This is a genomic window from Mesorhizobium sp. WSM4810, assembly GCF_055811235.1.
The window spans coordinates 257,930-314,942 of the sequence record NZ_JBVVQV010000001.1; the positions used below are offsets into that span (position 1 = coordinate 257,930).

Genomic DNA, 57,013 nt, shown 5'->3' on the forward strand with positions numbered 1-57,013 from the left:
ATGAAATATTCATCTGCACGACATGATCCGGAAGTCCCTGCTCGGCAAATTCCCGTGAACACCAGCCGCGCGCGAAAAAGCCCCGCTCGTCTTCGAATTTCTGCAGTTCCGCCAGGGTGGCGCCGGGAATACCGGTCTTTGTAAAAAGCATCGTAGATCCATTGATCAAATGAGTGTCACGCCGGGTCGCATCTCCGACGCTCTCCTGAGGGTTGCTCGCGCCGGCGGTCCGCTTGTGGGATCGCGGGACGGCATTAGACTTGCGCCGGATGCAAGAGGCGCGAGCCGTGGACTTCATAGCCGATAGGCACATAGGCTAGGTGTGAGAGTGCGCGTCTTACGCTTTCCCGGCGTTCCGGCTTGACCGCGAACATAAGGAATCCGCCGCCGCCGGCGCCGCACAGCTTGCCGCCTTCCGCACCTGCGTCCCTGGCGAGGTCGTAGTGGCCATTGATCGCCGCGTTACTCACGCGGGATGCCAAACTCCGCTTCATCTCCCACCCTGCGTGAAGAACGGCACCGAAGCGTTCTATGTCGATGACGGGCTCCGAAAAGATCTCCTGAAGCATGAAGGCATCGTCCCGCATCCGCCTGAGCGTATCGAGATTGCTTGACGTGTTCGCCTTCTGCTCCGCCAGCACGGAACTGGCCGGTCGCTGATGCGATGTCCAGAACATCATCAGGTTGCTGAAGAGATGTTCGACGGCGCCATTGCGCACCCGCTGCGGCTCGACCATTACCGCGCCGCCAGGCTGGAAGCGGAACAGGTTCATGCCCCCGAACGCGGCGGCATACTGGTCCTGCTTGCCAATCGGCTCCTTGAGGATGTGCATCTCGATGTGACATGCCTCTTCGGCGAGTTGGCCAGGGGTGACACGTTCTCCCCGGAATGCATGCAGGGCGTTGAGCAGTCCCACCGTGAACGAGCTCGACCCCCCCATGCCCGTCGAGGCCGGCATGTCTCCGACCGTCGAGATGTAAATCGGCGGTTCGATCTCCAGGAAACGCAGGCATTCGCGAGCGATGTTGTTCTTGATCTCCTCTATGGTGTTTACCTGCTCTGTCTGTGAATAGTTCAAGCGGATGGGTTCATTAAAGATCTCGCTGTGACGCTTGACGGTGACATAGATGTATTTGTCCACTGCCGCACTGAAGACCGCGCCGCAATCGCGATTGTAGAAATCGGGCAGGTCGGTACCGCCGCCAGCAAAACTGACGCGCAAAGGCGTGCGCGTCAGGACGAGAGACGGTAGACGCTGTGCAGCGCGATTGGTGATGGTCGGAAGGTCCAGTCCTGAGTTGCGCCCCACGGCTTTGGTATCGTCTAGCTGTTCCATATTTTGCCCCTCGAACACCATCGGAATGAAAATTAGGCAACACGCGGCTGTGCGGTTCGCCAACGCAGCTGATCATCGAGCATCCCCGCGTTGAGCAAATGATTGAGCCAGCGCAGCCGCGTGAACCGCTTGTCGGCAAAGTCTTCAAATCTAAGTGCGATCGAGCGGAACGCCTCGTAAAGCTCCTGCGCTCCCTTTCGCGCCGTCGACTGAAACTCGAAATCCGGGAAAGTCCGTGAGAACTTGGTGAAGTCCGCCTTGTAGGTCCTTTGGTCCGCGCCCGGCTTCGGTGTCATTGTGAGCTGCGCGCCGGGGACGGCCTCAACGGCGATCTCCGCTATCTCGCGCACCTGAAGATTGAGGCCTTCAACACCCATGTTGAACGCCTCATTGTGAATGTCCTGTAGCGGCGCCTCCAGCATCAATTTGAAATAGCGCGCGACATCCTGGACATGAACCACGGGCCGCCATGGCGTGCCATCGCTGTGGACTTCGACACGTCCAGTTGTGAAGGCGCTGCCCATGAAATTGTTCAGCACGGTGTCGAAGCGCATTCGCGGCGAGAGACCATAGACGGTGCCGTTGCGGCAATAGACGGGCGAGAACCGGTCGTCCGCCAGCGAGCGCAGCGCTTCTTCGGCAACAGCCTTCGATCTTGCGTACTCTGTTTGCGGCGCCAGCGGGGCGGTTTCGTCGACGACGGCTGCTTTCGACATGCCATACATGATGCAGGAGGAGGAAAATAGGAACCGCCGGATGCCGGCCGCCTTAGCCATCGTGGCCAGACGAACTGTCCCGTCCGCATTGATCTGCCTCGTCCAATCCGCGTTGAGATTTCCGATCGGGTCGTTCGAGAGTGCCGCCAGATGGATCACCGCGTCAAAGCCTTGGAGTTCCGGGGGTTCGATGGCGCGCAGATCCTTTGTGATCTCGGGCACACTGGTATTGTCGGCTCCCAGGGTGCACGCACGAAAATATCCCACGTCCAACCCGACCACCTGATAGCCCGCTGCCTGCAACACGGGCACTATGACAGAACCGAGATATCCATTGTGTCCGGTGACGAGAACGCGTGTTGGTTCATTCATGTCTGCCCTGCTCCGCTTTCGAAAGAAGTTGACGGGTGAGGTCCAGAAGCGAGCATTGCTCGCTTACTTGCGCATATAGGCAGTCCGCGGCTTCGGCCGCTTGACGGTCACGATCGTCATCGCCGACAAAGAGTGTGCGTGTGAGGTCGAGATCAAAGTCGCGCTGTGCCTGATACAGCATGCCGGGTTTGGGCTTGCGGCAGTCGCAGCCGTCGTCCCAGCCATGTGGGCAGTGGTAGATCTCCGCGATTTTGCCGCCGACGGCTTCGGACTCGGCGCACATGCGCTGGTGAAGCGCCTCGAGATCAGCGGCGGTCATCGCTCCGCGCGCTATCCCTGCCTGGTTCGAGATGATGATTACGCGGTAGCCGGCCTCGTTCAGAAGGGCCAACGCCTGCTTTGCACCCGGAACCCACTCCCACTGGTCCCATGAACACACATATTGAGCCCGTGGCGGTCTGCAGTTGAGTACGCCGTCCCTATCTACGAGCATGGTTTTTTCGCGCCTCATAAAGCGCTCCGTCGCGGGTAGACGCTCGATCGAACCCACGCTGTAATAGCGGTGCTCGCTCACGAAGCCGGCGAGGCGATGCTGCGTCGCGAGCGGCGTGTAGATGGCCTCCTCGAAGAGGGCGTCCTCGTCGGGCAGGAGTTCGAGGGCGAGATCGGTCAGTATGGCATAGCTGATCTCGACTCCCTGCAGCCCGGGCGTGGTGCGGAGCCGGTCGAAGACGGTCACATTGTCGTCCGCATCAAGGATCACGCTGCCGCGTGAATAGCCGTCCTTGTTGCTGTAGACCGTGATCATTCCAGGCTTGCCGGCCGCACAGAAGCGTTGCCACAGCCGCTCCATGCGCATCGGCCAGTAATTGTCACAATACAGCAGCAGGAAGCACGGATCTATGAGGTGACGGGCATTGGATACCCGGCTGCTGGTGAGGTCGTCGGGACGGGTGACGGCATATTCGATACTGAGGCCCAACCTGCTGCCGTCGCCGAAGTGGTCCATCACCACATGGGGCAAATACCCGAGTAGAAGAAGAACCCTTTCGAACCCCTCCTGCCGCAGCTGTTCGATCTGGTATTCCAAAAAAGGCCGGCCGAGCACGGGCACCATTGGTTTCGGGCGGTCGAGTGTGATCGGCCGCATGCGCGTGCCACGCCCGCCGGCCAGGATGACCGCCTGGCGCGGCCGGCTGTAGGTGCGGCCCTCGACATTTGCCTTTTGCAGGCGGGGAGAGCTCGGCAGGACAATATTCATTGACCGCGCTCCGGTCGGTCGGCGACGAGGTATCGCGTGATGGCATGACAGATCGCGGCGTGGGCGTCCTCGACGAGTTCGTAGGTGCCTTTTTCAGACCGCACCCATACTGGCTGATCGACGAGCTCTTTAAGCGTGCCGCCGTCAAAACCGACAATGCCGATGGTGGCTACCTTCCTTTCGCGAGCGAGTTCGACTGCCCGCACGAGATTAAACGAGTTCCCGCTGGCTGAAATCACTATGAGCACGTCACCCGGCTTGGCGAAGTTCTCCATCTGGCCGGCAAAGATGCGCTCGTAGCCTTCGTCATTGCCGAGCGCCGTTATCCAGGAGACGTTGTCTGTCAGGCCCATGACCCGGATTGGCCGCCTTCCCGAGCGTTTCGTGGCCTTACCGAGGTCATTGACCCAGTGGGAGGCGGTCGCTGCGCTGCCGCCGTTGCCGGCGACGAAGACTGTGCCGCCTGCATCGCGTACGGCGCGCAGCATCTGTATCGCCTCCTCCACGGCATCCGTATCGATCTGCGCCAATGCGATGCACAGCGATGCCAGATAATCCTGCGCGAATTCTTTGGGCTGCAACCAGAGGGCATCATCCGCGAACATTTGCGACATCTCACCACTCCCTGATCGATCGCGAGCTCTGTCACCTCGATTGCTGATAGGTGAGCTCCATCACAGCCTGCGAGCACTTCGAGTTCAATTGCTATTCCGACGGGAAGCTGGCGGGCGGCGCGCTCACCGGAGGTACCTAAAAGGAAACTCCCTTGTTCTCTCCGTTGCGGCCGGCACGTCGTCAGGCGGCCATATCGGCGTCAAGATCGTCACAGTGTCGCCCGACAACAATGCCGTAGGCAAACCCGCGGTGATGGGGCTTTGCCTCCTGCTCGACGACGCGACGGGCTGCGCATTTCATGCGCTCTTTCGGCACCACGAAGAGAACGAGGGAGTTTCCTTTTAGGTACCTCTGGTGAGCGCCCCGCCCGCCAGCTTCCCGTCGGAATAGCAATTGAACTCGAAGTGCTCGCAGGCTGTGATGAAGCTCACCTATCAGCAATCGAGGGTGGCATGACAGAACTCGCGATCGATCCGGGACAGTTGCGCGAGCAAGTGCTTGAGATACCCGTGCACGCCCTTGACTGGGCGCAGGCAGTCAACTGCGTCTTCGACTGGGCCCTACGGCGAGAGAGCCGAACGGTTTTCCTGGGCAATGTCCACAGTGTCGTCACCGCCCGCCGCAATCGCGCCCATGCCGAAGCGATGGAAAGCGCCGACCTTGTCGCGCCGGATGGAGCGCCGGTAGCCTGGGTCCTGAGGCGGCAGGGACACCCGGATCAGCCGCGCATCAGCGGACCGGACCTGATGTGGATTTGTTGCCGGAGAGCGTCAGAACTCGGCACGGAAATGTTCCTGTACGGCGGCAGCCCCGGCACCCTCCAGCGTCTTGAACATTGCATTCGAACCGAGTTTGCCGGCATAAACATCGTGGGCTCTTACTCACCTCCGCGCCGCCCTCTGTCGGCCGAGGAGGATGAGGTAGTGGTCAGAATGATCAATCAGTCCGGTGCGAGGATCGTGTGGGTGGGGCTCGGATGTCCCAAGCAGGAAAGCTGGATGCAGGCGCATCGCGGCCGGATCAATGCGGTCATGCTGGGGGTAGGAGCAGCTTTCGATTTCCACGCCGGAGACGTCAGGCGGGCGCCGCAATGGATGCAGAGGAGCGGGCTGGAATGGCTGCACCGGCTCTTCCAGGATCCCCGCCGCTTGGCGAGCAGGTATCTCGTGACGAACAGCCTGTTCATCCTGGCTTTGCTGCAGGCATCGCTCCTTCCCGGGCGCGGAGTTCGTAACGATTAGAGGGAGGGCGGAACCAGTGAACACACTCGGACCGCCGTGTTGCCGATTTGCGCCAACTCCTCCACGGGCGGCTGTTTTTGGCTCTGCTGCTGGGAGGCGGCGCTGCCCATATCTGGACGGTGTGGTTTGCATTGCCTCGACAGGCACCTGACGGGAGGCTCTCCATGACTCTGAGCAAACAGGCCGCCAGTCTGGCTGTCCTGCATGCCACCGACGTCCTGCAGCCGCTGATCATCTTGCCCTATGCCGGGCGTGTCCTCGGACCCATGAGTTTCGGGCAGTACGCGTATGCGCTCGCCATCGGACAACTCGCTGCCGTCGCCGTGGCCTATGGATTTCACTGGACCGCGCAACGCAGAGTTGCTTCCCTTCGATACGAGCCGGCGGAGATCGCGTCACTCTTTGCTCAGGTCATGGTCACCAAGGCAGTGCTGTTCGCTGCCGTATGTCTGGTTGGTCTTGTGCTGGCCGGCGACGTCCTGGCGCTCGACAGGCCGACATTCCTGTGCGCGATGCTCTCGGCCGCCGGCGGCGTTATTTTTCCGGCCTGGCTCTTCGTCGGCCTGGAGCGCGCCTGGCAGGCGGCCGTCGCGGGGGTTGTCGCTCGCGTTCTGGCGCTCGTCTGTTTCGTCGCCATGGTTGCATCACCTGACCAGGTCGCGCTCGCCGTTGCCATCCAAAGCGCAGTTCCCGTCGTCAGTGGCGTCATTTGCTTACCCTTCATCCTTCCGATCGGGTTCGGCGGCTTCAGGTCCGTGACGCTTTCGACGATTGGAATGCAGCTACTCAACGGCTGGAGGGGATTCCTCTTCACCGCCGTGGATACTGCCCTCGTCACCCTCCCTGTCGCCCTTGTCGGACATTTCGCAGGTTATGTTGCAGCCGGACAATATTCTGTCGCCGAAAAATTCCTACTAGCCGCGCGGGTATTTTTCAGGTTGCTTATGGATACCCTCATACCGAGGGTTTCATACTACGCTCATGTCGACCCTGCTGCCGGGGTACAACTAATAAGGAGGTCACTATTCACCGTAGCAGGCGGAGCGGCGATGAGTATCGGAATGTTCTTTGTTGCTCCATATATAATATTGACCCTCTTTGGAGATGAATTTTCAGGAGCGACACCTATCGTGCGCGCAATGGCCATTATACCATTGCTGATGAACATAAATACATTCACATCAAATATATTCATGTTTAGTTACGGATACGAAAATGAATGGACCGCCCTTAACGCATCCGGTCTGCTGGTATTCCTGGTGGCCTCGTATTTTTTATCTTTCGTCATGGCAGAGCAAGCCATTGTTTATGCGATGGTGGCGAAGGAAGTCGTCGTGCTGGTGGTTTCAACCGGCTTCTTCCTCATTGGCGGAGCGGCCGTCCTTCGCACGGCGGCGGCTTGCGACGCAGGCCGGGTGCGAAGATGTCTGCCAGCGTCCGCGCCGTTGGAGCATGATGCCGATCGTTTCCGGCCGTAGGAGATTCTCTACATGTTCGCGTCCGATCACTTTGTCGTTCAGCCGTCCGGGTCGCCTCACCAGCCGATCCCCCCCAAGGATCGCGACGAGCTGACCGTGAAAGACATCTTGAGATTTGTTCGAAGCAGTTGGCGCCTTTGCCTCCTCTGGATGGTTTTGAGCCTCGGTGTCGGCGGCGCATATGCGGTCCTTTCGCCTGGATATTACACCGCCTATGCGACGATCCTCCTTTCACCTCCGCCCGCTTTGGAACCGGGCGAAGCTGAGGCAGATGAGCGGGTCTATGTAGAGAGCCAGATACAGGTCATTCAGTCGGACGAGGTCGTCGGACGCGTTGTTGACGACACTGACCTAGCAAACGAAGAGTTTGTGATGGATGACAGCTTGCGCGCGCGGATCTCCAGTTACGTGCGGAGCCAATTGGCGTCTCTCTTCGGCACCGAACTGCCGACGGTGGAGCCCAATATTCGGCATCAGGCGATGGTCCTTGTTAGGCGCGCGTTTTCCGTTCGTCAGTTGGGTTTCTCCAGCGCCGTCGAGATCGGGGTCACCTCTACCGATCCTCAGTTCTCGGCCATGCTCGCGAACGCGATCGCCGCCGGTTACATCGGAAATCAGCGCGAACGCCGGCGGGCTGCTCGCGCGGAAGAAACATCTGATCTGCACAAGCGGCTGGCGGAACTTCGGGAAAAGGCTTTTGTGACCGAATCACTGAAGGAACTCCCGTCGGACCCTGAATCCGCGGAGAGGGCAAGAGTCCTTTTCCGCGAGCAGCAGAGCGCGGCCGAGGTTTATCGCTCGCTTTACAATGCCCTACTGCAGCGGAGCCACTCCGATTTTAGCGCCTCGTCGCTGATCCCGAGCGCAAGGGTCATCACGGCGGCCGAACCGCCTCGCAAACGCAGTTGGCCGCCCACGGTCCTGGTGGTAGCGCTCTCCGTTATGGCGGGTGGGGTTGCCGGCGTTGGTCATGCATTGATCAGGCAAGCAATGAACCACCGCCTGATGACGGTCGAGGATGTGCACAGGTCGACCGGCCTCGATCGGATTGTAGGGATCCCCAGAATTCCCCGCCGCAGGTGGACTGTCGTGGGGCCATGCGAGCAGTCTTTGCAGCCCGTCTACTCAAAGGACGCTCCCGAGCTTCACAGCTCGCTGAGCATGATTGCCACTCGGATGCGCGGAGTTCAGGGCCACCAAGTGAGCAAGATTGCCACCCGGATGCGCGGAGTTCAGGGCCGCCAAGGCGGATTTGTAATCGGCGTTGCTTCACCCCTCGGCAAGTCCGGAAGCTCCACGGTGGCGGTTCATCTCGCAAGGGTCATTGCGGCGACCGGGCAAAAGACACTGCTCGTTGATGCCAATTGGCAAAAGCCATCAATGGACCAGCCAATGCTGAACGCGGAGCCAGGTCGCAAGCTCGCCAGGGCGTTTGCCACCATTCCCGCGGATCAGGAAGGGCTGGAAGTTCTGGCTCTCAGGCCCACGGGGTCAATCTCCGACTTGAATGCCTCGCTCTCCATCTCCGCTGCACTCCAGCATCTGCAGCAAGAATACAGTTGTATAGTGGTTGATTTTCACAGCACCGACCGCACCGCTGATCTCGAAGCGGCCATGGGCGTCATCAGCGAGGTCCTCCTGGTGCTGAAGGCACGCCGCACTTACGCGGACCATCTCGAGGGAATTCTGCGCATCATCCCCGCAGAGAAACTCTCGGCAGTAATTTTGACCAGGATCAATCGTGCGCCATCCTTCGCCGTGCGCCGCCGCACTGATCGCGGGAATCCACGCGGACCAATCTGGCTCGCGAAGGCTTTCAGTCCTAACCGGTGACACAGGCCATGACCTCGCCAGCGACATTGTCACGCAGGAATGGTTCAAAGCCGGTCGACCTCGTTTGCAGCCATTCCCCTGACGTGCTCGACTACACGCTCTTTCTCTCCGGCATTTGGCTGGCCTGCGCCCTGGCAATATCGCTTAAACTGCTTGGCCCTTTCTTCATAGTGATCCCGGTCGGTGTCTGTCTGGCCTATGCCGTGCTGCGGCAGACGGTGCCGCCTCGTCTGCTGGCGGTCTACACCGCCTTCTGCCTCTTCATTGCCCTGCTGTCCAGATACGGGCTGATGCCGGATTCCTGGCAGGTTTACTTCCTTCAAGAAGCAGTCATAAGGCAAATCGTCCCGATTGTGGGATTCTTCGCCGTCGCATGGGCATCCAAGGCTTATTTCCGCCGCAGGCTGATGAGCGGCAATGCCTTTTTTGGGGCACCCGTTTTCCTGTTCCTGTCTCTCGTTGTCGCGCCGGCGGTGATGTTTCAGCAGGGTGTGCAATACGAGGGCGCACCTCCGGGAGCCACGATGCTGATTCTCTACGGCTCGCTCCTCAATAACATTGCAATTGCCGTGTTCTTCATTGCAGGCGGTATTTTTCTGACGAATGACTGGCGCCGCTACGGCGGCATTTTGCTCTTATTGGGATTTGCCCTTGTGAGCCCCTTGGGTCAGTTCAAGGTGCTCGCGGTCACCATAGTGGTCATTCTAATTGGCGTGCCAGGCCGACTGGTAGCTATAGCTCTGGCGACGGCATTAACTGCTGCCTATGCCGTCGGGCTGAATTTCATACCTCAAACCTATGCCTTGGACCCGAACTCCGGGATCCGACTTGCGTTCATTTCGGACGCACTCGCATCCGTGGCGGATACATACGGCATTGGCATCGGATTTGGAAAAGAGTCGGTTCAGTGGCGATATGAGATCCCAGGTTTCGCGGATTTCACCTTTCTTCCTGACACCAGGAACATCACGCATGCCAGGATGCTTGAGATACTCTCAACGGGAATCCACAACTCGTTCCTTCAATCCATGCTGCGGACGGGAGTCATTGGATTCATTTTGATTGTATCTGCAATTGCGGCGGCGTTCCCACCACGCAGACTGCCGCGCGGCGTTCGAAACCATGCTTCGGCGGTCTTCGTCATGATTTTCCTCGCGATGTTCGTCAATGCAGTCCTGGAGACTCCTCTACAGATAGTGGGAATTGCATTCTCATACGGCTACCTGACTGCACTTCGCGCCACCGCTTGGGCCGAGGATGCGGAACCCGTTCCGCCAATTGGGATCGAAATGCAGCAAGGCGGTTCTTGGCGTACCTGACCGAACACGGATGCGGTCCGTCCGAAACAGGCGATCCACCGGTCTCGGTAGAAGGGGTGCGCGTCCTACCGGTTTTGGCACGGTAGGGGCATGAGAGCCGTCCGGCCAGTGCGCACACGCCTGCGATTAGGCGTCCTCGTCCGTTTCCATGAGGGGTGCCTCGAAAGAGCCAGCGAGCCAGCCATTTTCCCTCGGCCTCGGCCATGCCTCTTCTGGTAGCATAGGGCCATCCACTGCGCAGGTTCGCCCGCGCCGAGAAACCCGAGCTCAGTCACCCGTAGAGATACGGGGGCAACCCGTTGGGGGACCCATGAAGCTGTTGAGAACCTTGTTGTCGGCGCTGTCGATGACCATGGCTTCGACCCGCCTCGCTTCGTTCGCTGGCGCCATCGCTCTGATTCCGACAGCGGCACTTGCCGACTACAAGCTACAGCCCGGAGATACGCTGGAAGTGTCGGTCCCTGGTATTCCGGATTTCAGGCAGCGATTGCAGATCGGAGTGGACGGCGAGGTGAACTTGGCGCTGGTTGGAGCGGTTCAAGTCAGCGGCCTTTCCATTCAACAAGCGCAGGAAATAATCGCTGGCAGTCTCGCAAGCAAGCAGTATCGGCAGGGGACCGCGGACGGCCGTGAGATAACGCACCTGATCCAGGCCGACCAGGTCTTCATTTCAGTTGCCGAATACCGGCCCATCTATGTTTATGGTGATGTGGCCAGGCCGGGAGAGTACATCTTCCGGCCGGGGATGACTGTCCGACAGGCTGTGGCGGTTGCGGGTGGCTACAGCGCTGCCCAGGTTCGCATCGCCAATCCGCTCATGGAAGCGGCCGATTTCCGTTCCGAGTACAAAGCCCTATGGGCGCAATTCGCAACGGAACAGGCTCGCATTTGGCGCCTTCGCACCGAACTCGGCGAAGAAGTAAAACATGTCGAGAACGTGGCCGTGCCTGAGGCGCTCGCCGAACGATTGAAGCAAGCGGCAACAGCGCATATCGAAGCTCGTCTGTCAGACAGTGAAAAGGACAAGGAGCTTCTGCGACGTGCTGTCGAGGAGACCAGCCTGCAACTGGAGCTCCTGTCTGAAAAGAAGAAGAAGGACGAAGAGGGAAGCAAGGCCGACACCGACGATTACGAGAGCGTCAGGACGCTGTTGCAGAAGGGCCTAGCGCCGACCACGCGCCTATCTGAGGCCCGTCGAGCGGTGCTTATGTCATCAACCCAACTGCTCGAGACGATCGTCCAGGCATCGAACATCGAGCGCCAGCGCGGCGAATATGTCAGACAGCTGAACAAGATCGACAGTGAACGACAAATCGCGGCCTTGGGAGAGCTACAGGGGGCCTATATGAATCTGGCCCAGATCTCGGCGCGTCTTGAGGGTACCGCGCAGAAGCTGGCGCTTACAGGTCAAGCGCAATCCAGCCTGCTGACAGCCGCGGGTCGGCCCGAGATAAAAGTCCATAGAAAGCGAGAGCAGGGCGACGAGACGCTCCCCGGCAACGAAGATCTCGGGCTTGCGCCCGGCGACGTTGTGGAGGTCGTTTTGCCAAAGGTGGACTTTGCCGGAGCCGTCGCGTCCTCGCCAGGGGCGTCAGCAGTGCCGAACTGAGTTTCAAAGGAGCGACCACCGATGCGCGTCTTGCTGGTTCTCGCCGCACTTCTTTGGAAGGATGCTCTCGACGGCCTTCTGTTGTGGAATGCGCCCGAGCCGGTCTATCTGTGCGCGCGCTCGGCCTATCGGCTCGGCCGGAAGGTGCTTGCGTGATGAGCGTCACCGTCCCTCTCCCCTGCGATATCGTCTTCCTGGGACTCGCGCGCAATTGTGCGAGGACGCTTCCAAACTTCTTCCGCTTCATCGCCGAACTGCGGGGGGCGGGCCTGTGGGTCCGGGCAGTCATCGGCGAAAACGGGTCAAAGGATGACACGCGCGCGCTGCTCCTCGAGCACTTCCGGGCCGATGCTACGGTCGAGATCCTTGCGACGGATTTTATGGCGACGATCCCCGAGCGGCTGCCGCGCATGGCGGCCGGTCGGGAATTCCTTCGCCTGCACGCGAGCAAAAACCATCCCGCCACGCACCATGTCTGCGTCGTCGACCTGGACTCCGTGTTCGCAGCCCCCCCTACGATCGCCGCGTTCGTCTCATCGCTCGATCGGCTCGCCGCCGATGCGAGCCTCTTCGCCGTGGCCGCGAGCTCGAAGCCGCGCTACTACGATCTGCTGGCGCTGCGGTGCGAGGGCCTATTCATGGAGAATCTTCAGCATATTATCGTTCGCGCGAAACGAAATCCGCTCACCTATCGCTCCACCCTGGCACGATGCGTCCACGATGCACAGGAACGGGTGTCGGCGAGTTCTCTGCGGCACTGCGTCTCGGCTTTCAACGGCCTCTGCCTCTATCGGGCGGAACCCTACTATGCCCACTCCTACATCGATGCCCAGGATCGCGAGAGCTGCGAGCATGTCGTCCTCAATACGGCGATACATGCCTCGACCGGCAGTCATGTCCTTATTGACGACGGTCTGATTGTGACCGCTCCGCCCGAGCATCTTCGCGAGCAACCGCTTCGCTTTTACACGGTTCGCCTTTTGCGGCTGATGAGGCGCGTGTCGATATGGTGTGCTGGCTCAGGCCCACTCGGCTCGGGGCACCGGCCATGACTGCGATCACGTCATCGGTACGGCGGGAGCCGCCCGCCCTCGGCCTCTCATCGTAACGGCGCAAGGCTTCTTACGATTGGGCAAGGCGATGATCATCGGCTACTGTCGTATCAACACCTTCGAACCCACCGCAAGGCTGGAGGCGCAGAAGCTTTATCTTGCCCGGCTGGGAGCCGAGAACTTCTTCTGCGAGAGGGCCAGCATGTTCGGCTCGACGCCGGAGCTGGAGAGGGCGATCGCATGTGCCAGGAAAGGAGACGTGATTGCTGTCACGAAGCCCTACCGTATTGCGCGCACAACCCGGCAGGTTCTGGCGCTCATCGAAAGGCTTGGCAACAAGGATGTCGGTCTCCGCATCGTCGACACACCTGTCGATACGAGCACGACGACGGGACGCATGATCCTTGCGTCAGCGCCTCTCTGGACGCTTGGGATGTCCCCGCCGCGGTCAATGTTGGCAGACCTGTTTCTCTTTTGGCGTCGTCGTCGGTAGGGTCTCGTCGGATTCGACGCACTAGCGCACTCTCTGCTCACTGCCAGTCGAAGGCAAGCCGCAATGGCGGTCTGGGGTCAAATGCCTTGCGCTCGATGGACCAACCGGCATGCACGGCCGCCCTTTGCCAGATGATGTTGCGGGGATTGGCGAGCGCGTAGACGCAGCAGTCCCTAACACTGTGCTTTTCAGCGCCTTCTGATATCCGGGTATGGAACGACAGGCCGTTGGATGTCGGGGCGTCCCTGCCGTCCCGTGGCTCATTGTAGGTGTCCCGGCTCCGGCAGCGGTTGAACGAGCAACCGCCACTGCCGACCTTACCCTGCGGAACGGCCGAGAAGGCGCCGTTGCCCTGTTTAACGGCATCGACGTCATCGACCCGGCAATTGAAGCTTCCCTCCAGCATGACGCCAGCGCCCGTGGGGCTGTTGTTGTAGACGACGAGTCCACGTCGAATTGCACAGCGGTCCGAGTGAAAGACAGAAATATTGTCCTCGGTCCAGGAGGTGGGACCATTCTCGGCCGAGAAGTCTTCCAAGCTCGTATCCGGAGAGCGGTTGAACTGCACATTCTGTCCACGCGGGAACGGCCCGCGCGCGTCGTGGAGTTCGAGGAAGCTCATCTGGGTGCCCGGACAGTCGACGACATAGATGTTGGAAGCGCCGCGGGACGCCTTGACTCGGGTGATGATCGCATCCGGGCAGCTTTCCAGCTTTATGTTGTTGCGGTTCTGGCTTGGTCCGGTCCCCGAGGGGGGAGCCCCGACATGATCGATCTCGAGGTCCTGCAAGCGTATTCCGGCGGCTCCCCGGGCGTATATCCCGCTGCCCATGGCATGACGGATGCGGCAGCTGCGAACAATGACGCCGTGATGGAGTATCGTGATCCCGTTGCCCAGGGGCGCATAAATGTCAAGATTTTCAATGATCTGCCCATCTGCGCGCGAAAGCACCGGTCCGCTTGGACGCAGAAAGGCGGCCGCTCCCCCGAACCATTTACCGCCGTCCGATCGCCCCATGCCCAGATGCAGTTCTGCGCCGACGACGCCCGAGACGGGCAGCGCCAGCAGCCCGGCAAGGAGATAGCGCCGATTAAGGCGGGGTTTCAAGAGACTGCCGGCCGCGCCACCCGTTCGGGTGCCAGACGTCGGCTCCGCTTGTGCGGAGACGTCGAGGTGGCCCTGCCGCGTCCGTCCTCTCGGCAAGGCGGCTTCCTCCGCGAGATTGTCGTCAGGCATCCCCATCTCCCCCCTGTGCGCCAGCCGGCGCAGGTTCCCGAAGAATGCGGATTGGCGGCAGGCTTATGCCCGCACAGCATTCCGCACACCATCTCTCTATTCAGCCCGCCGCGAAAGCCTTCATAAGGCTTAATCCCGATGGGCAAAGTGCCATCTGCCGGATTCCCTGCCATTCTCTGAAGCTGGCGATAGGCTGAGCGCGAAGCGATGTCGGTTGAGGCGGATGTCTTTGACTATGTGATCATCGGAGCCGGGGCGGCAGGCTGCGTGTTGGCCAATCGTCTGGCGGCTGACGGCACCAATACGGTCTGCCTGCTCGAGGCGGGGCCATCCGACAGCAGCATCCTTCTGCACATTCCGGCGGGACTCTACAAGACATGCTCGAATCCGAAATATGCCTGGCAGTTCGAAACGGAGCCGAGCCCGGGGACCGCCAATCGCTCTATTCCGATGCCGCAGGGCAAGACACTGGGTGGTTCGACCGCAATTAACGGGATGATCTACAACCGTGGCGCCGCCGCGGACTTCGACGAGTGGGCCCGCCAGGGCAATCGAGGCTGGCGCTACGCCGACTTGCTGCCCTATTTCAAGAGAAGCGAGCGCAGGATTGGGGAATGCGATCCCTTCTACCGCGGGACAGACGGGCTACTTCCGGTTACAGACTGCGATTGGCGACATCCGCTTTGTGATGCATTCATCGAGGCCGCGCTCAATGCCGGCGTCCCGCGCAATCCCGACTACAATGCGGCGAGCCAGGCCGGCGTGGGCTACTATCAGCGCTATATCGACAAGGGATGGCGCGTGAGCGCTGCGCGGGCTTTCCTGCGGCCGATAGCCAAAAAGAAGAACCTGGAGGTCCGCACGAAAGCGCAGGCCACTGCCGTCCTGTTCGAGGGAAAGCAGGCCATCGGCGTTCGGTATGCACGAGGGCCGGGTCATCCCATGAGCGAGGTGAAGGCCCGTAGCGAGGTGATCCTCTGCGCCGGAGCCGCGAACTCACCAAAGCTGCTGCAGCAGTCCGGCGTCGGTGCCGCGCGTATGCTCTGCGAGCTCGGGATTCCGGTCGTGCACGATTTGTCCGGTGTCGGTGCAAATGTCCAGGACCACTATGCGGTCCACCTGATCGCCCGGGTAGAGGGCATTGAAACGGTCAGCGGACACGGCGTCGCCCTCCTGCGCGAGGCGGCCAAATGGATGCTGGGTCGCCCGAACTTTCTCGCCGTCGGCCCATCGCTCGTCTACGGGTACCTCAACTCGCGGGATATTCACTCCACCCCCAATATCCAGCTTGAACTTGCATTGGGCAATTATACTGACCACCGCGCGCGGCGGTTTCCTGTCATCAAGCTTGGCTACTATCAGTTGCGGCCGAAGAGCATCGGACACGTGCGGGCCGTCTCGGCCGATCCGTTTCGAGCTCCGCTCGTCCAGCCCAACTACCTCGCCGATGATCAGGACCGACAGGTCGTCATCGACGGCATGAAGACTGTCCAGCAGCTGTTTCGCGCCCCCGAGCTAAGGCGCTACAACTGCACGGAAGAGCTTCCCGGCCCGAAGATAACGGACGACGCTGACCGTCTTCAGTTCGCCCGCGAAATCGGGCTGACCACCTATCATTTGTGCGGATCGTGCCGAATGGGCCCCTTGGACAGTGCAGCGTCTGTCGTGGACGACCAGTTGCGGGTCCACGGCCTCGAGGGCCTGCGGGTCGCTGATGCTTCCATCATGCCCGCCGTTCCCTCGGCCAACACCTCGGCCGCTGTCTTTATGATCGCGGAAAAGGCGGCAGACATGGTCCTTGGCCGGCAACCCCTCCCGGCACTGGAGCGCGACAAGCCGCCGTGGCGGGCTGCAGCGGGGTAGCCGAAAACCTGAACGACAACTGCCGGGAGAATTCCTTGAAGAGACGTACACTGGTTGCCTCTGAATTCAATGCGAAGGACCGAGCACACTTTGCGTTGGCGTATGAGTTCTGCCGCATTGTTGCGGAATGTGAGGACGCCGATCTAATCGCCCCCGGCCTCGACAACTACCTGACGAGACACTTTCACGCCATCTTGCCAAAGCACGACCCTCACAACGTCCAGCGTGACTTCAACCGACTGACGAATGCGGTCCGGAAAGGGCTAGGGTTTAGGAACGCGCCAACCATGGAGCATGTTCAGCTCACGCAAGACTATGACCTTTTCTTCTTCGTCGCCTGGAGCCCGCAAAGTCTTGTAGAATTGTCTCGGATCCACGACTGGCGCGGCCGCTGCAAGGTTGCTGTCGCGTATCTGTTCGAACTCTGGTCGAGCACGCTCGAACAGGACCGCCAATATCTGAAGCTCCTGGACCAGTTCGACCACGTGTTCCTGTTGCACAGCGCGTGCCTACCGCGCCTGCCTCAATACACCCGCACGCCCTGTTCCTTTCTTGCCACGGCTGTCGACGGCCTTATTTCAACGCCGTATCTGTCGCCGGTCAAACGCGTGGTCGACGTATACTCGTACGGCAACCGAGCCGCGAAAATACACCGGCAGCTTCTGAACCTGGCCCAAGACCGGGACTTCTTCTATCTCTACGACACGCTCGCAAGCACAGATTCCCGGGTCAGGGACTGGCACGAGCATCGGTTGCTGCTCGCCAATATCATCAGGCGCACGCGCTATTTCATGGCATTCAGTCCAGCGGCACTTGCAAACTCCAAGTCCGTCACGGTCGCCGGCGAGCAGGTGCTGCCTGCCCGTCTCTTCGAAGGTGCCGCGGGCGGCGCCGTCATGCTTGGGACCGCGCCGCAATGCGCCGAATTCGGCGAGCACTTTGACTGGCAAGACGCGGTGATCGAGATATCACCAGACTCGAGCAGTATCGCAGACGTAATTGGCGAACTCGATGCAAACCCCCGCCGCACGGAATTGTTGCGCCGGACAAGCGCGGTCCGTTGCCTAGAGATGCACGATTGGGTTTACCGCTGGGAGCACATCCTTGCCACGATCGGAATGGAGCCGCTGCCGCGACTCCATATTCGCAAGTCCCTGCTGCGACAGATCGCCGCCGATGCGATGGCGCTCGCCTAGGCGATCAGGCCCGAAAGTGGGACCGGTTTCGGGTTCGGTGCTCAAACAATGAGAAAGAGCGGCAGTTCCGAACCGGTTGCTTCCGTCGGAGCATCCGCCGCTCCAGTGCTGCGCGCGAGAGCATTCATTTCGAGCTACTCCGAAGAGCTAACAGGCGCGGGAAGCGGGCCAGGAAAAGGTCGTGTGTCCGCCGGCTCTGCTCTTTGGGGTTAGAGCTTATGCCGAATTGGATTCGCACAGTGTCGCTGCCATTCTCAACTCCAACAACCGAGTGCTACCGCAGCCACGGCAATCGAACTTTGCAGGAAGGGCAATGACCGCAGGCGGCGGATGCAGTCACGCTGGGCATTTCAGCGGTTTTCAGCCGAGGAGGGGCGGTCGTCACGACATTGGTGGATCGATGCGGCTTTGAACGCAGGTGAACGTCATGGCACTTCTTCATGAAGACCCCCGTGCGGGCGTCACGTCAAACGCACCGCGGTGGAACCTCAAGGGCAATGTTCTTCTGCAGTCATTTCCGCTTCTCGAGGCAATGTCCGTCGTGCTGCTCAGCATCGTCTCGGGAATGGTATATGATCTTGTGAGTTTCGGACATTTTGGCGAGTACGGCCGGAACTTCGGGCTCGGTGTTGTTGTAGCCGCCCTTTTTTCGACTTCCGCATATGCGCGCGGGCTATATCTGAGTTCCGAGCCGCGGTCGCTGGCCTCTCAGGTCAAGGACGTCGTGCTGATCTGGACGGCGGTCTTTCTTTGCCTGTCGGTTGTGGCGCTTGCACTCAAGGTGGGAGACATGTTTTCGCGCCAAGCCGTCATGCTGTTCTTCGTGACGGGAGTTGCCGGCATCATCTTCGTGCGCTTGGGCGCCGGACGACTGGTTGCCTCCTTGACCAGGTCGGACATGCTTGCCAAACCGCAAGTAGTGATCGTAACGCAATCGGACGTGCGCGTGCCAAGTGGCGCAGTCCAGGCAATCGAGGCTTCCGGATGCGATGTCTGCCAAACGATTACATTGCCGGCGGCATCCAGCGAGGGCTCGCTCCTTGAGTGTATGGATAAGCTCATTGAACATGTGCGTCGGCGTTCTGTCGACGAGATAGTCCTTGCTGTCAGTTGGGCTGACATATCCCTGATTGAGAAAATCACGGCTCACCTTTGCGTGGTTCCGGTACCCGTAAGGCTCCTTCCGGACCACGTCGTTAGCGCGCTCTTGAAGCGACCTGTCGTCAACCTGGGGGGGACGAGGGCGATAGAACTGCAACGCGCGCCCCTAACGGCGCCTCAGCTGCTTACGAAGCGGCTCTTCGACCTTGTGCTGACCACTGCTGCCCTTCCATTTCTTCTGCCCCCTCTGGCCGTTGCAGCGGCGCTGATTGCGCTCGAATCCAGCGGGCCGGTGCTCTTCTGTCAGCGTCGGGCCGGGTTCAATGGCCGCACGTTCAAGATCTATAAGTTCCGAACGATGACGATCCTGGAGGACGGGCCTGTTGTCCCTCAAGCCTGCAGGGGCGATCCCCGCGTCACCCGCGTTGGGCGCATATTGAGAAGGTTCAGTATCGACGAGATTCCGCAGCTGTGGAACGTGCTGAAGGGCGACATGTCGTTGATAGGCCCACGGCCGCACGCGCTGGCGCATGACAGCGAATACAGCCAGATCATCTCTCTCTATCCGGCTCGGCACAAGGTGAAGCCGGGGATCACCGGCTGGGCACAAATAAATGGCTGCCGCGGTGCGACGCCGCATGTCTACATGATGATCAAGCGTGTCGAACACGATATGTGGTACGTCAACAACTGGTCGGTCTGGCTCGACATAAAGATCCTGCTTCTGACCATCCCCCGCATCTGGACGGGGCGAGACGCCTTCTAGCCTAACTTGCCGACTCGAGGCCGCTGGAGGCGATTTTGTGTGGCAAGTGATTGATTTGCAAGGAGTGGCGACTGGCAGACGACCCCATCAGTTAACTGCCAAGCGACAGCTTACTCGGAAAGAGCGAACCTCTTCTTCGACGCTATTAGTTGAATACGACTTTGGGTGAGGCTCGACACCATGAGATGTGCGGAAAGGCGCTGTTACAGAACATCTGAATGCAAGCGATGATCAGTGCGAAACACAGCGACCGCTCAATGCATAACCTGCGACTTCAAGCAAAAGTGGCCGCACGGCAACGGCGTTGGCAAGGTACCGCTATGGGAGCGGGGAGGAATGCTATGACTCGAGCGATTGACGAAGATCGTGTGCCGCTCGTCGTGACTTCCAGTCGAATCGACGATCTCCACGCCCAGACAAACGAGGATGACGGCTTCTGTGGGTCCGCAACAAACCCGAACCGCTGACCGAACTGCGGGGCCTCCCCTTGTCGAGTATGCTGCGGCGAGGTTAGTTCCCCAAGGTCGGCTTGCATCCATCAAAGGGCAAAATATCCTGCTCAGCTCGACACAGGGGGCAGTTTTTGCGCTCAATGACACTGCGGCGGATATCTGGCGCTCGCTTCAAGAAGGCGCGCCGGTCGAGGCTATTTTGGGTGAGATGGCAGCCCGTGGCGTTGATAGGCAAGAGGCCTATGGCTATGTCGAGGCTGCCCTTCGAGACTGGGAACGGCTCGGCCTAATCCAGCCTGCTCCACCGCCGTGCCCAACCGCAGTTCATCAATATCTCTGCCAGGTCGTTGCTGTTCCAGGCGTGTGTGCGCGCATACTGTATCCGGCCGCCGTCGCCTTTCCGGCCGCGACCGTATTGCAGCATCTCGAGGTTCGAAACAGGGCCGTCGACGTTCTATTCCATCTGGTTGAGCGCGGGGAGCGGATCCACCTGTTCCGGGATGGCCACTGGACTGATTCCTGCGGTCGCGACGAGATACCCATTATGGTCAAAGGGCAACTGCTGGCCGAAGTGCTTGAGCACAGTGAATATGAACTCGCCCTCCACGCGGCGGCCCTGTTCAAGAACGACCGCACGCTCCTCCTTTGCGGCGGCCCTGGCTCGGGCAAGACGACCCTGACCTTAGCGCTGGTCCACGCGGGGTTTGGCTTCGCGGCAGACGATGTGACACTTCTCGACTCGGCCGGACAGGGTATCGGCCTGGCTTTTGCGCCTGCAGTCAAATCGGGATCATGGCCCATTCTGGGAGAATATTTCCCCGAACTCGGCAGGTCTCCGGTTTACCGGCGCCCCGATCGCAGGCGCGTGCGTTTTCTTCTGCCTAAGGATCATGTCCCTCCCGTTCCCCGGCCCGTTGGCTGGGTGGTCATGCTCTGTCGGACGCAGGATGCCAAACCTTCCCTGCGGGTGATTGAGCCGACCGACCTCCTGGGTGGCTTGCTGAACGGCGCCTTTGCGCGGAACAAGGAGCTAAGCAGCACTGCGTTTGACGTTCTTTGCCAAGTCATCCGATCGGCACAGGGCTTTTGCCTGACCTATGCCAAACTGGATGACGCGTTGGAACTGCTGAAGGCGGCGTGCCGATGAAGGCCACCAGGAATGCGCTCGAGGCCCTGATCGCTGGACTTCGCGGCCGCCTGGTGGTAACGGCCGACTGGCAGGCGGTGATTGCACTCGCCAATCATACTCTGCTTACGCCCGCCTTGTTCGCCGCTCTTGCGCGTACGGGCCAGCTTGACCGGCTCCCCGAAGACGTGGGCGAGTATCTTCAGTTCATTTACCGCTGCAACCGGCAACGCAATTTGCGCTTGCGCAGGCAGCTGAATGAAGCCGTTGCTGCCCTCAATCAGTGGGGCATCGTTCCGGTTCTGCTCAAAGGGGCCGTTCCCTTGTTCCTTTCGTCGAGCGGCAGGATTCCCGACAGGATGATGAACGATCTCGACCTGGCTGTGGAAACGGACACAGTAGAGGCTGCCCGCGCTTGCCTAGCCGAGCTTGGCTATGCCGAAGCGGCGTTCTCTTGCGACGGCATGGGACGCCCACAAGACGTCGGTCTCCTGGAACTCCGGCCGTACCGGGAGATTGACCGCGAGTCCCCGAGGCTTGCCTGCCGTCACGGTCTTAGGACGAAAATCCCCGCCCCACAGTCGCGTGCCCTCCACTGGATCATGCATGATCTCATCAAGGAGGCGGACTACTGGCGCGGAAGGACCGACTTTCGCCACCTTTATGATCTGGCACAGCTGGCGGAACAGCATAAGCTGGATTGGGCGGTGCTCCGAACATCTTTGCCCGACCAGAACGCGCGGAACGCGTTCGATACTCAACTCCTGGCATTGAGTCACTTCTTTGGCGTCAGAGCACCGGCGCAATATGTGCGGCGCCCATTGGTCCGCTTTCAACATTGGCGGCGTGTCTTCCCCTTGTACCATCCCGCCCTCGGCGTTCCATTGCGTCTGGTCGGCAATTCGCTGTGGGGTATGTGGCGACTCCTACATGGCGATGGCTTGGGCCGACGGAGTCCGCTCGACTTTGGACGCCGCGCCACTAGCATCCTCCTTGATGGCGATCTTGGGTCAAAAGTGTAGTAATACTTAATTTCCTGAATTGTATCTTGATGGCGCCTTGATCTTCTCGAGACGCATATATCAGATTATGGCGTTAGAGTGTTATTCACTGGCTGTTGTTCACTGGACTGGAGTCAATTCGATGAAGAGCGGGAAGTATTCCAAAGGAAAGACAGATAGACTTGTCCCGGAAGAACAGGCACGTCGTGAATTTCTAAAGAATGCCGGGCGTTTTGCTGTTGTAACACCTCCATCCATTGCTCTGTTGCTTGGCACGAGCTTGAACTCGCATGCTATTGCCGCATCGCATGGCGCACGTCCCGGACATGGATGGGGCGGCAAGAAACGCACTCCTGGCCGCAAGCGTTAGAATGGTTCCGCTGGTCGTTCTGGCCGATCATAGATGACGTGTAGTCCGGAACGCCTAAGCCGGTTGGAGGCGGCCGTGGAAACGGAAGCGCGCCTCGCCCGATCTTTGCCCCAGCGGTCATCCATCCTGCCATATTGCCGCGTCTCTGCGGTCTACCCTGATCCCGTCTAAGGGAAGGGGTCAGTTTTCGCGCATGCCGAGACGGAACGCGTCCGTCAGAGGTTGCGTCAAGTAGGACAGCACGGTCGTCTCGCCGGTCGCAACGATCACCTCCGCCGGCATGCCGGGCCTAAGTTTCTCGCGGACCTGTTCGGGGAACTGAGAGACCTGCACGGAAACTTTCAACTCGTAGTAGGGCTCACGCGTCACTTCGTCATGGAGCGCGTCAGCGGCAACGGTCTGCACCTCGCCGATCGCGACCGGCGTCGAGCGAGCCTTGAACGAAGGCAGTCGGATCTCGGCAGGAAGGCCCTCGGCAACATTGTTGATGTCGACCGGCGACATCTTCGCCGAGACGATCAGAGTGTCGTCGTCAGGGACGATCTCCATCAAGGTTTCGCCGGGGCGAACCACGGCTCCTATCGTGTGTACCTTAAAGCCGACAACGCGCCCGGACCGCGGTGCGCGTATTTCGGTGCGGTTGAGCACGTCATCTGCAACGTGCAGCTTTTCGCCGGCGTCGGTGAGCTTGGCACTGGTCTCGGCAAACTGTGCCGAGACCTCTTCGATGGCCTCGCGCCCGACTTGCTCGATCTGGAGTCGCGCCTCGCCGATAGTGTGGCGCTCGCCCGCTATTTCGGCAAGGAAGGCACCAAGCTGACCTTGGAGATCGGCCTGCTGCCGTTTGAGCGCGGTCAGCCGCGTGCCCAGAATGATGCCCTTATGGGCTAAGGGCGCCAGCATATCGTGCTCTTCTGTGATACTCTCGATCTGCAAACGGACAGCCTCGCTTTGGGATTGCATGGCCTCGATCTTCCGTTCGGACTGGGCGATGCGCTCCTGCAAAATGGGAACCTCGTTCGTACGGGCCAAGCGGCGCTTGTTGAACAGTCGCAACTGGTCTTCCATCGCGCGCTGGGCGAGGGGGGCGCTCCCTAGCGTGAGTTCGCGCGGGAATGTGACCATTTCGGCTCCGTCCAGTTCCGCCTGCAGCCGTGCCTTCTCGGCAAGCAGCGAGAAGACAGCGGACCTCGCGATTTCGCCCTGCGCCTGCGCCTCGGTGAGATCAAGGCGCACGAGCACCTGACCCTCGGTCACATGTGCGTTGGGCGAGACGAGAATGTCGCGCACGATACCGCCCGCAAGGTGCTGAACCGCCTTGCGGTCGGTTTCGACCACAACTGTACCCGAAGCGATCACCGCGCTGTCGAGGCTGGCCAGAGAGGCCCACCCGCCGAGGATGCCGAAGGTCAGCACGACGATGCCAAAGCCCATCCGCGCGGGCTTGCGCCAGTCGCCGGAGAGGTTTGCGTGCGCCGGCTTGTGGTCTGAGCCGGCAAAATCTAACGGCGCGAAAATCTGCGGGAAGCTAGCTCGAGTCGCCCGTCCTGCATGCAAGAGCGCGGAAAGTGTCGGCCCCACCCCGCTTGTACAAGCGGGGGCAGGGGTCGAGCGGGCCGTCCGCATCGGGAGCCCGCGAACCCGTGCTATGATTGCCGTCCTTTTCGAGGTGTCAGGCATCATCATTGGTTTCGACTCGTTATGCATCGACGCGTGTCCGGCGGAGGAGAGAGTGCGCTGGATCTGACGCCGGCGGTCCGGCGCGCCCTCCATCCCAGACGGGCCGCCGCGGTGCCGGCGCTACGTTCGGGCCGACGAGCGACGGCAGCAACTGGTCACGACTGCCCATCTGCGCTATTCGTCCTTCCTGCATGATGATCATTCGATCCACCGCCGACAGGAGGTTCGGCCTGTGGGTCACGATCACAACGGTCTTTCCGTCTCTCCGCAACCCTTCGATTGCCCGGATCAGTGCGCGATTGCCATCGCTGTCCAAATTGGCATCAGGCTCATCGAGCACGACGAAGCTCGGCTCGCCAAACAGGGCGCGCGCGAGACCGACCCGCTGCCGCTGCCCACCCGACAGTCCGACTCCATCCTCCCCGATGTCGGTCATATACCCTTTGGGGAGGCGCTGGATTATCTCGTGCGCAGAGGCGAGTGTTGCCGCCTCGGTCACCTGCGCATCGACCGCGTCAGCTCGGAAGCGCGCAATGTTGTCGCGCACGGAACCGGAGAACAGCTCAATATCCTGGGGCAGGTAGCCGAGCGCGGTGCCGAGTTGGTCCGGATCGTAATGGCGCAAATCGTTGCCATCGAGTCGCACGCATCCTTGCGCCGGCGGCGACGCACCTACAAGCGCACGCGCGAGCGAGGATTTGCCCGAGCCCGATAAACCAACGAGGGCGACCACCTCTCCCGCTTTCAGCGTGAACGTCGCGCCCATGACGACCGGCGTGTTCGTACCGGGGGCGAGGACGAAAAGGTTCTCGACGGAAACCGTACCCCTGACGTCAGGCAGACGCACGCGTCCAGCAATGGGCGGGTTCTCCTCGAATATGCGTTCCAGGCGCGCATGGGCGCTGCGCGCGGACACGATACTTTTCCATTGCGCCACCATGATCTCAATAGGGGCAAGCGCCCGACCCATGATAAGCGACGCCGCAAACAGGACGCCCCCGGAGATTTCCTGGTTAATAGCCAGGTACGCACCGATGCCCATCATGGCCGTTTGAATGGCCATGCGCAGAAACTTGGATAACGCAAGAAGTGTGCCGCCGCGCTCGCCCGCGCTGACGGAGTAACCTAGCGCTTCCTCGCGGATTCCGGTGCACCGTGACCGGATAGCGGGCCCCATCCCGAGCCCCCGAATTGCCTCTGCATTGCGCAGCGAGGAGCCCAGCCTGTCGATCGCGCGAGTGTTCGTGAGCGAGGCTCGCAAGAGCAAGCCCTTCGTCGCTCGCTCATTTACGAGTGCGATCGTCACTATCGCCACCGCGCCGACGAGGGCCACAAGGCCGATCAACGGGTGAAGTAGGAAGCAGATCACGATGTAGATCGGAGCCCAGGGCGCGTCCATCAGCGCCATGATGACGCCGCCCGAAAGAATGTCGCGCATGAGGTCGAGATCGCGCAGGGTCTGTGCATGATTCGATCCGCGGGCACGCAGCGCCGAGGAAAGCGCCGCCTCGAAGGCGGGACCAGACAAGAGCCGGTCGAACCGCACGCCAGCCTGCTGGAGGATACGAGCCCGATAATGTTCGAGGGTCCCATAGGTCATCAGCAACACGCCAACGATCACCGAAATAATGACGAGCGTATCGGCATTACGGCTCGTTAGGACGCGATCATAAATTTGCATCGTGTAGAGCGGAGACACGAACATGAGAAGATTGATGAAGAGCGAGAGCCCGCCGGCCGCGCAGAGGCCCGGACGGATCTCGCGCAAGGCCACCGCCAGCGGCGAGGGCACGTGCAAGGAGAAATTTGTCATCTATTATCCGAATCCAGTGAAGCGGTCGCAGAGCGCTCTAACCTGGCCATTTTCAGGCCTCTGTTCACGAGCGAGGAAGGCGGCAGGGCAGGCGAGGTCTCATGCAAAAATCCCCCGACGGAACCACCCGCCGAGTTGGTCCGAGCGCGAGCCCTGCCCCATCACACCGTGCTGAAGTGTGGCGCAACCGTCTGCTGCAGCCGGTTGCGCCACCTGTTCAGACTGCGTAGTCCCAGGCGAACTGGTTATCGACGTGTGCCATTGGGGTGGCGGCGGCATCCTCGTGCACGTCGGCTACGACCGCCTTTGACTTGTCCCAAATGATGTTGTCGGGATTGCCTGGGTTGGTGTAGCTCGAGTTCAGGACGCTGACCCCGCCGGAGCTGACATTCCAGATCAGTCCATTCGACGAGGAAGCCCCGCGGCCTTGGTCGGCGTTGATACCGTCGAACGACCTCGTATCGTCGAAGGTCACATCGCTCGCGTAGGACGAGAACGCGCCATTGCCCTGATGGATGGCGTCAACGTTCTGCACCCTGCCGCCGGTCGATCCGTTCTCGAACATCACGCCGACGCCGGTCACGGAGTTGTTACCGTCGATCACCCCGTTAGAGATCGTCGTATTCGGGCTACCATAGACCGAGACGATGTCCTCAGGATGCGAGTTGGCGGCGTCGTTGACAGCATAGAAGTCGGTCAGCGAACTATTGCCCGAGTTGTTGAACTGGACGAACTGACCGCGCGGGAAGGGGCCATGGAAGTCGTAGCCATCGACGTGCGAAAGATCCGCGCCGGGCGAGTCCACGAGATAGATACCGGTCGAGCCTTCCCGCACCGTGGTGTTTTGAACGGTCAGGTTCGCGGCGTTTTCTGCCCTGATGTTGATGATGTCCGGGCTCGTCTCGGCGTCGATTCCCGCCGGCGGGTCGGCGTTGATGACCTCGGTGTTCTCGATCGTGACGCCGGTTGCGCCCGATACCGACACCCCGTCGCCTTCGGCGTGATGGATACGACAATTGCGCAGGATGACATTGTCGTGCGTAATCGTGACCGCGTCCCCGTTGGTGACGTAGATGTCAAGATTTTCAATCACCTGGCCATCGTACTCCGATTGGATCGGTGTGGTGGTGTGGGTAAGACCCTGCGCCGGCTGCGTGGATGCCGTCGGCGCGGAAGCGGTGGAAGTGGGAGCCTCGGCCGTCCCGGTCGATGTCGGGCTTGACGCGGCTGTCTCCGTCGGCGCGGAAGCGGTGGAAGTGGGAGCCTCGGCCGTCACGGTCGATGTCGGGCTTGATGCGGCTGTCTCCGTCGGCGCGGAAGCGGTGGAAGTGGGAGCCTCGGGCGTCACGGTCGATGTCGGGCTCGACGGGGCTGTCTCCGTCGGCGCGGAAGCGGTGGAAGTGGGAGCCTCGGCCGTCACGGTCGATGTCGGGCTTGACGCGGCTGTCTCCGTCGGCGCGGAAGCGGCGGAAGTGGGAGCCTCGGCCGTCACGGTCGATGTCGGGTTCGACCGAGCTGTCTCCATCCTCTCGCGAAAGTTGTTCAACCATTCCGAGTGTTTCCACTGTATTCCCTGTTCGGAATTCATCAACTTCATGTGTTTCTCCAGTTAAAATATGAATTCACTATAAGTATCACTAAGGACACCCATCGACGATAAACGAAATTTTATCGTCTTAACGAAACTCGGCTTATACAACCAGAAATTTCGTCTGGTAATATAATGCTAACCTTCATGTCCAGAATACGGCGTGGATAGGGCTATACTGAGACTCTCCCGGGCGATCGGCGCTGCGTTCAAGCCTGCGCCTACGTCGGATTGCAAACGTCGCTTAGTACTCGGATCACGCGTGACCCTACCCCCGAGCAGCAGGAGACAAGGTCATGCATGCTAGGCGGCCAACGGCACGGCTCGAAACAGGTGATCTACGAGAGCTATCCTGAACTCGGCTACAATTTCCGCCTGACTGACCTGCAGGCTGCCATCGGCGTGAGCAACTGCAACGGCTTCTCGCACTCTTCACGCGGCGGAGGCAGCTTGCGGCGCGATAAGGTGAGCGCCTTCGCGCAGCAACTGGCAAAGCTTGCTACGTGGACGACCTGATGACGGCTTGACGCGCCAGATAAATTAAGACGCGAACATCGACCAAGCCGTCAATCTTGGCAATCGTATCGAGGTAACCATAATCGGAACTGGCCGCCTCATGTTTTTCTTTCATCGGCCCGCGGGAAGCCCCGGTAACCCTGACGGCCGCGCATCGGCGCCACGATGGCCGTCGCCCGGAGCGGCTGAAAACCAGGGCTCGTGCCCTTCCCCAAGGCCTCAGGTTCGAGAAATCCGAATAGGCCTCGATGATGCTGCCCTACGTCTAATGAGTGTGTTTTGGTGTAGCGTTTTCCTAAAGAAACTATGCGGTCGGCGTGTGGAGGGCCTTCTCGACGCGTGTATCTTCCAATCATTTAGATCGTCTGAAAGTCGGAGGATCCCCGTTGTGGGTCTTGGCACGATCGGCAGCATGCCCAGCTGACCTTGGACTCGGATCAATTGCCTCGGAACGGTCGCTCAATCTGCAGTGTAAGCAGGCTCGGGGAAGGTGTATCTGCCAACCCATCTTATTGCCTCCTCTATCGTAGCGAAATTCTTGTGCTGCCCGCTTAGCAGCCCGAAGCCCGTCTCGAGAAACCATTTGCCTTTCGTCGAGTAGGCTTCCTCGTCGATCTGCGTGAGGACCGCCACCAGTTGGTCGCACTTCCACACCAGAACCCCCGATTCTCCGCCCTCGACCGTTCCGATCCGCACTTCGCTGAACGAGAATCCAGAAGTAATTTTTGCTTTGCCCACTTTGATAAAGCCCTCAACTTCAAAATGGCAGTAACACTGGTGGGGTCCACCTCATGCGCCACTGCGATGCCGTCTCCACCGCTCGCTACCATCGCCGGGGGATGATTTGAGCATATGGTTCTTGATAGCGGAGGCTCATATCAGGGCGAAGCTTTGGCAAAAGCGAATGCACCAGCCCGAATGATTATATATTGTAAGACGGCTGAGTTGCCATCTCGCTCCCCGACGGGGCATTGCCGGATGCGGGAGTAAGCATGCCATGGTTCATCGCCCAAACTGCAGCCTGTGTACGGTTGCGGACCCGGATCTTTCGGAGGATGGCCTTGACGTGTACCTTCACCGTAGCTTCGGCAATGTCGATCTCGCGCGCGATGGCTTTGTTAGACTCCCCTTCGATTAAGCGGCGTAGAATACAGTTTTCCCGATTTGACAAAATTGATAATTCTTGATCCTCATGATCCACGTTAACAACCACCTTTGTTAACTCATCAGCTACCGCGTCAGGTTTCAGAACATGCCTTATTTCTTGAATAGCCGTTGAAGTTTCGGCAGGTAACACCATCTGCCCTAGCATAACCAATTCCAGAGCTTTGATGAAGGTGTCGTAAGCAGCGACTTTTATCAAATACCCGTCTGCCCCCGCACGAAAAGCTGAAACTATATCGGTCGATCGACAGTGATCGGCTAGCGCGACGACATGGCTGGTCGGATAAATCGCTTTGAATTCTGCAATTTGTGCGAATTCAGCATCCGCATCAGTACCGCCGACATCGATGATGAGCAAGATGGACCGGTGCTGGGCTAGCGGCTTCTCCAGAAGATCGTGAACACAAGCCGCAGAGAAAAGGACACGAAACTTTGTCGCATCCAGGATTCGACTAAGGCCTTCTCGGAGTAACTCGCTCGGCCCGACAAGTACTGTTGTAAAGGATTCTCCTGTCATCATTGCCTCCCGCTTCGGCGCGATTGAGGTACACGCGTCGAGTAGAGCACTCCACGCCCCAACCGCACTCGATGCGTCGGTTTAAGTCTCTTGCAGTTCCTCACTCCCTCGTGGCGAGAACAGGTTGGGTAGTGTAAGGACTATTTATAAGTAGTCACTAACATAGGTTGCTTTTTAGGTAAATTTCGCTGCAAACCGACGTCAAGCTACAACCCCAGGGCGCGGCAATCTGCCTGAAGACGCAGGGATGGCACGGTTAGCCATCTCGAGCCGCTGGCAGCCGAACGACGATCGGGTAGTGCCTGCGGCGATTGCAACGATAGAGGATTCCTGAAGGTGGAGATTGGCGTGGTCAGGTCTGCCGCAGTGTGTCAGGCACCTGCACTTATTCGGCAGCACCCTCTCGTCGCGCGATAGGCCGTGTCGCCGTCGGTCATGATGATCGGACCTTTTTGCATATTGCTCGAACGAGGTTGAGTTTCGTTCGGCCCGTCCTTCACCGCAAGCCGGATGCGGATACCGTGTGGTCGAGATAATATCACTGCACCGCCAGGCCGCGCACGACCAGTCGTCCGGAAACATTTGGCTGGAACTGTTCCAGCGACGGCCGAGGGGTCGTCTTCCGGCAGAGAATTTGCTAATGGCCCCATGCGTTGCCGCGCTAGGAGATAGCCGTTACCTGAGATACTCGTTGTCGAATCCGACTATTTCGACCAGCTTCTTGCGGTTGATCACCTGTACATGGCCGCCCCTGAACGAGACGAGATCGGCCTTTCGGAGTTCCCTCAACGTTCGGTTGACGTGAACGGTGGTCATTCCGAGGATGTCAGCAAGTCGTATTGCGTAAGGGGAGACTCATATCTTCCATAGGCCGACAAGCAAACCAGCAGTAGCGCTCGACAATTGAGCTACCGAGCCGGCCGCCAGTCCGCGATTTGCCATCTTGGCCTGCTCCGATTTGGATTCCCTGCTAGCTGCTAAACAATTCCCTGTTAGTACGTGTAGGGAATTTGGCGCTAAATCATTGAATCTGCGCAGCGATTTCTTATTGAAAATTGGGTCAGGCCCTCAAAAACCTCGAAGTTCACTGTTTTTCGGCGCCTATGGACAGAGACCGGTTCGCCAGAGACTGCGACAACCACCATTTTTCTTTGTTATCAATAGGTTATAATGGGTGCTGCCAAGCCGATTTGACAGCATTTGGCAGCGCCCCGGCAGCAACGAAAAAGGGCGGCTCGCGCCGCCCCGGTTTCTTTGCTGACGATCCGCAGCGGCGGCGGCGCTGCCGCCGGCGATCATGGTAAGCCTCAAGCCGCTTTGTGCCCTCGACGGCATGCCCAGCGTCGCGATCGCCTCGACGGTCACTTCGTTGTGATGGCGTCTGGCACGAACCGATCGGTCCCCTAGCTTGGTGCTGATCCGATCACCCTAGTTTTGGTAACCGCTGTAACAAATCCGGAGGTACAGCATGGCAGAATTGAGCCGCAGTCAAGTTCCGGGATCCACGAAATCGGGCATCTCTCGTCGGACGTTCCTGAAGCACGGTGGCACCTCGGCCGTAGGGGCGGCGTTGCTGGAAGCAGGGGCAGCGCAGGCAGCCGTTGATGGTTCTATGCAGGACGATGCCAACGAAGTTCTTGGCCCTGGTCTGATCCCGATCGATCTCACGATAAATGGACGACGGGTCCCGGTGCAGGCGGAACCCGCCACCACGCTGGTCGACGTCCTCCGCAATCACCTCGGCCTGACCGGCACCAAAATCGGCTGCGATCGCGGAGCCTGTTCTGCCTGCACGGTCTGGCTCGACGGTCAGCCTGCTAGCAGTTGCATGACGCTGGCGCTCGACGCCCGGGGCAGGAACATCACCACGATCGAGGGGCTGGCCGAGGGCGGCAAGCTTCATCCGGTGCAGCAGGCGTTCGTCGAGCATGACGCCCTTCAATGCGGATTCTGCACGCCCGGAATGGTAATGAGTTGCGCAGCACTCATAGATCGTAAACCGGACGCCGGCATCGACGAGGTGAAGGCCGCGATAAGCGGTCACCTGTGCCGCTGCGGCACCTATCCGAACATCTTTGCGGCAGTGCTCGCCGTCGCCGGCGAGAATCGGAGGAGGGGCACCTGATGGCTACCGAAAATCAGGCACGGGCCGACCGGCCTTCGTTACGGTCCCAGTCCTTGCTCTACGGTATCGTCGGGCAGGAGATGAGGCAGGTGACTCGGCAGGTGCCGGACGATGAGCCGCCGCAGTTGCCAGTGAACGCCGAACTGCGCTCCATCGGCAAGTCGATCCCGCGGCTCGATGCCGTGCAGAAGGTGACGGGCGCGGCGAAATACACATTCGACGTGCAACTGCCGGGAATGCTCTACGCACGGCAGATCGTCTGCCCATGGCCGCATGCCAGGGTGATCTCGATCGACGCCTCAGCGGCGGAGCGTCACCCCGGCGTCCGTGCTGTACATGTGCTCGAGACACTGCTGCAATCCGCCAGGCTTCGCGATCCGGAGGCCGAGGCTCGTAACAAATACCCGACGGTCCGCTTCGCCGGCCAGACCGTTGCCGCGGTCGCCGCCGAGACGCAGCGGATCGCCGACCAGGCGGCGAAACTCGTCAAGGTCGAATACGAGCGCTTGCCGCATGTCACTGACCTCGATGCGGCAATGGACGATGAGGCACCGATCGTCTTTCCAGGACCGGTCGAGCAGCCATCGACAGCCGGCGGCGGCGGCGCACCGGAAGGCTTGCCGCAGAAGGGCAATGTGCGCGGTCCCAACTTCGGCATGCCGGGTATGACGCCCACGGGCGATATCGACCAGGGCCTGGCGGAGGCGGACGTGATCGTCGAGGCCGAATATCGCACGCAGGTTCAGACTCATGTGCCGATGGAAACACATGGCATCGTCGCGGATTGGCAGGATGACGGGCTGACCATTTATGCCTCCACGCAGCACACGCACAGCGTGCGCGATGAGGCCGCCGAATATTTCGATCTGCCCAAGAGCAAGATCCGGGTAATCAGCGACTTCACCGGCGGCGGGTTCGGCGCCAAATATGGGATCAACAATTTCGGCCTCCTCGCCATTCATTTGTCACAAAAGGCCGGCGCGCCCGTGCGCATGATGCTGGACCGCCGTGAAGAGCATGTTTCGGCGGGCAATCGCCCCAACAGCTTGCAGCGCGTACGGATCGGCGCCAAACAAGATGGCACCCTTACCGCCATCGACGTCATAAGCTGGGGCACCGGCGGCATCGCTGGGGGCGCCGGCATAGGCTTCTGCTACAATGCGCTATATCCGTGCCCGAACATGCGCACCGAGCAGTATGACGTGTTCACGAATGCCGGCCCGTGCGCGGCTTTCCGCGCACCCGGACAGGTGCAGGGCATCTTCTCGCTCGAGCAGGCGATGGACGAACTCGCGGATCGGCTGCAACTCGACCCGCTGATCCTGCGCGATCGCATCGACACAAAGCCCACCGACGACATGCTTGCACGGGCACATGAACGCAAGGTCGCGGCCGAGCGGTTCGGCTGGAGCCGCCGGCGTCCGCCGAACGCCGACGCCGGGCCGATCAAGCGGGGGATTGGCATGGCGCAGGCGCAGTGGGTGTATGTCGTCAGCCCTCCGACGACGGTGGAGGTGCGGGTCGCCGATGACGGGTCGGTCTCCGTCTACAACAGCACGCAGGATGTCGGCACCGGCACGCGGACTGTGCTTGCCCAGGTGGTTGCAGAGGAGTTCGGCCTCAACGCCGAGGACATCGGCGTCTTTATCGGCGACACGCGGTTCCCGTGGGGACCGCCGTCCGGCGGAAGCCGGGTGACTGCGTCGGTGACCGCGCCTGCCCGCAATGCGGCCTATGCGGCGGCACGCGACCTGGCCGCGCGCCTCGCGCCGCTTTTCGACGACGCCGATCCCGATGACATCTTTTTCGCCGACGGCAAGGTGGGCGTCCGCGGCAAGGAGGGAGCAAGGCCGCTCAAGGATGCAGCCAAGGAAGCCAAATTCGGCGAAATCTCGAAACTCGCCAAGCGGCACGACGACTATGAGGGATTTGCGGTGCCGGGAGAGCTCTCCATCAGCCGGCATGGGCTGGGCGGTGTCCAATTCGCCGAGGTGGCGGTCGATGTCGAGACCGGCGTGGTCAAGGTCGAGCGCATCGTCGCTGCCAGCGATTGCGGCAGGCCGATCAACCCCAAACTGGTCGAGAGCCAGGTGATCGGTGGCATCATCCAGGGTGTCAGCTACGCGATCTACGAGGACCGCATCATGGACGCGGCGAGCGGCCATCAACTCAACGCCAATGTCGATCAATATAAGATGGTCGGATCACGCGAGACTCCGGCGATCGAGGTGCTGCTCATGGAGCAGATCGGGGCGCAGTCGTCGACCGACGCGCGAGGAATCGCCGAGGCAAGCAATGTGGCGACCAGCGCCGCGATCGCCAATGCATTCTACAACGCCACCGGAAAGCGGATCCGCACTTTGCCGATGAACCCGGCAAATGTGCTGGCGACGCTCAGCGCCTGAGATCGGCCAGAAGGAGTCCATCATGGCCATGAACAGCTTCGAATGGGTGGATGCCACGACGGTCGAGCAGGCAGCAGGTCTGCTTGCCGAAAGCACCGAGCAACGCCCCGTCATCGCGAAGGCGGGCGGGATCGACCTTCTGGACTTGATGAAGGAAGGGATTCTAGCGCCGATGCGACTCGTAAATCTGAAGACCATCCGCGGTCTCGACGAAGTCGACACGGAAAACGGGCTGTCGCTCGGCGCGCTTGTGACGCTGGACCGCATCGACAACGATCCACAGATCCGCGCGCGCTACTTGGCGCTGTCGGATGCTGCCGGACATGCGGCGACGCCGCAGGTCCGCAACGCCGCAACGATCGGGGGCAATCTGCTGCAGCGGCCGCGCTGCTGGTATTTTCGGCACGATCATTTCCATGGCGAAGGTGCAGATGAGATGGGGAGCAGGGGCGCTGACGAGAACCAGCATCACGCGATCTTCGACAACGACAAAAACGCGATGGTCCAAGCCTCGACGCCGGCGACGGCACTGGTCGCCTATGATGCAAGCGCCGAACTTGCCGGCGGCGCCAACGGCTCACGCGTCGTAAAGCTCTCGAATTTCTTCTTGCCACCCGAAATGCAGGGCGCTCACGATGCCAGAATCGAGACTGGCGAGGTTATGACGCGCGTAATCGTTCCGCCGTTGAATGCCGGGGCGAAGGCCGCCTACCGCAAGCAGACCGAGCGCGACAGCTACGACTGGCCGATCTGCGATGTGGCGGTGGTGCTGACGATAGAGGGCCAGACAGTGCAAAATGCTTCGATCGTCATGGGATGGGTCGCACCAACGCCTCGCCGCGCCGTCGAAAGCGAACGTCTCCTCATCGGCAACAGGCTTACCGACGACTTGGCGCGACAGGCGGCCCGAGCCGCGGTGGCCGGCGCTACGCCGCTGGCGAAGAACGGCTACAAGGTGCCAGTGCTGGAGACGGTCGTTCGCCGCACGATCCTGGCCGCTGCCGCCGGCTAGCGTCCTGGGGCCGTCCAAAATGGGTTCGGCAACTTCGCAGCCACACGCGGCGCCGGCAGTCTGCCGACGGTTGCGCTCCAAGGGCGCACCCGGGACAGGTTACGGGAGCGGCGTCGACTTCAACGCAGGCTACAGTTCGACCGCAACATTCTGGTGTACCGCCACGGCCGGCGTCGTCGGGCCTGATGACTCCTACGTCCATCCGCACGTATGCATAAGCGATCGGATATGCTTCCTGAGTCCTTCAGAGCAGGATCAAGCTTCATGACATTGGTGGAGAAGGCGACAACCAACTGTTGTGGGTTTGATTAACTCTGGGGTAGCAAGTCGTCTCTCTGTGAGCGCCGTGACGACGGTTGGCACGCGGCTTACGGCAACCGGCCATTGAGCGTGCATGGTGCCACCAGGAGTGAGTAGCTCGACGTTGCCATCAATCGCGGAGCAATACGGAACGATGCGAGAGGGTTTTTCGAAACTTGCCCATGAAAAAACCAATAAAATCAATAATTCTTAGACATCGTCCGGGCCCACCATTGTCGCTCAATATCAATAATTTATGGCCGACGTCTATCTAAAGTGGGCCACTTGAGCTCCGCTATACCCGCCGTATTCAGATTGAATGTTGTCGCCTGACCACGATCCAAGGGCAGGAGAAGCGATCTTGTGCCTGTTTCTATCCTCTATTTTATTTTTGCTCCTGTTCGTCGGTCGGCCGACGACCCCAGCGGCGATCGGCTCGATGCGCTTTTCTGCGCGATCCAGACGGCCTGGGCGTGGACGATGCGAAGCGAGCGATACGGCGCGCCGGAACATCTCGATCCGCTCGAGGGATGGATCGCCGATCCATCCCTCCGCGAGATCCAGGAACCCGCCGGTCCGGCTTCAGCCTGAACCCGGCGCCTCATCGGCTCGGCGTCTACTCGGCTGCGCGCTCTCGGAAGCCAGGGTCGGGCCGGCTTCAGGCCGCCTGCGCCGGAATGTCCTGCGCAGAGCAACGTAGAAGACCGGCGTCAGGAAGAGGCCGAACAACGTCACGCCCAGCATGCCGGAGAACACGGCCGTGCCGAGCGATTGGCGCATTTCCGCGCCAGGCCCGCTGGCGATCACTAGTGGCACCACGCCCAGGATGAAGGCGAACGCCGTCATCAGGATCGGCCGCAGCCGCAGCCGGCAGGCCTCGACGGCCGCCTCGACGGCGTCAAGGCCGCGCTCCTCACCTTGGCGCGCGAATTCGACGATCAGGATCGCGTTCTTCGCCGCCAGGCCGATGAGCACGATCAGCCCGATCTGCACTAGGATGTTGTTGTCGAGACCGCGGAAGGCGACGCCCAAGAGGGCGGCCAGTACGCTGAGCGGGACGATAAGCACGATGGCGAAGGGCGTAATCCAGCTTTCGTATAGCGCGGCGAGCACCAGAAAGACGAACAGAACCGACAGGCCGAAGATGAAGACCGCCGTGTTGCCGGTCTGCCGCTCCTGGAAGGCGAGTTCAGTCCATTCGAAGGAAGTGCCCTGCGGCAGCGATTCGGCTGCGACCCCCTCCATCAGGTCGAGCGCCGTGCCCGTGGCGACACCAGGCGCTGCATTGCCCTGAAGCGGCACGGAGACATACATGTTGTAGCGCTGCACGAGCGAGGGACCGGTGACGTCGCGGATCTCGATCAGTGTGCCGAGCGGCACCAGGTCGCCGGCCGCTGAGCGCACCTTCAGCTTCAATATGTCGTCGCGATCGATGCGGAAAGCCTGGTCGGCTTGCGCCCGCACCTGGTAGACACGACCGAAGGCATTGAAATCGTTGACGTAGGCGGTGCCTAGATTGATCGACAGCGTCTCGAAGATGTTGGGGATCGGCACGTTCAGCATGCGCGCCTTGTCGCGGTCGATCGCCAGGAAGAATTGCGGGCTGGAGGCCGAGAAGGTGGTGAAGACGCCCATCAACCCGGGCGTCTGGTTGGCCTTGCCGGCGATTTCGTTGGCCAGCGCCAGAATCGGCCGCATGTCGGCGCTGTTGCGCTCCTGGAGCATCATCTTGAAGCCGCCGGAGTTGCCGATGCCCCGCACTGGCGGCGGCGGCAGCGCGATGATGAAGGCCTCCTGGATGCTTTGCAGGCTGCCAAACAGCGTGCCGATGATCTTGTCGGAAGTATCGCCGCTCTCGAGCCGTTCCTCGAAGCTCTTGAATGGCGCGAAGATCACACCGGAATTGCTGGCGTTGGTGAATGTCGCGCCGTTGAATCCTGCGAAGGCGACGGCGTTGGCGACACCCGGCGTCTCGCGGATGATATCCGACGCCTTCTGGATGATTGCGTCCGTTCGGGCGAGCGAAGAGCCCTCCGGCAATTGCACGACGACGATCGCATAACCCTGGTCCATGTTCGGGATGAAGCCGCGCGGCACCGTCTGCAGCATGTGATAGGTCGCGTAGAGCAGGCCTGCAAAGACGAGCAGCATGGCGGCAAGCGCCAGAGTCGTGCCGACCAGTCTGTGCACCAGCCACGCATAGCCGTCCGCCATCCTGTCGAACCCGTTGTTGAACCCGTTCGCCAGAGCGCGGCCGAACCTTGCCAGGAAGAAGTTCGAATGTTCCTCGCTGTGCGGCTTGAAAAGCACGCCAGCGAGAGCCGGCGAAAGCGTCAGCGAGTTGAATGCGGAGATCGCGGTGGAGACCGCGATGGTGATGGCGAACTGCAGGTAGAACTGGCCGGAAATCCCGGGAATGAAAGCCGCCGGAACGAAGACGGAGATCAGCACCAGCGAGATCGCGAGGACCGCGTTTCCCACTTCATCCATGGTCTTGTGCGCAGCGGCGCGCGGAGCGAGCCCCAGCCGGATGTTCCGCTCGATATTTTCCACAACCACGATGGCGTCGTCGACAACGATGCCGACCGCCAGCACCAGCCCGAACAGAGTGAGCATGTTGAGCGAGAAGCCGAAGGCGAGCAGCACGGCAAGCGTGCCGATCAGCGAGACCGGTATCGCCACGATCGGCACGATCGCCATGCGCCATGACTGCAGGAACACCATGATGACGATCACCACCAGCAGGATCGCCTCGGCGATGGTGACATAGACCTCGTTGATAGATTCGGCGATGAACTCGGTCGGATTGTAGATGATCTCGTAGGCCAGCCCCTCCGGGAAATCCTCCGAAAGCTTCGCGATGGTCTCCTGGATTTCTTCCGCCGAGGCCAAGGCATTGGTGCCCGGCCGCTGGAAGATGCCGAGCGCCACCGCCGCCTTGTTGTTGAGATAGGAATTGGTGACGTAGTCCCTGGCGCCGAGCTCTATGCGCGCCACGTCCTGCAGGGAGATCAAGCGGCCGTCCTCGGCCGACTTGACTATGACGTAGCGGAAGTCGCGCGCGTCTTCAAAGCGCCCTTGCGTGGTGACCGTATACTGGAAGGCCGAGCCGTCGCCAATCGGCGGCGCGCCGATCGAGCCGCCCGACACCTGGACGTTCTGGTCGCGCAGCGCCTCGACTACGTCGCCTGCGGTCATGCCGTAGGCGGACAGCTTTTCCGGGTCGAGCCAGACGCGCAGCGAATATTCGCGCTCGCCGAAGATCTGCACGTCGCCGACGCCGTCCAGTCTCAGCAGGACGTCGCGCACGCGCGAACGCGCATAATTCGAGACGTAAAGCTGATCATATGTGTCGTCGGGCGACAGCATATGGACGACCATCATCAGGTCGGGCGAACTTTTCGCCGTGGTGATGCCGAGCCGGCGCACCTCTTCCGGCAGGCGCGCTTCGGCGATCGAGACGCGGTTCTGGACCAGCACCTGCGCCGCATCGAGATCGGTGCCGGGGCGGAAGGTGATGGTGAGCGACATCGAGCCGTCGCCGGAGGAATAGGACGACATGTAGAGCATGTGCTCGACGCCGTTGATTTCCTGTTCGATCGGCGTCGCCACGGTCGCGGCGACCGTCTCGGCGTCGGCGCCCGGATAGGAGGCGCGCACCACGATGGTCGGTGGCGCGATTTCGGGATATTGCGCGACCGGAAGCTGCGTATAAGCGATGCCGCCGACGAGCACGAGCACGATCGACAGCACCGCCGCGAAGATGGGGCGGTTGACGAAGAAATGGGCGAAGTTCATTGCGTCTGCCCTTCGGCTTCAACCTTGGGCGGCAATTTGGTCATCTCGGGCTTGACGGTGACGCCCGGCCGCACTCGCACCAGCCCGTTGATTACCACTGTCTCTTCGCCGGTGAGGCCCTCGCGGATAACGCGATAGCCGTCGATGCGCGGGCCGGTGCGGACCGGCTTGGCCGAGATCAGGCCTGCCTGGTCGACAACGAAGACGATGCGGCGGTTCTGGTCGGCGCCGATCGCCTCGTCAGGCAGAAGCACGCCCGGATGCGGCAACGAGCCGGGCACGTTGATGCGGCCGAACATGCCCGGCTGCAGAACGCCGTCCTTGTTGTCGAAGCGCGCCCTGGCCCTCATCGTGCCGGTAGCTTGGTCCAGACGGTTCTCGGCGAAGTCGAGCTTGCCCTTGAACGTCGCTTCATCACGGTCGGCGACACGGACGACAACATCGACGCCGCCGGCGCCTTCCTGCATGACGCCGCCGCGCTCGCGGGCGTCGCGCGCATAAGAGAAGTAGGTCCGCTCATCGATGTCGAAATAGAAGTTGATCGGGTCGATCGAGACGATGGTGGTCAGCACGGTCTGGTCGGCCTGCACCAGATTGCCCGGCGAGATGAGCCGGCGGTCGACCCGGCCGGAAAACGGCGCCTTGATCTCGGTGAATTCGAGATCGAGACTTGCGTTTTCAAGTGCCGCCTCCGCGCCGTCCAGTTGCGCTTGGGCGGCGAGATATTCGCGGCGGCGGTCGTCCAGTGTCGAAACCGGTATGTTGCCTTCGCGCGACAGGGTCTCGGCGCGCTCGAACTGCATCTTGCTGAATTCGACCAGGGTCTTGGCCGAGTCGACCTGCGCCTGCGCCTGGTTCAGCGCCGCCTTGAACGGCCGCTGGTCGATGGTGAACAGGAGGTCGCCCTGCTTGACCAGCGTACCGTCCTGGAAATGGACCTGGTCGAGATAGCCGCCGACGCGGGAGCGCAGCGAAACCTGGTCGACAGCTTCGAAACGGCCGACGAACTCATCGTCCTCGACGATAGCGCGCACCAGCGGCTTGGCTACCGTGACGACGGGCGCGGGAGGCGCTTCCTGCGCCTGTGCGGCCGGGGCCGCGAGCAAGCCGATCGCCGCGAAGGCCGCGGCGGCGAGCCATTTTGCAGGGACGTTTCTGCTGGAGGGGGCGACCAGAGAATCGTGGCGGAGGCGTGCAGTGTGAACCATGGTTACCCCTCGTAATCGGTCCTTCATGCGAAGTCCGTAACATCTAGGCAGCGGGTGTGCCGCACAAATCAATTTTTTGTACTGACCACCACAACCGACAGCTTGCTATTGAACAAACATCGAACATCGTCAATCTTGACAAGGAAGCGGCTAACCGGGGAGCGCGAACGCACATCTCGCGTTTATCCGCTGCGTAGGCATCGCCATGCGCTCGAGCCAAAGCGGATCTGACAAGCCATTGCGCATCCCGACGTGCGGCGGTTGTGTCGGGAGGAACAGGGCCGCTCCCGCGTTGAGGTCCGACCTGCTTCTCATTCTGCGGTTATAGGCGGCGATATAGGCTTCGATGAAATCGGCAGATTGGACATTTGCTACACTCCGAAAACGCTATTGCACCATTGCACCACCCGCATAGCACTGGGACGTGACAACCGCACGTCCGCACGTCTCTCCTGCAGTTTGGAAAAAAAGATCGTCGTAAGCGGCGCATGTATGGCGCGAACCGGTCAAGCACCTTATCGGAAGCGTGCTGCTGTGGTGCGGGCGATTTCAATCAATCTACAAGGTTCGACGCGAATCGAAGTCCGGACGGTCATTTTGCGCGCGTCCTGGAGCTTATCTCTCGACTTGGTCTGGTAAGCGCATGGCATGAATTCCACGACGAAAGGTTCGGCGAGGAAAAGTCACCGACCTGCTTCCATCGATGGAAGCAGGATCAGGCCTTCCATATCGACTACATATTTGTGCCTCGGAACGTTCCCATTCCTTTGTCGAACTCGGCACCTATGACGAGATCGCCATAACAAAGCTGAGCGACCACATACCCCTCTCGGCGGACATTCGAATCCCCGTCCGCAATTGGCCTTCGCTTTAGCCAAGGCGGGCGCATCCAATCGCTCGCCGAGCAGCCCTTGCGACTTCGGCAATCATCGTGCTCGCCTCGTCGAGGGTGGGCGAATTCGTTGAGCTGAACAGTCGGGAAGGCCGCGGGATCGCCCGATGGCCGAATTGCGAGGCAGGCGTCGCAATTCCATGGATCGTTCGGGCACCTTCTGACGTTATGTTGTCGCCGAGGCGGGTGATTTTCATCACGGAAGGAGCAAGGCGATGAAAAAAATGCTTCTCGCAGGAATCGTTGCCTTGTCGGCGTCAACATCGCTGGCGCAGACGAGCACTGCCCCCGAGCCCACGGCTCCAGCGGCTCCAGCGGCCCCAGCGGCTCCAGCGGCCCCAGCGGCCCCAGCGGCTGAAACACCTGCCCAGCAGGCAGGCGGGCCTGCAAATCTCTGCCAGGAGCTCCTCGCCTTCATGAAGGCGCCTGCCGAAGCGGCTAGCCCGACCGCGGCTGCCTCGGCTCAGCAGTCTGGCACATCTTCTACCAGCGCAGCCGCGCCCGCCAAGCCCGAGACCGGGACGGGCTCGGCGCAGAAAATTACCGGGCAGGCTGGGGTTGCCAGCGATGCTCCACAACCGAACAAGGAGAAGGTGGCCAGCGGATCGGCGACGAACGCGCCCCAGAAGGAAAGCAGGGCCGCGCCGGTGCCCCCCTCCGATACGTCGAGCACTCCCAAGGATTCTGTGATCAATGCCGCGAAAGCGGAGGAACTGGCCGCCGCCAATGACATTGCACAATGCCAGAAGACCGCGCGGGAAATGCGGGTGGCCGGCGTCGCCATGCCGCCGCCGTTGCTTGCACTGGCGGCGCTCGACCTGCAATATCAGCAAAAGTCCGGTGCGGCACCTCAGGGAACTGGCAATCCATCTGTGACGGGGCAGGATCCGGCGCAGCAGACGCCGCCGCCACAATGAGTAACTGCGGACTTTGAGCAGGTGAAAGGGAGAAGGCGGGATGGGTATGATCTTGACCGGAATTGTCGTTTCGATCGCGATTGCGATCGGGGCCGGCTATTTTCTTCTGAGCGCGCAGCAGCAACAGCCAGCATGGCAGGTCTACAGCAGCGAGAGCACTCGCGTCGGCGATCCGGGGCACAATCTGGTCGGTCAAAACTGGACGGGCGAACCGGGCGACAACTCTACCGCAGCCGCGGAGGGCGAGGAGACGCCTTCGTAGCGCGGAAATGCGCTCGCTGACGTGGTTTTCGAGGCCGGGCAATGAAAGCCTGCGAGCACGCCAAAAAAATGCCCGGACCAATGGCCCAGCATTTCGATTGTGCGCAGAAGCTATTATTCGGCCGGTTCGGCCGCCGAGCGCGGGGGTATCGCACCTTTCTTCTCCTGGCTTTCGACCCAAAGCCTATGGTGCTCATTCGCCCAGTTGATATCGACGGTGCCCGAACCCATTGCTTCATAGGCGCCTTCCATGCCGAGCGTGCCGATATAGATGTGAGCGATAATGACGGCGATCAGGATTATGCCGACAGTCGCATGAACATACTGGGCCGTCTGCATGCCGTTTATGTCGGTGAACGCGAACGGAAACAGCATGAATATGCCGGACACCGACAGCGCAATTCCGCCGAGCACGACGGCCCAGAAGATCAGCTTCTGGCCGGTGTTGAAACGTCCGGCCGGCGGGTGCGTCCTGTTGGTCCTGTCGAAAAAGCCGCCGCCTACTCTGAGCCAATGCGCGTCATGGCGATCGGGAAGGTTGTCCCAGACCCATGTCACCAGCATGACCAATATGCCGAGCATGAAAGCCCAGGAGACAAAGTCGTGGGCGTATTTCGCCCAGATCGACCAGGTTGAAAATGCATCGGCCCCGATCAGCGGCATCAACAGACGCTTGCCGAAGATAAAGTTCAAGCCGGTGATGGCCAGGATGATGAACGCCGTGGCAGTCATCCAGTGGGTGAGCCGCTCCAGAGCACCGAAGCGCAAAATCCTTACGCTCGATTCGGGCGCCAGTGTACGGATGCGGCCCCTGTAGACATAGAACAGCGCCAGCAGCAGCAAAATTCCTGTTATCGCGATGCCGCCGATCCACGGCAGCCAGCCCTCGTGGAAGCCGCGGTAATCGCGGCCTTGCGGTTGCTCGAGCAAGCCGGCGGCCGTATTGGGCAGGGTGACGCGCCCCTCGATCTTCCGCAGCTCATCAAGAAGCTGCTGTTCGTTCACCGCCTGAGCGGTCGGGTTGCTCCCGGATGGGGCTTGCGCGTACACGGGCCCGGCCACCAGAAGCGTGAGCGTCATGAACGCCGCGATAACCTGCGGAATCAGTCGACCAAGCCTGTTGTCCGGCATTTCTGCATCCTCCGTGATAGCTCCGTTGCGCGCTGGACGAGCCCGACTGCCTCCTACACGTCGATTGTTTCTCGATAGGCCGTCTGCCAGCCCCAGGCGCCCGAACCATAGCCACGCTGCGTCACGCGCTCCTTGTAGATCGCCGCGATGATCTCGCCGTCGCCGGCCAGGAGCGACTTGGTCGAACACATTTCGGCGCAAAGCGGCAGCTTGCCTTCAGCCAGCCGGTTGGCGCCGTATTTGGCATATTCGATTTCGGTGGAATCACCTTCCGGGCCTGCGGCGCAGAAGGTGCATTTGTCCATCTTGCCGCGCGAACCGAAGTTGCCGACACGCGGATATTGCGGGGCGCCGAACGGGCAGGCGTAGAAGCAATAGCCGCACCCGATGCAGAGGTCCTTGGAGTGGAGCACCACCGCGTCGGCCGTGGTGTAGAAGCAGTCGACCGGACAGACCGCCGCGCAAGGCGCGTCGGTGCAATGCATGCACGCCATCGAGACGGAGCGTTCGCCGGGCTTGCCGTCATTGATGGTGACGACGCGGCGCCGGTTGATGCCCCATGGCACGTCGTGCTCGTTCTTGCAGGCGGTGACGCAGGCATTGCACTCGATGCAACGATCAGCGTCGCAAAGGAATTTCATCCTGGCCATTTCTGTTCCTCCCGTTCACGCCGCAACGATTTGGCAGAGCGTGCACTTCGGCTCCTGCATGCCCGTCACCGGGTCGTAGCCGTAGGTGGTGATGCTGTTGACGCTCTCTCCCAGAACATATGGATCGGTGCCCTGCGGATAGTAGGCCCTGAGATCCTTGCCCTGGAACCAGCCACCGAAGTGGAAGGGCATGAACGCGACGCCGCGGCCGACGCGCTCCGTGACCAGAGCCTTCACCCGCGCCCTCGCGTTGTTCTCGGCACCATTGACCCAAACCCAGGTCCCATCGCCGATGCCGCGTTCGGATGCATCGGCCGGGTTGATCTCGACGAACATCTCCTGCTGCAGCTCGGCCAGCCATCTGTTCGACCGCGTTTCCTCGCCGCCGCCCTCATATTCGACGAGCCGGCCGCTGGTCAGGATCAGCGGGAACGTCTTGGCGATGCCCTTTTCCACCGCCGCCTGCTGCACGCTGAAGCCTATGTTCGGCAACCGGAACTGTGTGGCGTCGGGATAGGTCGGATATTTTGCGACCAGATCCACCCTCGGCGAATAGATCGGCTCGCGATGGGTGGGTACCGGGTCGGGCAGGTTCCACGCTACTGCGCGCGCTTTGCCGTTGCCGTAGGGATGGCAGCCATGGCTGAGCACGACGCGCTGGATCCCGCCTGACAGATCCGTCGACCACGAGACCTTGTTGATGTCGTCGCCGATCTTTTCGATCACGGCGCGTTCTTGCGCCGTCAGATCCTTGTCCCAGCCGAGTTTCTTGAGCACGGCCATGGTGAACTCCGGATAGCCGTCGGTGAGTTCCGAGCCTTGCGTGTAGGAGCCTTCCGCCAATAGGGTCTGGCCGTTTCGTTCGACGCCGAAGCGGGCGCGGAACGGGCTGCCGCCGTCCATGACATGCAGGCCGGTGCTGTAAAGATTGGCCGTACCCGGGTGGCGGATCTCAGGCTTGCCCCAACATGGCCAAGGCAGGCCGTAATAGTCGCCGCCGACCTCGGGATCGTCCTTGGGAGCCCGCATCGTCACCAGGTCGAACTTGTGCTGGTTCTTCATATGCGCCTTGAGCCGCTCCGGCGACTGACCGCAATAGCCCGTCGACCAGCTGCCGCGGTTCATCTCGCGCAGCACGTCCTCCGGCACCGGACGGTCGCCCTCGACGGCTATCTTCTTGAACATCTTGTCGGCAAGCCCGAGCTTCTTCGACAACAGATAGATGACCTGGTAGTCGTCCTTCTGCTCGAAGCTCGGCTTCACGATCTGCTCACCCCACTGGATGGCCCGATTTGAGGCGACGCGCGAGCCTGACGTCTCGAATTGCGTGCAGACCGGCAACAGATAAGTGTTGTCCTTTCGCCCCGCCTCCACCGCCAGCGATGCCCAGGTGGTGGGATGGGGATCGGCGACGACAAGCAGCTCCAGGCCTGTCAGGCCTTTCATCGAATCCGGGATACGGGTGATACTGTTGCTGGCGTGGCCCTGAATGAACATGGCGCGCATGCTGTCGCGCTGCGCTATCTTGTCCTTGGGCAGCGAGACGGAATCGAACCACCTTGTCAGCGGTATGCCCGGGGTTTCCATGGCATCCTTCGAGTCGAACTGGCTCAGCAGGTCCTCGTAGGGGATCTCCCAAACGCGCGACCAGTGCTTCCAGGCGCTTTCCGTCAGCCCGTAATAGAAGGGCAGGGTGACCACATCGAGCCCGATATCCGTCGCGCCCTGGACGTTGTCATGGCCGCGGAAGATGTTCGCGCCCGTCCCCGGCTTGCCGACATTGCCGGTGGCGAGACACAGTATGCAACTTGCGCGTGTATTGGCCGTGCCAACCGTGTGGTGTGTCTGGCCCATGCACCAGATCATCGTCGACGGCTTCTGCGTGGCGAACATCTCGGCGACACGCTTCACCTGATCGCCAGGCACGCCGGTGATCTGTTCAACCTCCTCCGGCGTGTATTTCGCGACTTCCTTGCGGACCTCATCCATCCCGTAGACGCGCTGCGCGATGAATTCCTTGTCCTCCCAGCCGTTCTCGAAGATGTGCCATAGCATGCCCCACAACAGCGCTATGTCAGTGCCGGACCGGAACCGGACGTACTCGGTCGCATGGGCGGCGGTGCGCGTGAAACGGGGATCGATGACGATCAAATTGGCCTGGTTGAGTTCCTTGCCTTCCAGCAGATGCTGCATCGCTATCGGATGCGCCTCAGCCGGGTTGCCGCCCATGATGATCATGGTCTTCGAATTGCGGATATCGTTGAAGGAGTTCGTCATCGCGCCGTAGCCCCAGGTGTTGGCTACGCCGGCGACGGTCGTCGAATGACAGATGCGGGCCTGGTGGTCCTGATTGTTTGTTCCCCACAGCGCCGCGAGCTTGCGGAAGAGATAGGTTCCTTCGTTGGAAAACTTGGCCGACCCCATCCAGTAGACGGATTCCGGGCCGGACTTTTCACGGATCTCGAGCAGTTTGTCGCCAATCCCATTGATTGCGTCGTCCCAGGAGACACGCTCCCACTGCCCTGCGGTGAGCTTCATCGGGTATTTCAGCCGGCGGTCGCTGTGTACGAGCTCGCGTACGCTTGCGCCCTTGGCGCAATGGGAGCCGCGGTTGATCGGGCTGTCCCACGAAGGCTCCTGACCGGTCCAAACTCCGTTCTGGACTTCGGCGGTAACGGTGCAGCCGACCGCGCAATGGGTGCAGACGCTTTTCTTCAGTTCTATAGGCACGCCCGGCTGCGGCGGACTGATGGCCGCCGCCTTCTGAACGGTGCCGAGCTGGAACGACCCGAGTGCAGCCATTCCGCCGGCCGCGAGACCGGAACGGCGAAGGAAGGTTCGCCGGTCGATGGGAGCGGAGGCGACCGTGCCCATCAGTGTGTGCAATCTTGTGCGGCTCGCCTGACCGCTCTTGCGCTTGGTCAGCATGGCGCCCTCATTTCTTCAACGTCTCATAACCGTTCACACGGTAGAATGCCTTGACGTGCTCGGTCTCGCGGTAGCGAGCCCTCGTCTCCTCCTCACCGGGATCGTAAGCTTGCGCTTCTCCTGGGGTGAGCGTCACGGCGGCGGCGGCCACGGCGGTAGTGGATGCGCCGCCGAAGGCGCGAAGGAAACTGCGGCGGTTCATTGCCGTCTGTTGCTTTTCCTGCATCTGCCTTCCTCCCTATGCGTCGACGCGATCAGGTCACGAGCTTGGTCGCGCCTCCATGGCAAAGCCTTCGGCTTCGATGTCGATGAAAATCCGCCCCAACGCGCCGACTGCCCGGTAAAACCTAGCCGAGGCCGCGTTTTCCAGATCGGCCAAGAAACGGCTCGCCCACGGCGCGATGTGACGTTCAAAGAAGTCCCGCTCCTCGCCGGCGGGAACCACGAAATGGGTGGCGGCAAAGCCGCTCATGATCTCGAACAGCGTGCCGAGATGATCTTCCGGGTCAAAATGACCGTCCGCGCGTTCAAGGCCGAGGCGCCTCATGTCCCCGCGCAGGCGGGCAAGCGGCCGTTCGTTGAGAAAGCCGGTCAGGTAGTAGGAGGCGTAGGGAACGAGTTCGCCGCGCCCGACCCCGATGAAGAGCTCGAAATACTCGCGACTGACGGCAACCGGAGAGGCTGAAGAAGCGGCCTGGCCGAGTGCGGCATGAGCCTTGCCGAGCGGGGTCTCGGCGTCGCCTCGCAACCCGGAAAGCCGCGCCATGAGGTTTGCATCCGGAGCGGCCAGGAGAAGCGTGGCGAGCAGCGCGTACTCATCCGCGCGTGCGCTGTTCACGTCGTTGACGTCAGCATCTTCTACGCCGGGAACCAGAGCGTCAGCTCCGAACGACGTGCCGATTGCCTCCTCCAGGCGCAAGTCTGGGTTCATCTACTGACCTCGACCGTGCCCCTCAACGAGTGGGTAAAGTGAATACTAGTGCCCCGCCCGGCAATTGCAACAGCGACTGTGCCAAAATGGCAACAAATCCAGATCAGCGCGGCATGGCGCCGCCATGGCGTCGCTGGCGATCGATCGGCGATGATTCCGCGGCGCCGGCGCCGGCGCCTTCGTCGCGGTCGATGGCGGTCCCGGCGCCGTCGGCCGAAGGAGATTCGGGGTTTGCCGGTTCGATCGAACTGTCCGGCGTGACAGAATCCGACCCATCGGCTGAGGCGTTCACGCCCTCGTCCGCCAAAACGGCGCTGGTCGCTGGCGCCTTCTCCGGCGCCTGCGAAGCCATGGCGGCGGGTGCCGGATCGGTCGGGTTGCCGCCGTTCGACAGGAAATCCACGACAGCTTCGCTGGATGCTTTCAAGGGGCCGAATCCCGCCATGGATCCAGGGCTGTTGAAGTCCCAGGCATATTCGGAAGGCCCGATATGATCACGAATTGCCGGATCGAGCGACCACATCTTGCGCAATGCGGCGCGCTTCAACATTTTGGGCACGCCTTTGCGCAGGAAGGCTGAGAGATCGCTTTGAGCGGTCAGATCCTCGAGGCGAGGGAGGGGCTCGGCGGGCTCGGCGGCCTCCGGCTCGACAATTGCTGGTGCAAGCTGCTCACCAGTATCGGCTGGCGCCGCAACTTCGTCAGGCGAAAGCTGATCGTTCTGCGGCCCCGCAGTCGAACTGTAACGCGCCGCCTGTTTCAGGCGCGACCAGCGGGCGAAGACATTGTCGCGTCCCGCGCTCATTCGGCATCATCCGTCGTTCCGGAACGAGGACCGCGCCTCGCCAGGGCATCAGGGTCCGCCCGATCGCGCTTGCGCTTGATGAAAGGACGCTCGACGTGATGCGTCTCGACAAAGGCGGCCAGCCATTGCTGAAGCTCGATCGGCATCGGCACGGCCTCGATGATGTCGGGGCCAGCCTCGGTCAGCGACTCGCCCTCGAAAGGGTCAGCGGTCACCAGGTGCAGCACAACTCCGGGTGGAGCATCGCTCGACCGGAGCGCGATCCACAGGCTAGGCCGCCCCGAACGGAGGTTGTCCCGGTACATGCCCGTGTCGCACCCGAAGAGCTCAAGCTTGAAAGTTCCGGCATAGAAGCGCGTCACGCCGTCTGATTCGTGCAGCACCGACCATGGCGCCGCGCTCGGCGCGCCCGCCAGCACGGCCACGGGAACCCAGACATGGTCGATCCACGGGTTGTCCAGAGCCCGTCGCTCGACGATCACCCCGACTTCCGCCGTCTCCCGCACCATGGCACCAATCCTCCTAGTTCACCGTCCCTGGGGCGCGAAACGGCAGGCCTGCGACAAGGTTCTGCGGCTTCATGCGGATCGTTCGGTCAGGGGTCATGGCCATTATGAGCCAGACGGGCCTGGCGCCCACCTGCGGCAGTACTTCGCCTGTGTCGGAGAAGGTGAGCCGGAACAGTGCAATCACGCGCTGTGCAGCCTCCGGGTCAAGTTCATCGCCGGCCCAGAGCGTGTTGCCGATGCGGGTCGCTTCGGCGTCGAGGCCGACGAACCAGGCCCAGTCCTCGTCCTCGATCCGCTCCACCGGCTCGATCTCCACGTCCACCGCAAGTAGATGGCGAACCCAGATCTCCATTGCTGTGGCAAGGCCGCGCCGGGTCGGACTGCGCGCGCTGCCCAGCTTGAGCACCATATCGAAAGCGTCGCTCCTGGCGAAGTAACGCTCGGCATTGTTCTCGTCGAGTATCTCCAGTTCGGTGACGGCTGGGCCACCAAGCATGTTCAGGAGTGGCGAGGCATGGCGGTTCTGTTCATGCAGCTCTATGGTTTCGGCATCGGCGAGAAGCACGGCGCCCTCGTTAGACGTCACCCGTTGCGGCCGATAAAACAGCTCCGCGGCTCGCACGACGCAGGCGTCGTGCTGACCATCCAGCGCATTGCGCAGGACGACCTGCGCAAGCTGGTTCATGAACAGCGGCGGGATAGTTTCGGCCGAGCCGTGCGCCAGCGCGAGATATGCGGCCTCGAGTGAGGGAGCGGCCAACACATGGTCGCGAAAGGCGATCATGAACTCCCAGTTCTCGCGCGCATCCGGGTCCTCCAGGGCGGCGATCTCCTGCTTCGCGACCGGCCGGCGCGGATGATGCATCAAAAGCTCGTGATGCAGGCGCAGCTCCGCCGGGCAGGCCGTTTCGGGAGGGAGAAGCTCTGGCCGCGCAAAATATGCCTTCAGAAAGGAGTCGGTCACCAGCAGGCGCCCGGCCTCATCCCTGTCGAGAAGGTGATGACCTGAGGAAACCCAGAAATCCTTCACTTCTGCCTCCCGGCCAATGCTAGGAGATCGAACTTTGCCGTCGACTCCTCCTCGCCGTCGATTTCGACAAAGCGGAATGCCGTTGCCGGCTCCAGCCGGCTCGCCTTGCGATGCAGGGTTCGGAAACACTCGCGGGTGCCGGCCTGTTCGCTGGTGCGGTTGACCGCAATCAGCGTGTTTGGCGGGTGGTCGCACAGCGATTGCGCGAATTCTATCTCCTCTTCGGCGGCGACGCGCGCCGTTTCGGTGTCCGGCGCACCGCATCGCACCACAAGCTGCTCGGCCAGCCGATCGACGGCCGCGGCGCGATCATGCACGGTCGCGTCCGTGACCACGACGAGGGTGGACCAGCCGAAGCTATCAATGCCGAGGAACCCGGCGCGGAACGCCTGCCGTTGCTTGCCGGAAAGCCTGGCCACATCGGCGCCGAAGAACAGGAAGGTGCCGGTCACCGCCCATTCGCCCGGTTCTGCAGCGCGCGAATAGACAAACGTATCCGATGGATCGAGGCGGATCGTTCGCGGCAGCTTCAAAGCCATGGCGTGCCCGTCATCGGATCGAGCCAGGAGGGCCTGGCAAGCGCCTCGGGCAGGCTTCTTCGCTCGCGAAGCCCGTGAGAGGCCGTGTGGGAAATTAGCAGATCGCCGTTGCCGGCAAGCTCTGCATGCTCATCGCCCTTTCGGGGCAGCCGGTCGAGCCAGCGGCTGGCGATCGAACCGAAGCCGGTATCGCTCCATTCGTGGAATGCGGCCATCAGATGGCGGGAGAAGCTCGCAACGATCTCACCGGCATCGAGCGCCACGAAGCCGAGTTCGTCAAGCGCGCCAAGCAGCGGCCGCAGACCGGGCTCGCCGGCGCGGATGACGGCGGTGCGGATCATGCCGGAGAAGACGATCCAGTCGGGGATTTCGTTCTCCCGTGCCCCTTCCGGCCAGCCTAGGCGGGCGCCGCCGACGAGAACCCCGTCGACGCGAACAGTGTCGGGCCAGTCGAAGGTGATGGGCCGCGACGGCGGAGCATGGACCGCAAGCGCATCGGCAAGTGCGTTCATGCCGGCATAGATCGCGCGACGCGCATCCTCCAGCGGCTCTTCAGGCTCGAGCACCACTGCGAATTCGGCCAGATCGTAGCGGCGCACCCAGGCAAGCGTGCCTGCGCCTTCGTCCGCCGCTATCGCGCAGGCATGCGCAAAGGCGTCACCGGCCTCTCTCAGCGGCACGAGGCTGTAAGGCGGTGGCAGTTGGATGTCGCTGACAGAGGGCCGCATAGGCCGATCCATATTTTGATGACGGCGACTGTAAAGTCTTTATAATACTTCCAGGCAAGAGGCGCTACCGCGTGGGCAAGGAAGATGCCACGGGAGTCGGGATGAGCCTGCAGAAACAACGCACGGTCCTGGTCTGCTCCTGCGAGCGGAGCATGCCGCGCTTCGGCGCCAGCGTCGCCCGCGGATGCAAGGGCGGACGGGTCGAGGCGGGGGACCAGTTCTGCGGCGCGGAACTCGACCGGGTGCGCAGCGCCCTGAGCGGCGGCGAAGCAGTCACCATCAGCTGCACGCAACAGGCGCCGCTTTTCGGCGACCTTGCCGAGGAACTCGGTTTCGCAGGCGATCTGGTTTTCGCAAACATTCGCGAGACGGGCGGCTGGTCGCAGGATGCTGCTGCTGCCGGCCCGAAAGCGGCGGCGCTGCTTGCCATGGCGGCCGAACCCGCTTCGCCACCAGCGCTCGTCACGCTTTCGAGCAACGGTGTCGTCCTGGTCTATGGCTGCGACGCGACGGCGATCGATGCGGGCCGGCAACTCGCCGAAAAGCTGGACGTCACTGTGTTGCTTAGCCGTCCGCGCGAAATCGCGCCGCACCGGGTCTGGGATTTTCCCGTCTTGCAGGGAACGATCCGGCAAGCGCGCGGCCATCTTGGCGCCTTCGAGCTGACAGTCGACGATTTCGCGGCGCCCAATCCATCTTCGCGCGATCGGCTTGGCTTTGGGATATCGCGGGATGGCGCGGTCTCGAACGCCGACATCATCCTTGATCTCTCCGGCGGGGCTCCGCTTTTCCCTGCTCATGAATTGCGCGACGGCTACGTGAAGGCCGATCCCGGCGATCGCGCCTCCGTCGCCGTTGCGATCGCAACGGCAGCCGATTTGGTTGGCGAGTTCGACAAGCCGCGCTTCATCGATTTCTCCTCCGATCTGTGCGCCCATTCGAGATCGCGCATCACCGGCTGCACACGGTGCCTCGACCTGTGCCCGACTGGGGCGATAACGCCCGCCGGGAACCACGTCGCGATCGATGCGGAAGTATGCGCCGGCTGCGGCAGCTGCGCGGCGGCATGTCCCACGGGCGCTGCCGCCTACGCCGTGCCGGATGCCGAGTCGCTGCTTCGGCGGCTGCGGACGCTTCTTGTCACCTATCGTGAGGCTGGCGGCCTGGATGCGATTGTGCTTTTCCATGATCTCGGCCATGGCGAGCCGCTGATCGACGCACTTGCCCGCTTCGGCGCGGGTCTGCCCGCAAATGTCCTGCCGGTCGCGGTGAACGAGATAACCCAGTTAGGGATCGAGGCGTGGACCGCGCCGGTCGCCTGGGGCGCTTGCGCCGTAAGGGCGCTGTCGTCGGCCAAGCCAAGGCATGAGCTTACCGGAATTGCCGCAAACATCGCAATCGCCAATCTTTTGAGCCGGTCTCTCGGTTATGGCGCGGAGGTCTGCGGATTGATCGAAGTGGACGATCCCGACATACTCGCCTCGGCGCTCGACCTGATTACTCCAGATGTTGCGTCGCGGCGCCCGGCGGCATTCCTGCCGCTCGGCAAGAAGCGCAGCCTGCTGACGAGCACCATGCTCGAGCTCCATCGAGCCGCGCCGACGCCGGTCGACCGGGTGGCGTTGCCTGCTGCAGCTCCGTTCGGCGGCCTGGACGTCAATGTCGACGGCTGCACGCTCTGCCTCTCTTGTGTCTCGGCCTGTCCAACCGGGGCGCTTTCCGACAGCGAACAGCAGCCGGCCCTGTATTTTTCCGAGAGCGCCTGCGTGCAGTGCGGCCTTTGCGCCGCGACCTGCCCGGAGAAGGTCATCACCTTGACGCCGCAGGTCGATTTCCAGGCATGGGGTGCTCGCAGCCGGGTCGTGAAGCAAGAGGAGCCGTACAACTGCATCCGCTGCGCAAAGCCGTTCGGCACAAGGAGCACCGTCGAGCGGATCGTCGCCAAGCTCGAAGGCCAACACTGGATGTTTGCAGGCGAGAACGCACGGCGGCTCGACCTTGTACGGATGTGCGACAATTGCCGCGTCGATGCGGCGATGAATGAGGGCTTCGATCCTTATGCAGGCCCTGGTCGCTCGCCGCCGCGAACCACTGAAGACTATCTGCGGGAGCGCAAGGCCTCGAGCGACAAGGCGGTCTGAGCCCTCGGTCTGAGCCCTCGCTTTGGACTGCCCCTCGACATAGGTCGGGTGCACCGCCTTGCCGGCGTCAAGCGGAGAGCCGGCTTCGAGGGTTGCAATCAACACGCAAATAAACGGTTTTAGCAATCAAATCTTAGGCATAGCGTGACATGCTTGCCGCTCGGCTGACCACCGGGTGGCTCGAATGGATGTATGGGAAAGGGGGGCCTCAGGGCCCGTCGATTGGTAGATCGAACGCACCTCGACATGCAGGACGATCCTGCCGTCACGGCGGAAGTTGAGCGACTTCTGGCGCAGCGCACGCGCGACATCCGGCTCAAAGGCGAGATCAAGCGCCTGTTTCAGGCACGTGTCTGGTCGCAAACGGCCAAGATCATCCGCGCCTGGATGACATGGGTGGCGTTCCTGGATGTCCTGACGCTGGCGCTCAACCTGGTGATGCTTCCAAGGTCGATCGCGCTATCCATGCTCTTGCCTGGCGCCATCATCCCTCCCGTCGCTGCAGCCGTGGTCTTTGTCTGGCGAAAACGGCGCCCGTCCTGGGTCCAGGGGGTTTCCCTGATCACAGGCATGTTCCTCATCCTGTTGTCGATCGTATTGGTCGGCGCAAGCGCCGGCGGCGAGTTCTACGAACGGCACTTGAACATCATGCTGTTCGTAGCGATTACCGCCATCATCATCTTCGGCGTCCCTCAGGCATGGACCGTGACGGTCGCGGCTTTGGCTCTCGGTCTCTATCTCGTCTTCCAGGTGCAGAACCCGGGCCTTGAGATTGGCAATGCGGTGGCTGCCACGTTGTTTTTTGCCAGCGGCATTCTCGCTACGGTCGCCGCGCGGCGTACGATGACAATTCTAGCTGAGAAGACTTTTCTGTTCGAGCTTCGAGACCGACACAGGGTTGCCGAACTGGCAGAAGCGAACGATCGGCTAGAGCTTCTGGCGAGAACCGATCCGCTGACCGGCGTCGACAATCGGCGCCGGATGACGGAAACGCTCGACCACGTCTGGGGCGGTGGCGGCAAATGCCCCGGCGGCGCCGCCATGCTGATGTGCGACATCGACGACTTCAAGAAGCTCAACGATCGTCTCGGTCATGCCGAGGGCGATCGTTGCCTCATCGAGGTCGCCCGCTTGATCCGGGAGAACGTGAGGCGCGATCGCGATCATGTTGCGCGCTACGGCGGTGAGGAATTTCTCGTGCTGCTTCCAAGTGTGAACGGGCAGGAGGCCGCCATTGTAGCCGAGCGAATTCGCGAGTGTGTGGAAGCTGCTCGTCTTCCTAATCCTGGATCCCGCGTGTCCCGCTATATCACCCTCAGCATCGGCGTGGCGGTCCAGGCGCCGGACCAGGCCATTTCGCCGGAGCAGCTCCAGCGCCAGGCCGATGAAGCACTCTATGTTGCCAAGCAGACTGGACGCAATCGGGCGGTGTTCCACAGGCTGGAGTCATCGAGCCTTTTGGGCGCTCGGTCGATGCGGTGATGTCGAAGTTCAGTCGGTGCGTGTCTCGGCCTGAAGAAAGCGGATCAGGGCTGCCCGATCCTCGGCATTGCTGATCGTCTGTTCAGGCATCTTGGTGCCGGGGGTGTAGGCGTTCGGACCCAGCTCGAACAGCTCTGACACGGTTTCCGGTGTCCAGACGATGTCCATTTTCCGGAAAGCGGGCGAATAATGGTAACCCGGCACGGACGCTATCTTGCGCCCGAAAATGCCATGCAGCGTCGGCCCGGCTCGATGGCCATCGTTCGGGTCGAGCGTATGGCAGGCAACGCAGGCGCGAAATACTTCCGCGTCCGGATTGCCTGCGTATCTGGCCATCGGATCGGTGCTGCCGGCCGCAGCCGCCCCAAGCCGCTCGCCCGTCTCGACGTTCCATTCCCGCACCAGATGGTCGGCGCCGCCAGCCAGAAGCGTCTTGCCGCCAGCCGCGAACGCAAGCGACCATACCGCCACGCCGGAGGTGTCGAGCGTGCGGATGGTGGAGAGGCTGATGGCGTCCAGCAACAGGATTCCATCACCGATGCCGGCGACGGCGAGATAGTTCGCGTCTGGGGTGGCGTCGAGAGCAATCACCGGTTTGCCCAAGACCGGAACTTCCAGCTGCACTTTGCCGCGCCGGTCGAGCAGCCGCAGCTGCCCGTCAGCACCTGCGACGAACAGGCGGTCGCCGGACGCTCTTGCTAGCGCGTTGAGCGGCGTCGGCATGATGGCCCGAAGCGGAGCCGCCCCAGCCTGGCTCGGCCAAAAGATGACCGTCGCGTCATAGCCGGCGCTGACGAGGGTTGCGTCCGCCAGGAAGGCGAGCGCATTGACGTTTGCACGATGGCCTTCGAGGACGCGCGCTGGCCCACCGGCAAGCGGCCAGAGCCGGACGGTGGTGTCCCAGGACGCCGAAGCCAGCATCGATCCGTCGGGTGACAGTTCGAGGTCGGCGACAGGCCCGGTGTGGCCCTCCAGGATGCGGGCCGGCTCGCCTCGACCGATTTGCCAGATCGCGATGCGACCATCCGTACCGGCGCTGGCAAAGCGCCCGTTCGGCAATGCAGCGACGGCAGTTACCTCACCTTCATGAAAGAGCAGCACGTCGCGTGCTTCGCCGGTCTCAAGCGACCAGATGATTGCCTTGGTATCAAAACTGCCGGTTGCCACCGTCTTTCCGTCCGGCGCCACGGAAATCGCCCGCACCGGACCGCCATGCCCGCGCAGTTCCGCACCATGTGCCGTCGCGCCGGCGAGGAAAACAGCAGCGAGCAAAGCTGTTGCGAGCGTCTTATGCATTGCGCATCATACGTTTCCGTGTTCCGCTGGCGGGCAGCGTCTTTGCCGGGGAACAGCATGCGATCGCGACCCGACCAGCCGCACAGTCCAAGCTATTAGAGGCAATCCTATGACTCAAAACATGGAAACCGATGCCTTCAACGTGTCGATGCGCAAGTTCCTGAAGCAGGTCGGCGTAACCTCGCAGCAGGCGATCGAAAAGGCCGTGG

Annotated in this window: 50 protein-coding genes and 1 pseudogene (2 of these 51 cut by a window edge); 26 read left to right on the forward strand and 25 right to left on the reverse strand. The window is 61.3% G+C overall.

The genetic code is table 11. The features are described from left to right. The 5 genes from rfbC to AC0L3O_RS01255 form a co-directional block, all read right to left on the reverse strand. Positions 1-151: the 5' portion of a dTDP-4-dehydrorhamnose 3,5-epimerase gene (rfbC, locus tag AC0L3O_RS01235; protein ID WP_473614532.1), read on the reverse strand. Its footprint begins 383 nt before the window's first position; 151 of the gene's 534 nt are visible here — the first part of the coding sequence; the start codon lies at positions 149-151; its stop codon lies beyond the left edge, outside the window. Positions 152-254: 103 nt separating this feature from the next. Next, entirely contained in the window at positions 255-1,400 is a 1,146-nt protein-coding gene (locus AC0L3O_RS01240) for a GHMP family kinase ATP-binding protein (RefSeq protein ID WP_473614533.1), read from the reverse strand. Beyond that, positions 1,370-2,425, reverse strand: a complete 1,056-nt coding sequence (locus AC0L3O_RS01245) for an NAD-dependent epimerase/dehydratase family protein (RefSeq protein WP_473614534.1) — start codon at positions 2,423-2,425, stop codon at positions 1,370-1,372. Before AC0L3O_RS01245 ends, AC0L3O_RS01240 begins: the two co-directional genes overlap by 31 nt. Continuing rightward, positions 2,418-3,686, reverse strand: coding sequence for an HAD-IIIA family hydrolase (locus AC0L3O_RS01250; RefSeq protein ID WP_473614536.1), 1,269 nt, complete (start codon positions 3,684-3,686; stop codon positions 2,418-2,420). Before AC0L3O_RS01250 ends, AC0L3O_RS01245 begins: the two co-directional genes overlap by 8 nt. Further along, positions 3,683-4,300, reverse strand: coding sequence for an SIS domain-containing protein (locus AC0L3O_RS01255; RefSeq protein ID WP_473534403.1), 618 nt, complete (start codon positions 4,298-4,300; stop codon positions 3,683-3,685). Before AC0L3O_RS01255 ends, AC0L3O_RS01250 begins: the two co-directional genes overlap by 4 nt. Positions 4,301-4,466: 166 nt before the next feature. On the opposite strand from AC0L3O_RS01255, the pseudogene AC0L3O_RS01260 reads away from it, so the two are divergent. From AC0L3O_RS01260 to AC0L3O_RS01300, 9 genes and pseudogenes are all read left to right on the forward strand, one after another. Further along, positions 4,467-4,589: pseudogene (locus AC0L3O_RS01260) on the forward strand (bifunctional Delta(1)-pyrroline-2-carboxylate/Delta(1)-piperideine-2-carboxylate reductase); the annotation flags it as partial. A gap of 164 nt (positions 4,590-4,753) precedes the next feature. Continuing rightward, entirely contained in the window at positions 4,754-5,542 is a 789-nt protein-coding gene (locus AC0L3O_RS01265) for a WecB/TagA/CpsF family glycosyltransferase (protein ID WP_473534404.1), read from the forward strand. A gap of 164 nt (positions 5,543-5,706) precedes the next feature. Then, the gene (locus AC0L3O_RS01270) at positions 5,707-7,020 is read left to right on the forward strand and encodes an oligosaccharide flippase family protein (protein ID WP_473614537.1); all 1,314 of its coding nucleotides are present in this window, start codon (positions 5,707-5,709) and stop codon (positions 7,018-7,020) included. Between the two features lie 12 nt (positions 7,021-7,032). After that, positions 7,033-8,853 carry a Wzz/FepE/Etk N-terminal domain-containing protein gene (locus AC0L3O_RS01275; protein WP_473614539.1) on the forward strand — a complete coding sequence of 607 codons (1,821 nt, stop codon included), beginning with the start codon at positions 7,033-7,035 and terminating at the stop codon, positions 8,851-8,853. Positions 8,854-8,861: 8 nt separating this feature from the next. Next, a complete protein-coding gene (locus AC0L3O_RS01280) occupies positions 8,862-10,172 on the forward strand; it encodes a hypothetical protein (protein WP_473614540.1) in 1,311 nt (436 codons plus the stop codon). 310 nt (positions 10,173-10,482) lie between these two features. Continuing rightward, entirely contained in the window at positions 10,483-11,781 is a 1,299-nt protein-coding gene (locus tag AC0L3O_RS01285; RefSeq protein ID WP_473614541.1) for a polysaccharide biosynthesis/export family protein, read from the forward strand. A 21-nt stretch (positions 11,782-11,802) separates the two neighbouring features. Continuing rightward, complete coding sequence (locus tag AC0L3O_RS01290) at positions 11,803-11,937, forward strand: hypothetical protein (RefSeq protein ID WP_287288812.1); 135 nt, start codon at positions 11,803-11,805, stop codon at positions 11,935-11,937. Then, a complete protein-coding gene (locus AC0L3O_RS01295) occupies positions 11,937-12,833 on the forward strand; it encodes a glycosyltransferase family 2 protein (RefSeq protein WP_473614543.1) in 897 nt (298 codons plus the stop codon). The genes AC0L3O_RS01290 and AC0L3O_RS01295 overlap by 1 nt, the downstream gene beginning before the upstream one ends. Positions 12,834-12,921: 88 nt before the next feature. Continuing rightward, positions 12,922-13,326 carry a recombinase family protein gene (locus tag AC0L3O_RS01300; protein WP_473614544.1) on the forward strand — a complete coding sequence of 135 codons (405 nt, stop codon included), beginning with the start codon at positions 12,922-12,924 and terminating at the stop codon, positions 13,324-13,326. Between the two features lie 37 nt (positions 13,327-13,363). Here the strand turns inward: AC0L3O_RS01300 and AC0L3O_RS01305 are convergent, their stop codons facing one another. Further along, on the reverse strand, positions 13,364-14,563 hold the full coding sequence (locus tag AC0L3O_RS01305; protein WP_473614546.1) for a right-handed parallel beta-helix repeat-containing protein: 1,200 nt from the start codon (positions 14,561-14,563) through the stop codon (positions 13,364-13,366). Positions 14,564-14,770: 207 nt separating this feature from the next. Here AC0L3O_RS01305 and AC0L3O_RS01310 point away from each other — a divergent pair, with 207 nt between their 5' ends. The 6 genes from AC0L3O_RS01310 to AC0L3O_RS01335 all read left to right on the forward strand — a co-directional run bounded on the left by AC0L3O_RS01310 (position 14,771) and on the right by AC0L3O_RS01335 (position 22,438). Further along, on the forward strand, positions 14,771-16,426 hold the full coding sequence (locus tag AC0L3O_RS01310; protein WP_473614547.1) for a GMC family oxidoreductase: 1,656 nt from the start codon (positions 14,771-14,773) through the stop codon (positions 16,424-16,426). Between the two features lie 35 nt (positions 16,427-16,461). After that, a complete protein-coding gene (locus AC0L3O_RS01315) occupies positions 16,462-17,622 on the forward strand; it encodes a glycosyltransferase (RefSeq protein ID WP_473614549.1) in 1,161 nt (386 codons plus the stop codon). 427 nt (positions 17,623-18,049) lie between these two features. Next, positions 18,050-19,489 carry an undecaprenyl-phosphate glucose phosphotransferase gene (locus tag AC0L3O_RS01320; protein WP_473614550.1) on the forward strand — a complete coding sequence of 480 codons (1,440 nt, stop codon included), beginning with the start codon at positions 18,050-18,052 and terminating at the stop codon, positions 19,487-19,489. A 426-nt stretch (positions 19,490-19,915) separates the two neighbouring features. Then, the gene (locus AC0L3O_RS01325) at positions 19,916-21,088 is read left to right on the forward strand and encodes a PqqD family peptide modification chaperone (protein ID WP_473614551.1); all 1,173 of its coding nucleotides are present in this window, start codon (positions 19,916-19,918) and stop codon (positions 21,086-21,088) included. Next, a complete protein-coding gene (locus AC0L3O_RS01330) occupies positions 21,085-22,089 on the forward strand; it encodes a nucleotidyltransferase family protein (RefSeq protein ID WP_473614553.1) in 1,005 nt (334 codons plus the stop codon). Before AC0L3O_RS01325 ends, AC0L3O_RS01330 begins: the two co-directional genes overlap by 4 nt. A gap of 121 nt (positions 22,090-22,210) precedes the next feature. Beyond that, positions 22,211-22,438, forward strand: a complete 228-nt coding sequence (locus tag AC0L3O_RS01335) for a hypothetical protein (RefSeq protein ID WP_473614554.1) — start codon at positions 22,211-22,213, stop codon at positions 22,436-22,438. A gap of 180 nt (positions 22,439-22,618) precedes the next feature. On the opposite strand, the gene AC0L3O_RS01340 is transcribed toward AC0L3O_RS01335, so the two are convergent. The 3 genes from AC0L3O_RS01340 to AC0L3O_RS01350 all read right to left on the reverse strand — a co-directional run bounded on the left by AC0L3O_RS01340 (position 22,619) and on the right by AC0L3O_RS01350 (position 27,024). Beyond that, positions 22,619-23,872, reverse strand: coding sequence for an HlyD family type I secretion periplasmic adaptor subunit (locus tag AC0L3O_RS01340; RefSeq protein WP_128246374.1), 1,254 nt, complete (start codon positions 23,870-23,872; stop codon positions 22,619-22,621). 265 nt (positions 23,873-24,137) lie between these two features. Continuing rightward, a complete protein-coding gene (locus tag AC0L3O_RS01345; protein WP_473614555.1) occupies positions 24,138-25,931 on the reverse strand; it encodes a type I secretion system permease/ATPase in 1,794 nt (597 codons plus the stop codon). A gap of 217 nt (positions 25,932-26,148) precedes the next feature. Then, positions 26,149-27,024 (reverse strand): right-handed parallel beta-helix repeat-containing protein, encoded by an 876-nt coding sequence (locus tag AC0L3O_RS01350; RefSeq protein ID WP_473614557.1) that lies wholly within the window; start codon positions 27,022-27,024, stop codon positions 26,149-26,151. Between AC0L3O_RS01350 and AC0L3O_RS01355 the strand changes: the two genes are divergently transcribed. Together AC0L3O_RS01355 and AC0L3O_RS01360 are read left to right on the forward strand one after the other, a co-directional pair. Then, positions 27,005-27,544, forward strand: coding sequence for a hypothetical protein (locus tag AC0L3O_RS01355; protein ID WP_473614558.1), 540 nt, complete (start codon positions 27,005-27,007; stop codon positions 27,542-27,544). The genes AC0L3O_RS01350 and AC0L3O_RS01355 overlap by 20 nt on opposite strands. A gap of 275 nt (positions 27,545-27,819) precedes the next feature. After that, entirely contained in the window at positions 27,820-28,035 is a 216-nt protein-coding gene (locus AC0L3O_RS01360; protein ID WP_473614559.1) for a DegT/DnrJ/EryC1/StrS family aminotransferase, read from the forward strand. A gap of 459 nt (positions 28,036-28,494) precedes the next feature. Here AC0L3O_RS01360 and AC0L3O_RS01365 read toward each other — a convergent pair whose 3' ends face one another. The 3 genes from AC0L3O_RS01365 to AC0L3O_RS01375 all read right to left on the reverse strand — a co-directional run bounded on the left by AC0L3O_RS01365 (position 28,495) and on the right by AC0L3O_RS01375 (position 30,532). Continuing rightward, the gene (locus AC0L3O_RS01365) at positions 28,495-28,773 is read right to left on the reverse strand and encodes a hypothetical protein (protein ID WP_473614561.1); all 279 of its coding nucleotides are present in this window, start codon (positions 28,771-28,773) and stop codon (positions 28,495-28,497) included. A gap of 184 nt (positions 28,774-28,957) precedes the next feature. Then, positions 28,958-29,716, reverse strand: a complete 759-nt coding sequence (locus AC0L3O_RS01370; RefSeq protein ID WP_473614562.1) for a LuxR C-terminal-related transcriptional regulator — start codon at positions 29,714-29,716, stop codon at positions 28,958-28,960. 675 nt (positions 29,717-30,391) lie between these two features. Continuing rightward, entirely contained in the window at positions 30,392-30,532 is a 141-nt protein-coding gene (locus AC0L3O_RS01375) for a helix-turn-helix domain-containing protein (RefSeq protein ID WP_473614564.1), read from the reverse strand. A 652-nt stretch (positions 30,533-31,184) separates the two neighbouring features. Between AC0L3O_RS01375 and AC0L3O_RS01380 the strand changes: the two genes are divergently transcribed. The 4 genes from AC0L3O_RS01380 (at position 31,185) to AC0L3O_RS01395 (ending at position 36,149) form a co-directional block, all read left to right on the forward strand. Further along, the gene (locus AC0L3O_RS01380) at positions 31,185-31,841 is read left to right on the forward strand and encodes a (2Fe-2S)-binding protein (protein WP_031254290.1); all 657 of its coding nucleotides are present in this window, start codon (positions 31,185-31,187) and stop codon (positions 31,839-31,841) included. Next, the gene (locus AC0L3O_RS01385; protein WP_473614565.1) at positions 31,841-34,246 is read left to right on the forward strand and encodes a xanthine dehydrogenase family protein molybdopterin-binding subunit; all 2,406 of its coding nucleotides are present in this window, start codon (positions 31,841-31,843) and stop codon (positions 34,244-34,246) included. Before AC0L3O_RS01380 ends, AC0L3O_RS01385 begins: the two co-directional genes overlap by 1 nt. A 22-nt stretch (positions 34,247-34,268) precedes the next feature. Beyond that, on the forward strand, positions 34,269-35,258 hold the full coding sequence (locus tag AC0L3O_RS01390; RefSeq protein ID WP_473614566.1) for an FAD binding domain-containing protein: 990 nt from the start codon (positions 34,269-34,271) through the stop codon (positions 35,256-35,258). 663 nt (positions 35,259-35,921) lie between these two features. Then, positions 35,922-36,149 carry a hypothetical protein gene (locus AC0L3O_RS01395; RefSeq protein WP_023797558.1) on the forward strand — a complete coding sequence of 76 codons (228 nt, stop codon included), beginning with the start codon at positions 35,922-35,924 and terminating at the stop codon, positions 36,147-36,149. Here AC0L3O_RS01395 and AC0L3O_RS01400 read toward each other — a convergent pair. Continuing rightward, on the reverse strand, positions 36,141-39,356 hold the full coding sequence (locus AC0L3O_RS01400) for an efflux RND transporter permease subunit (protein WP_023797559.1): 3,216 nt from the start codon (positions 39,354-39,356) through the stop codon (positions 36,141-36,143). The two genes, AC0L3O_RS01395 and AC0L3O_RS01400, sit on opposite strands and share 9 nt — an antisense overlap. Then, positions 39,353-40,564 carry an efflux RND transporter periplasmic adaptor subunit gene (locus tag AC0L3O_RS01405; protein ID WP_473614568.1) on the reverse strand — a complete coding sequence of 404 codons (1,212 nt, stop codon included), beginning with the start codon at positions 40,562-40,564 and terminating at the stop codon, positions 39,353-39,355. The genes AC0L3O_RS01400 and AC0L3O_RS01405 overlap by 4 nt, the downstream gene beginning before the upstream one ends. A gap of 1,308 nt (positions 40,565-41,872) precedes the next feature. Between AC0L3O_RS01405 and AC0L3O_RS01410 the strand changes: the two genes are divergently transcribed. Beyond that, complete coding sequence (locus AC0L3O_RS01410; protein WP_473477813.1) at positions 41,873-42,373, forward strand: hypothetical protein; 501 nt, start codon at positions 41,873-41,875, stop codon at positions 42,371-42,373. Positions 42,374-42,419: 46 nt separating this feature from the next. Next, the gene (locus AC0L3O_RS01415) at positions 42,420-42,635 is read left to right on the forward strand and encodes a hypothetical protein (protein ID WP_287171293.1); all 216 of its coding nucleotides are present in this window, start codon (positions 42,420-42,422) and stop codon (positions 42,633-42,635) included. 113 nt (positions 42,636-42,748) lie between these two features. Here AC0L3O_RS01415 and AC0L3O_RS01420 read toward each other — a convergent pair whose 3' ends face one another. The 10 genes from AC0L3O_RS01420 to AC0L3O_RS01465 form a co-directional block, all read right to left on the reverse strand. Next, on the reverse strand, positions 42,749-43,765 hold the full coding sequence (locus AC0L3O_RS01420) for a formate dehydrogenase subunit gamma (protein ID WP_473614570.1): 1,017 nt from the start codon (positions 43,763-43,765) through the stop codon (positions 42,749-42,751). Between the two features lie 53 nt (positions 43,766-43,818). Beyond that, positions 43,819-44,415, reverse strand: a complete 597-nt coding sequence (gene fdh3B / locus AC0L3O_RS01425; RefSeq protein ID WP_027151217.1) for a formate dehydrogenase FDH3 subunit beta — start codon at positions 44,413-44,415, stop codon at positions 43,819-43,821. 15 nt (positions 44,416-44,430) lie between these two features. Further along, positions 44,431-47,343, reverse strand: a complete 2,913-nt coding sequence (locus AC0L3O_RS01430) for a formate dehydrogenase subunit alpha (protein WP_287062348.1) — start codon at positions 47,341-47,343, stop codon at positions 44,431-44,433. Positions 47,344-47,350: 7 nt separating this feature from the next. Continuing rightward, a complete protein-coding gene (locus AC0L3O_RS01435) occupies positions 47,351-47,569 on the reverse strand; it encodes a formate dehydrogenase (protein ID WP_023797596.1) in 219 nt (72 codons plus the stop codon). 33 nt (positions 47,570-47,602) lie between these two features. Then, the gene (locus tag AC0L3O_RS01440; protein ID WP_023797597.1) at positions 47,603-48,274 is read right to left on the reverse strand and encodes a TorD/DmsD family molecular chaperone; all 672 of its coding nucleotides are present in this window, start codon (positions 48,272-48,274) and stop codon (positions 47,603-47,605) included. Positions 48,275-48,377: 103 nt separating this feature from the next. Then, positions 48,378-49,079: a DUF3306 domain-containing protein gene (locus AC0L3O_RS01445; RefSeq protein ID WP_128166282.1), complete on the reverse strand. Its 702-nt coding sequence runs from the start codon at positions 49,077-49,079 to the stop codon at positions 48,378-48,380. After that, positions 49,076-49,588: a DUF3305 domain-containing protein gene (locus tag AC0L3O_RS01450; RefSeq protein WP_023797599.1), complete on the reverse strand. Its 513-nt coding sequence runs from the start codon at positions 49,586-49,588 to the stop codon at positions 49,076-49,078. Before AC0L3O_RS01450 ends, AC0L3O_RS01445 begins: the two co-directional genes overlap by 4 nt. A gap of 13 nt (positions 49,589-49,601) precedes the next feature. Next, positions 49,602-50,618: a DUF6352 family protein gene (locus AC0L3O_RS01455; protein WP_473614573.1), complete on the reverse strand. Its 1,017-nt coding sequence runs from the start codon at positions 50,616-50,618 to the stop codon at positions 49,602-49,604. Beyond that, positions 50,615-51,157, reverse strand: coding sequence for a DUF6505 family protein (locus tag AC0L3O_RS01460; RefSeq protein WP_287219756.1), 543 nt, complete (start codon positions 51,155-51,157; stop codon positions 50,615-50,617). Before AC0L3O_RS01460 ends, AC0L3O_RS01455 begins: the two co-directional genes overlap by 4 nt. Further along, positions 51,148-51,885 (reverse strand): biotin/lipoate--protein ligase family protein, encoded by a 738-nt coding sequence (locus AC0L3O_RS01465; RefSeq protein ID WP_128166286.1) that lies wholly within the window; start codon positions 51,883-51,885, stop codon positions 51,148-51,150. The genes AC0L3O_RS01460 and AC0L3O_RS01465 overlap by 10 nt, the downstream gene beginning before the upstream one ends. A gap of 101 nt (positions 51,886-51,986) precedes the next feature. Here AC0L3O_RS01465 and AC0L3O_RS01470 point away from each other — a divergent pair, with 101 nt between their 5' ends. Together AC0L3O_RS01470 and AC0L3O_RS01475 are read left to right on the forward strand one after the other, a co-directional pair. Further along, a complete protein-coding gene (locus AC0L3O_RS01470) occupies positions 51,987-54,026 on the forward strand; it encodes a 4Fe-4S binding protein (RefSeq protein WP_473614575.1) in 2,040 nt (679 codons plus the stop codon). 246 nt (positions 54,027-54,272) lie between these two features. Then, positions 54,273-55,508 carry a GGDEF domain-containing protein gene (locus tag AC0L3O_RS01475; protein WP_473614727.1) on the forward strand — a complete coding sequence of 412 codons (1,236 nt, stop codon included), beginning with the start codon at positions 54,273-54,275 and terminating at the stop codon, positions 55,506-55,508. Positions 55,509-55,517: 9 nt separating this feature from the next. On the opposite strand, the gene AC0L3O_RS01480 is transcribed toward AC0L3O_RS01475, so the two are convergent. Further along, positions 55,518-56,804 carry a hypothetical protein gene (locus tag AC0L3O_RS01480; RefSeq protein WP_473614576.1) on the reverse strand — a complete coding sequence of 429 codons (1,287 nt, stop codon included), beginning with the start codon at positions 56,802-56,804 and terminating at the stop codon, positions 55,518-55,520. Between the two features lie 109 nt (positions 56,805-56,913). Between AC0L3O_RS01480 and AC0L3O_RS01485 the strand changes: the two genes are divergently transcribed. After that, positions 56,914-57,013, forward strand: partial view of a DUF6494 family protein gene (locus AC0L3O_RS01485; protein WP_031254328.1) — the 5' portion only. It continues 107 nt past the right edge of the window; 100 of the gene's 207 nt are visible here — the first part of the coding sequence; its start codon is at positions 56,914-56,916; its stop codon lies off the right edge, out of view.

Bases quoted from the DNA above. Each gene is read 5' to 3' on its own strand.
- AC0L3O_RS01460 (WP_287219756.1), bottom strand. From the start codon at position 51,157: ATGGCTTTGAAGCTGCCGCGAACGATCCGCCTCGATCCATCGGATACG.
- AC0L3O_RS01405 (WP_473614568.1), bottom strand. From the start codon at position 40,564: ATGGTTCACACTGCACGCCTCCGCCACGATTCTCTGGTCGCCCCCTCC.
- AC0L3O_RS01360 (WP_473614559.1), top strand. From the start codon at position 27,820: ATGCTAGGCGGCCAACGGCACGGCTCGAAACAGGTGATCTACGAGAGC.
- AC0L3O_RS01415 (WP_287171293.1), top strand. From the start codon at position 42,420: ATGATCTTGACCGGAATTGTCGTTTCGATCGCGATTGCGATCGGGGCC.
- fdh3B (WP_027151217.1), bottom strand. From the start codon at position 44,415: ATGGCCAGGATGAAATTCCTTTGCGACGCTGATCGTTGCATCGAGTGC.
- AC0L3O_RS01290 (WP_287288812.1), top strand. From the start codon at position 11,803: ATGCGCGTCTTGCTGGTTCTCGCCGCACTTCTTTGGAAGGATGCTCTC.
- AC0L3O_RS01265 (WP_473534404.1), top strand. From the start codon at position 4,754: ATGACAGAACTCGCGATCGATCCGGGACAGTTGCGCGAGCAAGTGCTT.
- AC0L3O_RS01295 (WP_473614543.1), top strand. From the start codon at position 11,937: ATGAGCGTCACCGTCCCTCTCCCCTGCGATATCGTCTTCCTGGGACTC.
- AC0L3O_RS01440 (WP_023797597.1), bottom strand. From the start codon at position 48,274: ATGAACCCAGACTTGCGCCTGGAGGAGGCAATCGGCACGTCGTTCGGA.
- AC0L3O_RS01470 (WP_473614575.1), top strand. From the start codon at position 51,987: ATGAGCCTGCAGAAACAACGCACGGTCCTGGTCTGCTCCTGCGAGCGG.
- AC0L3O_RS01285 (WP_473614541.1), top strand. From the start codon at position 10,483: ATGAAGCTGTTGAGAACCTTGTTGTCGGCGCTGTCGATGACCATGGCT.
- AC0L3O_RS01380 (WP_031254290.1), top strand. From the start codon at position 31,185: ATGGCAGAATTGAGCCGCAGTCAAGTTCCGGGATCCACGAAATCGGGC.
- AC0L3O_RS01330 (WP_473614553.1), top strand. From the start codon at position 21,085: ATGAAGGCCACCAGGAATGCGCTCGAGGCCCTGATCGCTGGACTTCGC.
- AC0L3O_RS01320 (WP_473614550.1), top strand. From the start codon at position 18,050: ATGGCACTTCTTCATGAAGACCCCCGTGCGGGCGTCACGTCAAACGCA.
- AC0L3O_RS01250 (WP_473614536.1), bottom strand. From the start codon at position 3,686: ATGAATATTGTCCTGCCGAGCTCTCCCCGCCTGCAAAAGGCAAATGTC.
- AC0L3O_RS01345 (WP_473614555.1), bottom strand. From the start codon at position 25,931: ATGACAAATTTCTCCTTGCACGTGCCCTCGCCGCTGGCGGTGGCCTTG.
- AC0L3O_RS01300 (WP_473614544.1), top strand. From the start codon at position 12,922: ATGATCATCGGCTACTGTCGTATCAACACCTTCGAACCCACCGCAAGG.
- AC0L3O_RS01410 (WP_473477813.1), top strand. From the start codon at position 41,873: ATGAAGGCGCCTGCCGAAGCGGCTAGCCCGACCGCGGCTGCCTCGGCT.
- AC0L3O_RS01385 (WP_473614565.1), top strand. From the start codon at position 31,841: ATGGCTACCGAAAATCAGGCACGGGCCGACCGGCCTTCGTTACGGTCC.
- AC0L3O_RS01430 (WP_287062348.1), bottom strand. From the start codon at position 47,343: ATGCTGACCAAGCGCAAGAGCGGTCAGGCGAGCCGCACAAGATTGCAC.
- AC0L3O_RS01390 (WP_473614566.1), top strand. From the start codon at position 34,269: ATGGCCATGAACAGCTTCGAATGGGTGGATGCCACGACGGTCGAGCAG.
- AC0L3O_RS01280 (WP_473614540.1), top strand. From the start codon at position 8,862: ATGACCTCGCCAGCGACATTGTCACGCAGGAATGGTTCAAAGCCGGTC.
- AC0L3O_RS01305 (WP_473614546.1), bottom strand. From the start codon at position 14,563: ATGCCTGACGACAATCTCGCGGAGGAAGCCGCCTTGCCGAGAGGACGG.
- AC0L3O_RS01445 (WP_128166282.1), bottom strand. From the start codon at position 49,079: ATGAGCGCGGGACGCGACAATGTCTTCGCCCGCTGGTCGCGCCTGAAA.
- AC0L3O_RS01310 (WP_473614547.1), top strand. From the start codon at position 14,771: ATGTCGGTTGAGGCGGATGTCTTTGACTATGTGATCATCGGAGCCGGG.
- AC0L3O_RS01245 (WP_473614534.1), bottom strand. From the start codon at position 2,425: ATGAATGAACCAACACGCGTTCTCGTCACCGGACACAATGGATATCTC.
- AC0L3O_RS01270 (WP_473614537.1), top strand. From the start codon at position 5,707: ATGACTCTGAGCAAACAGGCCGCCAGTCTGGCTGTCCTGCATGCCACC.
- AC0L3O_RS01340 (WP_128246374.1), bottom strand. From the start codon at position 23,872: ATGGGCTTTGGCATCGTCGTGCTGACCTTCGGCATCCTCGGCGGGTGG.
- AC0L3O_RS01335 (WP_473614554.1), top strand. From the start codon at position 22,211: ATGAAGAGCGGGAAGTATTCCAAAGGAAAGACAGATAGACTTGTCCCG.
- AC0L3O_RS01465 (WP_128166286.1), bottom strand. From the start codon at position 51,885: ATGCGGCCCTCTGTCAGCGACATCCAACTGCCACCGCCTTACAGCCTC.
- AC0L3O_RS01375 (WP_473614564.1), bottom strand. From the start codon at position 30,532: ATGACCACCGTTCACGTCAACCGAACGTTGAGGGAACTCCGAAAGGCC.
- AC0L3O_RS01480 (WP_473614576.1), bottom strand. From the start codon at position 56,804: ATGCATAAGACGCTCGCAACAGCTTTGCTCGCTGCTGTTTTCCTCGCC.
- AC0L3O_RS01400 (WP_023797559.1), bottom strand. From the start codon at position 39,356: ATGAACTTCGCCCATTTCTTCGTCAACCGCCCCATCTTCGCGGCGGTG.
- AC0L3O_RS01475 (WP_473614727.1), top strand. From the start codon at position 54,273: ATGCAGGACGATCCTGCCGTCACGGCGGAAGTTGAGCGACTTCTGGCG.
- AC0L3O_RS01355 (WP_473614558.1), top strand. From the start codon at position 27,005: ATGTCAAGATTTTCAATCACCTGGCCATCGTACTCCGATTGGATCGGT.
- AC0L3O_RS01420 (WP_473614570.1), bottom strand. From the start codon at position 43,765: ATGCCGGACAACAGGCTTGGTCGACTGATTCCGCAGGTTATCGCGGCG.
- AC0L3O_RS01450 (WP_023797599.1), bottom strand. From the start codon at position 49,588: ATGGTGCGGGAGACGGCGGAAGTCGGGGTGATCGTCGAGCGACGGGCT.
- AC0L3O_RS01325 (WP_473614551.1), top strand. From the start codon at position 19,916: ATGACGGCTTCTGTGGGTCCGCAACAAACCCGAACCGCTGACCGAACT.
- AC0L3O_RS01255 (WP_473534403.1), bottom strand. From the start codon at position 4,300: ATGTCGCAAATGTTCGCGGATGATGCCCTCTGGTTGCAGCCCAAAGAA.
- AC0L3O_RS01275 (WP_473614539.1), top strand. From the start codon at position 7,033: ATGTTCGCGTCCGATCACTTTGTCGTTCAGCCGTCCGGGTCGCCTCAC.
- AC0L3O_RS01370 (WP_473614562.1), bottom strand. From the start codon at position 29,716: ATGACAGGAGAATCCTTTACAACAGTACTTGTCGGGCCGAGCGAGTTA.
- AC0L3O_RS01435 (WP_023797596.1), bottom strand. From the start codon at position 47,569: ATGCAGGAAAAGCAACAGACGGCAATGAACCGCCGCAGTTTCCTTCGC.